Annotated in this window: 51 protein-coding genes and 7 pseudogenes (1 of these 58 cut by a window edge); 30 read left to right on the top strand and 28 right to left on the bottom strand. The window is 69.6% G+C overall.

The window, feature by feature from the left end; all coding sequences use genetic code 11:
• The 8 genes from kynU to paaA form a co-directional block, all read right to left on the bottom strand.
• On the bottom strand, positions 1-762 hold the 5' portion of the coding sequence (kynU, locus tag G3I56_RS15985) for a kynureninase (protein ID WP_343239956.1). 510 nt of this gene lie to the left of the window's left edge; only the first 762 of its 1272 coding nucleotides appear in the window; it begins with the start codon at positions 760-762; the stop codon falls past the left edge of the window.
• 3 nt (positions 763-765) lie between these two features.
• Complete coding sequence (locus tag G3I56_RS15980; protein ID WP_164409631.1) at positions 766-1572, bottom strand: alpha/beta hydrolase; 807 nt, start codon at positions 1570-1572, stop codon at positions 766-768.
• Positions 1565-2410 (bottom strand): tryptophan 2,3-dioxygenase family protein, encoded by an 846-nt coding sequence (locus G3I56_RS15975; protein WP_164409630.1) that lies wholly within the window; start codon positions 2408-2410, stop codon positions 1565-1567. The genes G3I56_RS15980 and G3I56_RS15975 overlap by 8 nt, the downstream gene beginning before the upstream one ends.
• Positions 2411-2487: 77 nt before the next feature.
• Positions 2488-3579 (bottom strand): 2Fe-2S iron-sulfur cluster-binding protein, encoded by a 1092-nt coding sequence (locus G3I56_RS15970; protein ID WP_164409629.1) that lies wholly within the window; start codon positions 3577-3579, stop codon positions 2488-2490.
• A gap of 8 nt (positions 3580-3587) precedes the next feature.
• Positions 3588-4085, bottom strand: a complete 498-nt coding sequence (paaD, locus tag G3I56_RS15965; RefSeq protein ID WP_343239955.1) for a 1,2-phenylacetyl-CoA epoxidase subunit PaaD — start codon at positions 4083-4085, stop codon at positions 3588-3590.
• The gene (gene paaC / locus G3I56_RS15960) at positions 4082-4870 is read right to left on the bottom strand and encodes a 1,2-phenylacetyl-CoA epoxidase subunit PaaC (protein WP_164409628.1); all 789 of its coding nucleotides are present in this window, start codon (positions 4868-4870) and stop codon (positions 4082-4084) included. The genes paaD and paaC overlap by 4 nt, the downstream gene beginning before the upstream one ends.
• On the bottom strand, positions 4860-5168 hold the full coding sequence (gene paaB / locus G3I56_RS15955) for a 1,2-phenylacetyl-CoA epoxidase subunit PaaB (protein WP_343239954.1): 309 nt from the start codon (positions 5166-5168) through the stop codon (positions 4860-4862). The genes paaC and paaB overlap by 11 nt, the downstream gene beginning before the upstream one ends.
• Complete coding sequence (gene paaA, locus G3I56_RS15950; protein ID WP_343239964.1) at positions 5165-6091, bottom strand: 1,2-phenylacetyl-CoA epoxidase subunit PaaA; 927 nt, start codon at positions 6089-6091, stop codon at positions 5165-5167. Before paaA ends, paaB begins: the two co-directional genes overlap by 4 nt.
• Before the next feature lie 312 nt (positions 6092-6403).
• Here paaA and G3I56_RS15945 point away from each other — a divergent pair, with 312 nt between their 5' ends.
• Both G3I56_RS15945 and G3I56_RS15940 read left to right on the top strand, forming a co-directional pair.
• A complete protein-coding gene (locus tag G3I56_RS15945) occupies positions 6404-6655 on the top strand; it encodes an acyl carrier protein (RefSeq protein WP_164409626.1) in 252 nt (83 codons plus the stop codon).
• Entirely contained in the window at positions 6655-8163 is a 1509-nt protein-coding gene (locus G3I56_RS15940; RefSeq protein WP_164409688.1) for an AMP-binding protein, read from the top strand. The genes G3I56_RS15945 and G3I56_RS15940 overlap by 1 nt, the downstream gene beginning before the upstream one ends.
• Positions 8164-8317: 154 nt before the next feature.
• Here the strand turns inward: G3I56_RS15940 and G3I56_RS15935 are convergent, their stop codons facing one another.
• The 6 genes and pseudogenes from G3I56_RS15935 to G3I56_RS43850 form a co-directional block, all read right to left on the bottom strand.
• On the bottom strand, positions 8318-9115 hold the full coding sequence (locus G3I56_RS15935) for an SDR family oxidoreductase (RefSeq protein ID WP_164409625.1): 798 nt from the start codon (positions 9113-9115) through the stop codon (positions 8318-8320).
• Positions 9116-9172: 57 nt separating this feature from the next.
• Complete coding sequence (locus G3I56_RS43855; protein ID WP_164409624.1) at positions 9173-10171, bottom strand: ketoacyl-ACP synthase III; 999 nt, start codon at positions 10169-10171, stop codon at positions 9173-9175.
• Between the two features lie 83 nt (positions 10172-10254).
• Positions 10255-11253: a ketoacyl-ACP synthase III gene (locus tag G3I56_RS15925; RefSeq protein ID WP_164409623.1), complete on the bottom strand. Its 999-nt coding sequence runs from the start codon at positions 11251-11253 to the stop codon at positions 10255-10257.
• A 299-nt stretch (positions 11254-11552) separates the two neighbouring features.
• Positions 11553-11858 (bottom strand): annotated as a pseudogene (locus G3I56_RS15920) (transposase); the annotation flags it as partial.
• Positions 11859-12119: 261 nt separating this feature from the next.
• Positions 12120-12365, bottom strand: a pseudogene (locus G3I56_RS15915) (DNA-binding response regulator); the annotation flags it as partial.
• Positions 12366-12641: 276 nt separating this feature from the next.
• A pseudogene (locus G3I56_RS43850) lies at positions 12642-13108 on the bottom strand (4-hydroxy-3-methylbut-2-enyl diphosphate reductase); the annotation flags it as partial.
• A gap of 226 nt (positions 13109-13334) precedes the next feature.
• Here G3I56_RS43850 and G3I56_RS15910 point away from each other — a divergent pair.
• Both G3I56_RS15910 and G3I56_RS15905 read left to right on the top strand, forming a co-directional pair.
• The gene (locus tag G3I56_RS15910; protein WP_239134914.1) at positions 13335-13778 is read left to right on the top strand and encodes a beta-ketoacyl synthase N-terminal-like domain-containing protein; all 444 of its coding nucleotides are present in this window, start codon (positions 13335-13337) and stop codon (positions 13776-13778) included.
• Positions 13779-13894: 116 nt separating this feature from the next.
• Positions 13895-14248, top strand: coding sequence for an arylamine N-acetyltransferase (locus tag G3I56_RS15905; protein WP_343239953.1), 354 nt, complete (start codon positions 13895-13897; stop codon positions 14246-14248).
• Positions 14249-14638: 390 nt separating this feature from the next.
• On the opposite strand, the gene G3I56_RS15895 is transcribed toward G3I56_RS15905, so the two are convergent.
• A complete protein-coding gene (locus G3I56_RS15895; RefSeq protein ID WP_203689951.1) occupies positions 14639-15577 on the bottom strand; it encodes an alpha/beta hydrolase in 939 nt (312 codons plus the stop codon).
• 84 nt (positions 15578-15661) lie between these two features.
• Between G3I56_RS15895 and G3I56_RS15890 the strand changes: the two genes are divergently transcribed.
• From G3I56_RS15890 to G3I56_RS15880, 4 genes and pseudogenes are all read left to right on the top strand, one after another.
• The gene (locus tag G3I56_RS15890) at positions 15662-16249 is read left to right on the top strand and encodes a TetR/AcrR family transcriptional regulator (RefSeq protein ID WP_203689950.1); all 588 of its coding nucleotides are present in this window, start codon (positions 15662-15664) and stop codon (positions 16247-16249) included.
• Between the two features lie 292 nt (positions 16250-16541).
• A pseudogene (locus tag G3I56_RS44725) lies at positions 16542-17000 on the top strand (aminotransferase class III-fold pyridoxal phosphate-dependent enzyme); the annotation flags it as partial.
• Positions 16900-17523, top strand: coding sequence for an aminotransferase class III-fold pyridoxal phosphate-dependent enzyme (locus G3I56_RS44720; RefSeq protein ID WP_343239952.1), 624 nt, complete (start codon positions 16900-16902; stop codon positions 17521-17523). The pseudogene G3I56_RS44725 and the gene G3I56_RS44720, both read left to right, overlap by 101 nt.
• 291 nt (positions 17524-17814) lie before the next feature.
• Positions 17815-19425: an alpha/beta hydrolase gene (locus G3I56_RS15880; protein ID WP_164409621.1), complete on the top strand. Its 1611-nt coding sequence runs from the start codon at positions 17815-17817 to the stop codon at positions 19423-19425.
• 137 nt (positions 19426-19562) lie between these two features.
• Here the strand turns inward: G3I56_RS15880 and G3I56_RS15875 are convergent, their stop codons facing one another.
• Positions 19563-20234: a hypothetical protein gene (locus G3I56_RS15875; RefSeq protein ID WP_164409620.1), complete on the bottom strand. Its 672-nt coding sequence runs from the start codon at positions 20232-20234 to the stop codon at positions 19563-19565.
• 582 nt (positions 20235-20816) lie between these two features.
• Between G3I56_RS15875 and G3I56_RS15870 the strand changes: the two genes are divergently transcribed.
• The 5 genes from G3I56_RS15870 (at position 20817) to G3I56_RS15850 (ending at position 27549) form a co-directional block, all read left to right on the top strand.
• Positions 20817-22118 (top strand): MFS transporter, encoded by a 1302-nt coding sequence (locus tag G3I56_RS15870; RefSeq protein ID WP_164409619.1) that lies wholly within the window; start codon positions 20817-20819, stop codon positions 22116-22118.
• A complete protein-coding gene (locus tag G3I56_RS15865) occupies positions 22115-23890 on the top strand; it encodes an alpha/beta fold hydrolase (RefSeq protein ID WP_343239951.1) in 1776 nt (591 codons plus the stop codon). Before G3I56_RS15870 ends, G3I56_RS15865 begins: the two co-directional genes overlap by 4 nt.
• Before the next feature lie 268 nt (positions 23891-24158).
• The gene (locus G3I56_RS15860; protein WP_164409618.1) at positions 24159-26060 is read left to right on the top strand and encodes a RiPP maturation radical SAM C-methyltransferase; all 1902 of its coding nucleotides are present in this window, start codon (positions 24159-24161) and stop codon (positions 26058-26060) included.
• Positions 26061-26162: 102 nt separating this feature from the next.
• A complete protein-coding gene (locus G3I56_RS15855; RefSeq protein WP_164409617.1) occupies positions 26163-26828 on the top strand; it encodes a DUF5825 family protein in 666 nt (221 codons plus the stop codon).
• Positions 26829-26976: 148 nt separating this feature from the next.
• The gene (locus tag G3I56_RS15850; RefSeq protein ID WP_164409684.1) at positions 26977-27549 is read left to right on the top strand and encodes a hypothetical protein; all 573 of its coding nucleotides are present in this window, start codon (positions 26977-26979) and stop codon (positions 27547-27549) included.
• Positions 27550-27690: 141 nt separating this feature from the next.
• Here G3I56_RS15850 and G3I56_RS15845 read toward each other — a convergent pair whose 3' ends face one another.
• Genes G3I56_RS15845 through G3I56_RS15835 form a run of 3 tightly spaced genes read right to left on the bottom strand, consistent with a single transcriptional unit; the run spans position 27691 to position 31218 of the window.
• Complete coding sequence (locus tag G3I56_RS15845; protein ID WP_164409616.1) at positions 27691-28503, bottom strand: phosphatase PAP2 family protein; 813 nt, start codon at positions 28501-28503, stop codon at positions 27691-27693.
• Positions 28504-29457 carry a YihY/virulence factor BrkB family protein gene (locus G3I56_RS15840; RefSeq protein ID WP_164409615.1) on the bottom strand — a complete coding sequence of 318 codons (954 nt, stop codon included), beginning with the start codon at positions 29455-29457 and terminating at the stop codon, positions 28504-28506.
• A complete protein-coding gene (locus G3I56_RS15835) occupies positions 29458-31218 on the bottom strand; it encodes a diacylglycerol kinase family protein (protein ID WP_164409614.1) in 1761 nt (586 codons plus the stop codon). It abuts the gene before it with no gap.
• A gap of 498 nt (positions 31219-31716) precedes the next feature.
• Between G3I56_RS15835 and denD the strand changes: the two genes are divergently transcribed.
• The 6 genes and pseudogenes from denD (at position 31717) to G3I56_RS15805 (ending at position 36037) form a co-directional block, all read left to right on the top strand.
• Positions 31717-32748, top strand: coding sequence for a D-erythronate dehydrogenase (denD, locus tag G3I56_RS15830; protein ID WP_164409613.1), 1032 nt, complete (start codon positions 31717-31719; stop codon positions 32746-32748).
• A gap of 226 nt (positions 32749-32974) precedes the next feature.
• Positions 32975-33463: pseudogene (locus tag G3I56_RS15825) on the top strand (zinc-binding dehydrogenase); the annotation flags it as partial.
• 266 nt (positions 33464-33729) lie between these two features.
• On the top strand, positions 33730-34113 hold the full coding sequence (locus G3I56_RS15820) for a DUF2255 family protein (RefSeq protein WP_164409612.1): 384 nt from the start codon (positions 33730-33732) through the stop codon (positions 34111-34113).
• Positions 34114-34132: 19 nt separating this feature from the next.
• On the top strand, positions 34133-34273 hold the full coding sequence (locus G3I56_RS15815) for a hypothetical protein (RefSeq protein WP_164409611.1): 141 nt from the start codon (positions 34133-34135) through the stop codon (positions 34271-34273).
• Positions 34270-35862, top strand: a complete 1593-nt coding sequence (locus G3I56_RS15810; RefSeq protein ID WP_164409610.1) for a Na+/H+ antiporter — start codon at positions 34270-34272, stop codon at positions 35860-35862. The genes G3I56_RS15815 and G3I56_RS15810 overlap by 4 nt, the downstream gene beginning before the upstream one ends.
• A 25-nt stretch (positions 35863-35887) precedes the next feature.
• Positions 35888-36037 (top strand): DUF4440 domain-containing protein, encoded by a 150-nt coding sequence (locus G3I56_RS15805; RefSeq protein WP_164409609.1) that lies wholly within the window; start codon positions 35888-35890, stop codon positions 36035-36037.
• A gap of 188 nt (positions 36038-36225) precedes the next feature.
• On the opposite strand, the pseudogene G3I56_RS43845 reads toward G3I56_RS15805, so the two are convergent.
• Positions 36226-36333: pseudogene (locus G3I56_RS43845) on the bottom strand (aldo/keto reductase); the annotation flags it as partial.
• A 254-nt stretch (positions 36334-36587) separates the two neighbouring features.
• Between G3I56_RS43845 and G3I56_RS15795 the strand changes: the two are divergent.
• Positions 36588-37481 carry an alpha/beta hydrolase gene (locus G3I56_RS15795; RefSeq protein WP_343239950.1) on the top strand — a complete coding sequence of 298 codons (894 nt, stop codon included), beginning with the start codon at positions 36588-36590 and terminating at the stop codon, positions 37479-37481.
• Between the two features lie 190 nt (positions 37482-37671).
• On the opposite strand, the pseudogene G3I56_RS15790 reads toward G3I56_RS15795, so the two are convergent.
• A pseudogene (locus G3I56_RS15790) lies at positions 37672-38652 on the bottom strand (aldo/keto reductase).
• On the opposite strand from G3I56_RS15790, the gene G3I56_RS15785 reads away from it, so the two are divergent.
• The 9 genes from G3I56_RS15785 (at position 38651) to G3I56_RS15745 (ending at position 47369) form a co-directional block, all read left to right on the top strand.
• The gene (locus G3I56_RS15785) at positions 38651-38812 is read left to right on the top strand and encodes a hypothetical protein (protein ID WP_164409606.1); all 162 of its coding nucleotides are present in this window, start codon (positions 38651-38653) and stop codon (positions 38810-38812) included. The pseudogene G3I56_RS15790 and the gene G3I56_RS15785 overlap by 2 nt on opposite strands.
• Positions 38813-39201: 389 nt before the next feature.
• The gene (locus G3I56_RS15780) at positions 39202-40503 is read left to right on the top strand and encodes an extracellular solute-binding protein (RefSeq protein WP_164409605.1); all 1302 of its coding nucleotides are present in this window, start codon (positions 39202-39204) and stop codon (positions 40501-40503) included.
• 7 nt (positions 40504-40510) lie between these two features.
• Positions 40511-41464 carry a sugar ABC transporter permease gene (locus tag G3I56_RS15775; protein WP_164409604.1) on the top strand — a complete coding sequence of 318 codons (954 nt, stop codon included), beginning with the start codon at positions 40511-40513 and terminating at the stop codon, positions 41462-41464.
• Complete coding sequence (locus G3I56_RS15770) at positions 41461-42354, top strand: carbohydrate ABC transporter permease (protein ID WP_164409603.1); 894 nt, start codon at positions 41461-41463, stop codon at positions 42352-42354. Before G3I56_RS15775 ends, G3I56_RS15770 begins: the two co-directional genes overlap by 4 nt.
• 82 nt (positions 42355-42436) lie before the next feature.
• Complete coding sequence (locus G3I56_RS15765) at positions 42437-43591, top strand: ROK family transcriptional regulator (protein ID WP_164409602.1); 1155 nt, start codon at positions 42437-42439, stop codon at positions 43589-43591.
• A 55-nt stretch (positions 43592-43646) separates the two neighbouring features.
• Positions 43647-45173, top strand: a complete 1527-nt coding sequence (locus G3I56_RS15760) for a GMC oxidoreductase (RefSeq protein ID WP_164409601.1) — start codon at positions 43647-43649, stop codon at positions 45171-45173.
• Positions 45174-45187: 14 nt separating this feature from the next.
• Entirely contained in the window at positions 45188-45799 is a 612-nt protein-coding gene (locus G3I56_RS15755; protein ID WP_164409600.1) for a nucleoside deaminase, read from the top strand.
• A 5-nt stretch (positions 45800-45804) separates the two neighbouring features.
• Entirely contained in the window at positions 45805-46731 is a 927-nt protein-coding gene (locus G3I56_RS15750) for a sugar phosphate isomerase/epimerase (protein WP_164409683.1), read from the top strand.
• A complete protein-coding gene (locus G3I56_RS15745; RefSeq protein ID WP_164409599.1) occupies positions 46728-47369 on the top strand; it encodes a TIM barrel protein in 642 nt (213 codons plus the stop codon). The genes G3I56_RS15750 and G3I56_RS15745 overlap by 4 nt, the downstream gene beginning before the upstream one ends.
• Before the next feature lie 39 nt (positions 47370-47408).
• Here the strand turns inward: G3I56_RS15745 and G3I56_RS15740 are convergent, their stop codons facing one another.
• From G3I56_RS15740 to G3I56_RS15720, 4 genes are all read right to left on the bottom strand, one after another.
• A complete protein-coding gene (locus G3I56_RS15740) occupies positions 47409-47717 on the bottom strand; it encodes a hypothetical protein (protein ID WP_164409598.1) in 309 nt (102 codons plus the stop codon).
• Positions 47714-48532, bottom strand: coding sequence for a phytanoyl-CoA dioxygenase family protein (locus G3I56_RS15735; RefSeq protein ID WP_164409597.1), 819 nt, complete (start codon positions 48530-48532; stop codon positions 47714-47716). Before G3I56_RS15735 ends, G3I56_RS15740 begins: the two co-directional genes overlap by 4 nt.
• Before the next feature lie 301 nt (positions 48533-48833).
• Entirely contained in the window at positions 48834-50150 is a 1317-nt protein-coding gene (locus G3I56_RS15725) for a ferredoxin reductase family protein (RefSeq protein ID WP_164409596.1), read from the bottom strand.
• Between the two features lie 308 nt (positions 50151-50458).
• A complete protein-coding gene (locus tag G3I56_RS15720; RefSeq protein ID WP_164409595.1) occupies positions 50459-50611 on the bottom strand; it encodes a hypothetical protein in 153 nt (50 codons plus the stop codon).
• 113 nt (positions 50612-50724) lie between these two features.
• Between G3I56_RS15720 and G3I56_RS15715 the strand changes: the two genes are divergently transcribed.
• A complete protein-coding gene (locus tag G3I56_RS15715; RefSeq protein ID WP_164409594.1) occupies positions 50725-51777 on the top strand; it encodes a LacI family DNA-binding transcriptional regulator in 1053 nt (350 codons plus the stop codon).
• Positions 51778-52061: 284 nt separating this feature from the next.
• Here G3I56_RS15715 and G3I56_RS15710 read toward each other — a convergent pair whose 3' ends face one another.
• The 3 genes from G3I56_RS15710 to G3I56_RS15700 form a co-directional block, all read right to left on the bottom strand.
• Positions 52062-53333, bottom strand: a complete 1272-nt coding sequence (locus G3I56_RS15710; protein ID WP_164409593.1) for a discoidin domain-containing protein — start codon at positions 53331-53333, stop codon at positions 52062-52064.
• A gap of 197 nt (positions 53334-53530) precedes the next feature.
• Entirely contained in the window at positions 53531-54730 is a 1200-nt protein-coding gene (locus G3I56_RS15705; protein ID WP_343239949.1) for a PHB depolymerase family esterase, read from the bottom strand.
• Between the two features lie 370 nt (positions 54731-55100).
• The gene (locus tag G3I56_RS15700; protein ID WP_164409591.1) at positions 55101-56540 is read right to left on the bottom strand and encodes a citrate:proton symporter; all 1440 of its coding nucleotides are present in this window, start codon (positions 56538-56540) and stop codon (positions 55101-55103) included.
• Positions 56541-56672: the final 132 nt, after the last annotated feature.

Raw genomic sequence — 56672 nt, 5'->3', positions numbered from 1 at the left:
GGCCTGGTGTCGCCGGGCGATGTAGGTGAAGGCCGGGGCGCCCGGTCCGCCGGACAGGAACTTGTAACCGCATCCCACGGCCAGGTCGACCCCCAGCTCGTCCAGCCGGACGGGCAGCGCGCCGGCCGCGTGGCACAGATCCCACAGCATCAGTCCCCCGGCCTCCTGTACGGCACAGGTGATGGCGGCCATGTCGTGGAGCTCACCGGTGCGGTAGTCGACCGGGGAGTAGCCGGCCACCGCCACGTCGTCTCCGCGTTCGGCGAGGAACCGCGGCAGGCCGTCCGCGGCGATCCGGTGGACCTCCAGGCCGACCAGCCGGGCCACCGAGTCGGCGATGTACTGGTCGGTGGGGAAGTGTCCCGGATCGGTGAGCAGCAGTCGCCGTCCCGGACGCGACCGGGCCGCCCCGGTCAGCGCGTTGAACAGCTGCACGCTCGTGGAGTCGCCCGCCACGGTCTGCCCGGGTGCCGCGCCGAGCAGCCCTCCGATCGCGTCCCCCACCCGTAGCGGCGCCTGCCACCACTGGTGTTCGTTCCAGGACCGGATCAGGCCGGTACCCCACTGCCGGTGGACGGCGTCGGCGAGCGCCGCCGGCACCGCGGCCGGCAGGGCACCGAGGGAGTTGCCGTCCAGATAGACGGTTCCGTCCGGCAGGACGAAGCGTTCCCGCCGGGCCGCCAGCGGGTCGGCGGCGTCGAGTGCGGACGCCCGTGCGCGCAGTTCGTCGAGGGCGGGTGCGGTTTCGGCGGAGACGGTCACCGGTCATCCCTTCTCGTGGCGCGACAGCCGGGCGAAGACGTCGGTCACCGCGCGGGCGGCCGGTGAGCCGGGCTCGATGAGGGTGTAGTGGCCGGTCTCCGGCAGGACGACCAGTTCGGCCTCCGGGTGCACCGCCAGGTAGTCGCCGAACTGCTCCAACGGCACCTCTTCGTCGGCGGCGCCGTGCAGGACCACGGTCGGTACTCCGGTCGAGCCCTTCTCCCGCAGCAGGGTGAGCGGATCGGTGACCGGGATCCGGGACTCGGCGTGGTCGGCGCCGCCCAGCAGTTCCAGCGCCGCGCCGTTGCTGAGGTTCTCCCGGATCGTCCCGGTGAGATCGGTGACGGGAGCCAGGGCGAGCACCGCGGTCGGCAGGTCGGCGGTGTGCCACGGCGAGTCCGCGGGCAGCAGTCCGCGCGCGGCCGCCCACAGGGCGAGGTGGCCGCCGGAGCAGTGGCCGGCCAGTACGTAGGGGCGGCCGGCCGGAATGGTGGCCAGCGCCAGGGCGATGTCGTCGAACGTGCCCGGATAGCCGCCGTCGCCGCCGGACCGCCGGAACTCGGGCAGCACGGTGGTGAATCCGTTCACCGCCAGGTACGCGGCGAAGGGCGTCAGATGCATCCGGTTGTACCGCCAGTAGCCGCCGTGCAGCAAGATGACCAGCGGGGCGTCGGGGTCCTCGGCCGGCCACAGGTCGTAGACCTGGCTGGGGTGGTCGCCGTAGGAGTGGTGGAACGGCGCGAGCACCGGCTTCAGGCTCAGCACCCGCTGCTCTTCCTCCGCAGCGGCCTCGGAGATCGTCCTAGACATGGCCGCGGGCCGTCCAGAGCTCGGGGAACACTGGACGGGCGGCACGCTTCTCGAGCCACTCGACGCCCGAGGATCCGCCGCTGCCGGCCTTGGATCCCATCGCCCGGCGCGTGGCCAGCAGATGGTCGCCGCGCCAGCGCAGGACCAGCTCGGCGATGTCGGTCAGCGCCTCACCGAGGTCCAGCAGCGGGTCGTTCTGCGGGCCGGCGTAGATCTGCCGCCAGACCTCCTCGACTCCCGGATCGGCCTCGTACGGGCCGGTCACGTCGCGCTGCAGCACGTGCTCCGGGACGGGCAGGCCCCGGCGGTGCAGATAGCCGAGGACCGCGTCGTAGAGGGACGGCCGGTTCAGCAGCTCCTCCAGCTCGGCGTAGGCGCCGGGATCCGCCCGCTGCGGGTTCATCAGCGAACGGGACTTGTCGCCGAGAAGGAACTCCAGCTGCCGGTACTTCGCCGACTGGAAGCCGGAGGCCGCGCCGAACGCCTCCCGGAACCCGTTGAACTGGGCCGGGGTCATCCGCGCGATCGGCCCCAGGGAGTCGTTGAGGGCGTGATGAGCGCTGATGCTGCGGCGCAGGGCATCCATCACGCGCTCGTGGTCGTCCTTGACCAGCGCGTCCTGGGCGGCCCGCCACTCGTGGACGACCAGGGTGAACCACAGCTCCATCACCTGGGTCGTGACCAGGAACGGCATCTCGTTCGGGTCGTTGGTCAGGGGCCGTTGCAGGGAGGACAGCACCGAGGCGTGGACGTAGTCGTCGTAGGGGGTCTTTCCCTGGAAACTCACCAGCGGTTCGTCCGTCCCCGGGGCGCAGGGCAGTGACGTGGTATCGGTCATCTTGTCTCCTCAACAGAGTGCACTGATCGGCGTGTTGATACAGCGGGCGGCCGTCGTGCCGGGCCCTTCTGGTCCGATCAGAGGTCGAAGTCCAGCCCGGTGTCGTCGGACTCCGGGCTGGCACGGCAGGCGAGGGTGTATCCCGCCGCGAGTTCTGCGGGCCCCAGCACGTACTGGCGGCCGGTCATGACGGTTCCGCGGGTCACCCTGGCGCGACAGCTGCCGCACAGACCCTCGCGGCAGGAGTACGGGGTGTCCGGCCGGACCCGCAGCAGCGCGTCCAGTACCGTCCGGTCCTGCTCCTCCATGACGGCCACGGCCGTCCCTCCACCGAGGGAGGCGGTGATCCGCATGGTGCGGCCGTGGAATTCGGGCGCCGGCGGTGGCGGGTCCTGGGGGGCGAGGGAGAAGAGTTCGAAGCGTGTCCGTGCCGGGTCGGCACCCCACCCGGTCAGGGCCTCGCGCGTCGATGTGACCATCCCCCAGGGACCGCAGAGATAGAAACACGTGTCACCGTCCGGCTCGGCGCCGACCGCGCGGAGCAGTCCCGGCAGCCTCGTGGTGTCGATGCGGCCGGAGAGCAGCTCGGCCTCGCGGGTCTCCCGGGTCAGCAGGTACAGCGCGAGGAACCGGTCGACGTAGGCGTCCTTGAGGTCGGTCAGTTCGTCGGCGAGCAGCACCGACCGAGCCGTACGGTTGGCATAGATCAGCGACACCCTGCACTGTGGGTCGTCCCGCAGTGCCGCCGTGGCCATGCTCAGCAGCGGAGTGATGCCACTGCCGGCGGCCACCATCACATGGTGCGCCCCGGGCCGCGCCACGAGCCCGAAGCCGCCGGTCGGAGGCGCGACGTCCAGAGTGTCACCGGCGGTCAGCGCGGTCGTGGCGTGCCCCGCGAAGCCGCCCGGGCCGAGCCGCTTGACCACCAGGCGCAGTGCGCGCGGCTCGGAGGGTGGCGGGCAGATTGAGTAACTGCGGCGGATCTCGGTCCCGTTGAGGATGTGGCGGACGGTCACGTGCTGGCCCGGCCGGTGGGCGAAGGTGCCGGCCAGGCGGTCCGGGAGGTCCATGGTGAGGGCCACCGCGTCGTCGGTGAGCGGCCGTACCCGTGCCACCCGCAGCCGGTGCCATCCGGTGGGTGCCGCCGCGCCCTGCTCGGTTGTCGTCATGGGCGCCGTCACACCGCCTTCATGTGAGCGAAGGACTCCTGGCAGGCGGTGCACACCAGGACCGTCTGGCATCCGGTCGCCCCGAACGGGCCGAGCGGCCGGGTCGCCACGGAACCGCAGTGCGGGCAGGGCCGGCCGAGCCCGAGCCGGACCGGCAGCGGTGCTCCGGCGTCGCCGGGGGGCACGATGCCGTGTTCGGCGAGCTTGCGGCGGCCCGTCTCGCTGATCCACTCGGTGGTCCACGCGGGCGAGAGCGCCCACGTCACCCGCCCGTCGGGATGCCCGCACTCCGCCAGTACGGTCCGCAGGTCGGCCTCTATCACCGGGAGCGCCGGACAGCCGAGGTAGGTCGGCGTGACGACGACCTCCACGACACCGTCCGCGCCCTCCCCCACCGAACGGATCACTCCCAGGTCGGCCAGGGTGATCATCGGCAGTTCGGGGTCCGGTACGGCCCCCACCCGGGTCCCGGTCTGCTCAAGGTCCGACTGGAGGACCGCGCTCACCAGACACCTCCGGGATACTGCCGGAAGACCGACTGGAACTCGGCCAGCAGCGGGGCGAACGCCTCGGTGTGGATTCCCGACCGCCCGCCGGTCGCCTCCCAGGACGGCGCCGGGACGGTGAGCCCGGCCTCCGTCAGGACCTCGGCCGTCTCCCGTTCCCAGGCGGTCCGGAGGCGGGCCGGGGCGACCGCCGTGCCGTCGGTGTCGAGCCTGGCCGTCAGGTCGTCGGCCTCGAACAGCTCGGCCGCGTAGGGCCACACGTGCTCCAGACCCGTCTGCATCCGCCGACGGCTCTCCTCGGTGCCCAGACCCAGCCGTACGGTCCACTGCGAGGCGTGCATGCGGTGGTACTCCGCCTCCTTGACCGCGCGGCAGGCGAAGGACGCCAGCCCCTCATCGGCCGATGCCGCCAGTTCCGCGTACAGCAGGCTCATGTAGTGCGTGTACGCCAGCTGCCGGGCGATGGTGACGGCGAAGTCGCCGTTCGGCAGCTCCAGCAGCAGCGCGTTGCGGAACTCGCGCTCGGTCCTGCGGTAGGCGAGGTCGTCGTCGCCGCGGTCCGTCCCGTCCGAACGGCCGCTGAGGCTCAGCAGGGTCCGGGCGTGGCCGAGCAGGTCCAGGGCGATGTTCGAGAGCGCCAGATCCTCTTCGATGGTGGGGGCGTTGGTCACCCATGCGCACAGTCGCTGACAGAGGATCAGCGCGTCGTCACCGAGCCTGAGGGCGTACTCGGCGATGTCGCGGTTCCGTGTCCCGGCGACGGCAGCGGAGAGTTCAATCGTCATGGTCGCCTGCCTCGTTGAGCGGCACGTACACCTGCGGATACCGGTAGGGCTTGTCGGCGCCGTTGCTGAAGAAGGGATCCTTCTCGCCGGGCGACGAGGCACGCACCGCGTCGGAGCGCACCACCCAGATCGACACCGGGTCCCCCCGGCGGGTGTAGAGGTCTCTGGCGTTGGCGATGGCCATGTCGGCGTCCGCGCCGTGGACCGACCCGACATGCTGGTGGGAGAGGCCACGACGCGGCCTGAGGAACACTTCCCAGGGCTGCTGCGCCCCAGCGGGCTCGCGTTCTCGGCTCACTGCTCCCGCCCTTCCGTCGCCCTGCGTGCCGCGTAGGCGTCGGCCGCCGCGCGCACCCAGGCCCCGTTCTCGTGGGCCGCCACCCGGTGCGCCAGCCGCTGCCGGCCGCTCTGCGCGCCGGCGGCCAGGGCCGTGCGGTACACCTGCCAGTCCACCGGAGTGAAGTCGTGGTGCCCGCGCTCCTCGTTCCAGCGGATCGCCGGGTCGGGCAGGTTGACCCCGAGCCGTTCCGCCTGCGGGACGACGGTGTCCACGAAGCGCTGCCGCAACTCGTCGTTGGTGTGGCGTTTGATCCCCCAGGCCATCGAACGACGGCTGACCGCGGCGCCCACGGCCGCGGCCCGCGCGTCCCCGCCGCTACCCTCGACCGTGTCCGGCGGGCCGAACATCAGGGCCACCGCGGGCAGCCACCACCGGTCGACGGCGTCCTGCGCCATCTCCTGCTGTCCCTGCGTGCCCCGGCACAGCGCCCAGAGCAGGTCGTATCCCTGACGGACGTGGAAGGTCTCCTCCTGGCACACCCGCTGCATGGCCCGCGCGTACGGGCCGTAGGAGGTGCGGCACAGCGGGGCCTGGTTGATCACCGCCGCGCCGTCCGTCAGCCAGGCGATCGCCCCGGTGTCGGCCCAGGTCAGGGCGGGACGGTTAAACGTGTCCGAGGACCGCTGGTGTCCGCTGTGCAGCGCGTCGAGGAGTTCGGCCCGGGTGACGCCGAGGGTCCCCGCCGCCGCGTACAGGTACAGGCCGTGCCCGGCCTCGTCCTGCACCTTGGCGAGCAGGGCCGCCTTGCGTCGCAGGGAGGGGGCCCGGGGCAGCCAGGAGCCCTCCGGCTGCATCCCGATGATCTCCGAGTGCGCGTGCTGGGCGATCTGCCGGATCACCATCCGCCGGTAGCCGTCGGGCAGCCAGTCCCGGGGTTCTATCCGCTCGTCGGCCGCGACAAGTGCCTCGAAGTACTCGTCGAGGTGCTTGCCGTCGTCCGCGGCGACGGCCGTGAAACCTGCCTCGGTGGTCACCTGGAACCTCCGCTCCCCTCTGCCCCGCTGTCCGGACCGTGTGAAGAACTCCCGTATGGGGGCTTCACACAGGGAGGAGTGGCGGCGCGGCTCGTTCAATCCCTCACCACCTGTCGGAACGGCGTGAGCAACACCACAGCGCTGGCGGGGATTGTCGGCGCCCTCCCCTTCCTCCTTCCGATCCGAGACACCGCTTGGCTCTTCGAAAGGTGGACCTGTATGAGCACCATCCGTGAGCTACTCACCGAACTGACCGGGACGGCGGAGTACGCCGAGAAACTCAGCGACGACACCGATCTGGCCGCCAGCGGTATCGACTCGGGGGACCTGGTGCGTCTGGTCCTGCTCGTCGAACAGCGCATGGGGGTGGAGATCACCGCCCCGGACATGGAGAAGCTGTCCACGATCGCGGACTACGAGCGGTTCCTCGCCGACCGTGCGCCCGCCGCCCCGCAGCCGGACGGTGCGTGATGTGGCTGACCCAACTGCTGCAGCGCAACCGCCAGTGTTTCCCGGACCGGACGGCACTGGTGGACGCGCACCGCTCGGTCACCTGGGCCGAGTTCCACGACCGGGTGGCCCGGCTCGCCCACGGGCTCTCCGAGCGCGGCATCCGCGGTGGCGACCGGGTGGCCGTCCTCTCCTTGGACCGCGTCGAGGTGCTGGAGACGTACTTCGCGCTGGCCCGGCTGGGAGCGCTGTTCGTCCCTCTCAACCACAGCCTCACCCCCGCCGAGGTGACCGGGATCGCGGAGCGCTGCACCCCGGTGGCGGTGATCGGTGAGTCGGCCCTGCTAGACCGGCATCCGGACCTGCCGGTGCGGATCCGTGTGCCGTTGGACGACGCGGAGTTCGCCGCGATGTGCGAGACGGACGGGCCGAACCTCCCCGACGCGGGCGTGACAGACCCTGCCGGGAGCGCGGGCCTGCCCGACGTGCCGGACGACGCGCTCGCAGCGATCCTGCACACCTCGGCGACCACCGGCCGGGCCAAGGGCGTCGCCGTCGACCACACCTCCTTCCGGGCCATCGCGCTCGGCTGGCTCGCCCAGGTCGGGCCCACGGACGACATCGTGATGGTCAACTGCTGCCCGCTGTACCACGGCAGCATGGTCATCTCCCTGACCTATATGGCCGCGGGCGCCACCGTGGTGCTCATGCCGGGCTTCCAGCCGCAGCGGGCGCTGGCCGCGATCGAGGACAACCGGGCCACACACGTCTGGCTGGTGCCTCAGATGCTCCGGTTCCTGATGCAGCCGAAGTCGCTCGAGAGCACGGACCTGTCCAGCCTGCGCGAGGTGCTCTACGGTGCCGCGCCGATGCCGCCGGAGATCTACGCCGAGGCCTTCGAGCGGCTCGGCTGCGGCTTCCGGCAGGTCTACGGGATGACCGAGGTGGGCGGTCCGTTCGTCACGCTCGGTCCGGACGAGCACCCTGTGCCGGGCACCAGCGACGTGATCCCGGCCGGCCGGGTGATCCCCGGTATGTCGGTGAAGGCCCTGGACCCGAAGGACCAGGAGGTGGCCCCCGGCGTCATCGGGGAGATCTGTGTGCGCGGCCCCGGTGTGATGCGCGGCTACTGGAACGACGAGAAAGCCACCGCCGACATCACGACGGACGGCTGGATCCGCACCGGCGACCTCGGCTTCATCGACGGCGACGGCCGGGTGCATTTGATCGACCGGAGCAAGGACCTGATCCTCCGGGCGGGGCAGAACGTCTACCCCAGGGAGATCGAACAGGCACTGCGTTCCCACCCCGCGGTGCACGACGCCGCCGTGGTCGGGGTGGCGGACGCCGACTACGGAGAGGCGCCGCTGGCCTTCGTGGTGGCCGAGGACGGGACCACCCCCGAGGAGGTGCAGGCCCATCTGGCCGGCCTCCTCGCCGCGTACAAGCGGCCCCGGCACATCCGGTTCATCGAGGAGGTGCCCAGGAACCCCGCGGGCAAGATCCTCAAGAAGTCACTGCCCGTCTGACCCGGAGGCACGAGCGGCGGAGGCACAAGGGGCGAAGCCCCCACCCGCATCCCTCGGTGCGTTGCCCGGAGTTCCGGTTCCGGCCGGGGCCCCGGGCAACGCGCCTCTGTCGTACCGGATGACGGCAGTCGGACCGGGCTCACTCGGACCGGGCTCACGCCGCGGCGATCCCGCCCGTCACGCTGATCGCCTGGCCGGTCAGCCTGGCCGCGCCGGGTCCGCCGAGAAAGACGACAAGTGAGGCGAGGTCGTCCGGCTCGGCCACGCCGAGATGAGCGAGCCGCGCGGCCTTCTCGAAGATCTTCTTGCTGAATCCGTCGGCGAGAACACGGTCCGTGGTCGGCGTACCCGCCACCAGAGAGGGCGTCACGGCGTTCACCCGGATCCCGTTGTGCTTCCCCTCGATCGCCGCCGTCCGCGAGAACATCACGATCGCGGCCAGGGCCGCGCCGAAGACGCTTTCTCCCGGAGTCGCGATCTTGGCGGCGTCGGACGCGATGTTGATGATGCTCCCACCGCCCTGCTCCTGCATGACCGGGAACACCGCCCGGGTCATGTGCATCGGTGGCACAGCCAGTGTGGTGAGCATGGACGCCACGTCAGCCAGCGGCGTGCGGTGGAGGAGCTCGGGCTTGTAGGGCGAGGGCGGGGGCGTGGAGTTGACCAGTACGTCGATCGAGCCCAGGGCACGATGGACCTCCTCCACGGCTCGCTCCACCTGAGGGACCTCGTTGGCGTCCACACGGGCGAAGACGACCTCGGCATCCGGGCAGCGGTTCTCGACCGCCATCCTCGCCGCCTTCCCGCGCTCGGGATTCCGGCCGAGCAGCGCGACCCGCCGCACCCCCGCGTCGACGAACCGAAGCGCGCTCGCGAGACCGATTCCGGAACTGCCACCGGTGATCACGACGACGGCGTCCGCGTAGTCACGGACCAGTGGGGTTGCAGGCATGCGTATCTCCTTGACGTTTCAGGGGTGTTGACGGCTGGTCAGCCGTCACGGGGTTCGTCAGCTCGGCACCGACCAGCGCATCAGCGAGGCGCCGATCGATGCGCCGCTGCCGAGGCCGGCCATCAGGACCAGATCGCCGTCGTGCAGCAGTCCCGCCCGGTTGACGAGGTCGAGGGTGAGCGGCACGGAAGCGCTGCCGACGTCGCCGTACTTCTCGACGGTGCAGTGGGCCACGGCGTTCCGAAGGCCCGAGGCGCGGGCCAGCTCGTCCGGCGGGAGCCCGGCGGGCTGATGCGCCATGAGGTGGTCGATCTGCTCCGTCCCGTATCCCGCGTCCCGAACCAGCCCGGCCAGTGCGGGGGGTCCGTACGCCCGCACGAAGTCCCGTGTCCCGCGGCCGTCCATCGTGACGTAGTGAGCGCCGGTGTCGACCGACTCGTGGGACGGCGGTACCCGGCTGCCTCCGGCCCGGATCCGCAGCGACTCGTGTGCGTCACCGGGACTGGACAGGTCCGTACGGAGGAAGCCGTGGCCGGAGGGCACCGGCCCGACCAGGGCCGCTGCGGCGCCGTCTCCGAGGAGCGCCGCCGTACGGTGGTCGGAGAGGTCGACGAACCGCGAGTACACCTCGGTGGAGATCATCAGTGCGAGTCCGCCCCCGCGCAGCCGCAACAGGCTGCGGACCAGCTCCAGTCCGTAGATGAAACCGCTGCTGGAGACACTGATGTCGAAGCAGGTCGCGCGGTGGGCGTCGATGGCGTTCTGCACCAGGTGCGCGGTGGGCGGCTGGGGGAAGTCACCCGTGGCGGTGGACACGACGAGATAGTCGATCCGGTCGGCGGTGATGCCCGCCTGGGCGAGGGTTCGTTCGGCGGCACGGGTGGCCAGGTCGGAGGCGGCCTCGTCGGGGGCCGCGTAGCGCCGGGTCCTGATCCGGGTCTCGCGTTCGATCTCTGCGGCGGCGCCACCGGACCGCCGCGCGACCTCCTCGCTGTCGATCTCGTCCTTGGGCACGTAGGAGCCGGTCGCAAGGATTCCGGCAGAGTATTCGGCCACCGTGAGCGACACCTTTCGAGGGAAGGGAGACGTACGTCACACGCGCTCGCCGCCCGGTCACCCGGCGGGAGCCGACGCGTTCATCACCGCGGCGCCGCCCAGCGCAGCAGGCAGGAACCCAGGGAGAGACCGCCGCCGAAGCCGCTGACCATCATCAGATCGCCGTCCTTGAGGAGACCCGCCCGGCTGGCCTCGTCGAGTGTCACCGGGATGGAGGCGCTGCCGACGTTGCCGTACTTCTCCACGGTGCGGTGGGTCATGACATGCGTCAGGCCCGCCTCCTCCACCAGTGCGTGCAGCAGCGCGCCGTTGCCCTGGTGCGGCAGGAAGTGGTCGATCCGGTCGAAGGGTATGCCCGCGCGTCTCGCCAGCCGCTCCAACGTGGGCGGGACCTCCTTCATCACGAAGTCGCGCACCAGCCGGCCGTCCATACGGAAGTAGTGCTCCCCCGCGTCCACCGTCCGGTGCGAAGCCGGCTTGCGGCTCCCGCCCCCTTCGACCCTGACCATGTTGCGTCCCTCGCCGTGGCTGGACAGGTCGAATTCGACGAATCCGTACGGCGACGGCACCGGGCCCACGATCGCCGCACCGGCGCCGTCGCCGAACAGCACGGCTGTGCGGCGGTCGCCGAAGTCGAGGATCCGCGAGTAGACCTCCGCCGCCACCACCAGCACATGGCTGCCCGGATAGGAGGAGATGAGACCGCGCGCCAGCGCGAGACCGTAGACGAATCCACTGCACACCACATTCAGGTCCAGGCACGCGGCGTTGTACGCCTTCAGCCCGCGCTGGACGAGGTTCGAGGTGGGCGGCAACGGCGAATCACCGGTGGAGGTGGAGACGATGATGCAGTCGATCCGGTCGGCGGTGAGACCGGCCTGGGCGAGCGCCCGTTCGGCGGCCCGGACGGCCAGGTCGGAGGCGGCCTCGTCGGGGGCCGCGTAGCGCCGGGTCCTGATCTGGGTCTTGCGTTCGATCCATTCGGCGGTGGCGCCGACCCGCCGCGCCAACTCCTCGTTGCTGATGACGTCCCTGGGGAGATAAGAGCCGGTCGCCAGGATTCCGGCACAGACCTTCGCCACTGTCGAGTGCACCTTTCACGGGAACTGGAGCCGGGCGGCGAGCTGCCGGGACAGCTCGGTCGTGGCCTGGTCGTCGTGTTCCGTGCGCGGGTCGGCGCGTCGGCTTTCTCCGTGGGGGCAGCTGACGGCACCGTGGGCTTTCTCCTTCGGGGCGCACGGTCACACCTTGCGACGCCGGCCTCGACAATCGCTCGAGCGCGATGGAAACGCTGCTCCCGGAGGACGGGACCACGCCGAGTTCCCGGCAGGCCCGACAGTCGAACGCGTCAGTCGCGGCGGGCCAGGACACGGTACGCGCTGACCCGGTCGGAGCGGATGCGGCCGACCAACTCGACGGGCAGGTCCCGCAGGACCCAGGCCAGGCGGGTGATGTCGTAGTCGGCGTCGGCGTCGGCGACGATGGTGATGTCCGGGTCGCCGGGCTTCCACTGGCCCGCGGTGATGAGCCGCTCCACGACTGCGCGGAGCTGATCGGCGGTGAACGCGGTCGCATCGTCCACCGGCCCGAGCCGGACGACGTCCAGAATCGCGGTCCAGGAGGGGGCGCCGGGCTCCAGTACGGGCATCGAAGGGGGCCGGCACCGCAGCCACCGTTCCTCTGCTCGAACTCCCGTTGCCGGAGCGCAGGCCGGCCAGCGCACACCAGTGCATCACCTGCCCGTATCTGCCGCTATGTGATGTCTTCTTCAACATCACATAGTGGCAAGGGTCATGCGGACCACGGCAGCGCTCATATCCACGGCAGCCCTGCTGCTGACACTTGCCGCCTGTTCGGACGGATCAGGGGACTCCGGCAGCCCGGCGGACAGTGCCACAGCTTCCTCCTGATCTTCGTGAGCGATCCCCGGTTCGTCACCCGGTACGGATCACCGACCGTTCGGCCGCACCAACCGCGCCTCGTACGCGAACACCGCCGCCTGCGTCCGACCCCGCAACCCCGGCTTCACCAACACCCTGCTGGCCTGCGCCCTGATCATCGGCTCCGCCCCCACCAGCCGCTCCATGATCTCCGCGCCGGACAGCCCCCGCGCGATCAGCACCAGCACCTCCGCCTCCCACTCGGTCAGGCCGTCGTACGCAGTCTGTAAAGAGGGCATGACACGCGGGGCCTCGCCATCGGTGCTCCCCGCCTCGCCGAGAGCACCAACATCGCCGCCAGCGTTCGGCGCAACGCCCGTGACACCAGCAGGTCGCTCGCCCTCCTCGGACTCACATGATCACGAAACAGACGTCCCGCGACCACGCCGAAGCCCTGGGGTGTATCTGATCGCCGTCTCGGCAACAGCTGTCGCGGCATGTCTGTGAGGCAGTGAGGGGCCTCGCGGTTTCCGGACAGGCTTCTGACTGTCTATTTCACGCGGCGATTCGCAACTTCTCGTACTCGGCGTGGACTTCGCGCGGAGGTCGGTAACCCACCGCCGATTGCGGCGGAGCTCGTGCGGGAGGGCAAAGGTGATGGACTTGCCGACGGTCGTCACCGTATGGAAATCGTCATAGCCGCGCTCGGCGAGCCATTGCAGTACGGACAGAGTTGGATGAGTTCCTGGAGCCGACGACGATGATGGGTTCGGCGATGGGTTCGGCGTCCTCGGCGACTTTCTTCACCGCGGTCTGGCGGTTTTACGCGGCGTGGCAAATGTCGCCGCTGGGCGGGTAGGTCAGGTTCGGGAAGCATGCCTTGAGTGCGTAGACGGTTTCCATGGTTTCGTCGACGGGGAGGTTTGTCTGGAAGGGCCAGACAACTTTGCATTCGTCGCGTACCGAGGAGGAATGCGACGTCGTGAGGGCCGTCGACCAGGGTGATGCGTTCGGGGGCATAGCCGCTGATACCGATGAACTCTTCGTCTCCTTCGTGGCGATCAGGAGGATGTCTGCGCGACCACCGTACCCATGACTCGGCTATCCGGAAAGAGCCACTTCTCTCCACCCCGTGCGGCAGCTGCCCGGTGTCACAGCCGGCGCTATCGAAACGATATGCCGGGCTGGGAGAGCCTTCCGTGGCCCGGATGTTTTCCATTGGGTGGAAAGCCGGGAAGCTGGAAGTGGAGAAAATGTCTTATCAGGACGGCGTCGATCCGTGCATGGCGATTGCGGTCATCGGTTACTCCTGCCGACTGCCCGGCGCGCCCGACCCGGAGACCTTCTGGCGGCTGCTCGCCGCGGGCCGGCACGCCATCACCGAGACGCTGCCCGAACGCTGGGACGCGGACGCCATCTCCGCCGCCGCAGCCGCGCCGGACGCCGAACGCGTGCGATGGGGCGGCTTCCTCGACCGCGCCGACCTCTTCGACGCCTCCTTCTTCGGCATCTCCCCGCGCGAGGCCACGGCCATGGACCCGCAGCAGCGCCTCGTACTGGAACTCGGCTGGGAGGCGCTTGAGCACGCCGGCACCGTCCCCGCCACCCTGGCAGGCAGCTCGACCAGCCTGCCCATGGCCATCAAGGCCGCCTTCGGCGGCGACGCTGCCTCAAGATCTCCTCCACCGTGCCATCCGGATGGGGGGCGCCCTACGCGGACCGGCTGAGCCGCCACTTCTTGTGGCCGATCGAGCATCTCACTTGTGGCCCACCCGATCGTTGTCACCCGTCCGCCACAGGTAGCTGCGCCTCGCGGCTGGACAGCGACTGATCGTTCGACCTCGTGCGAGAGCCGACCGGTGAACACGTGCTGCGGTTCCTGCGGCCGGAGGGACCTGCGGAGCTCTACGGCTTCACCACGGACGTGCGCTACCCGTCGGACTTCGAGCTCCTCAACGACTTCTGCCTCACGCATCCGCGCTCGCCGTTCAACCACCAGATGGTCCTCCAGCGCACGCAGCCCGAAGTGAGGCACCTCCTCGTCGGCAGCCCTGTCACGGAGATACGCCCTGCAGAGTCGGCGACCTTCCGGGAACTCGACGTGAACGAGCTGCTTTCCGCTCCCGAGGAGATCTTCGGAATCACCTTGGAACCGGGCGACGTCCAGACGCTCTGGAAAATCTTGGACGGTCCATGATGCGTACCTTGCTGCTGGACAACTATGACTCGTACACCTTCAACCTGTACCAGTTGACCGCCTGGATCCGCGGGCACCGGGCCGTCGAGAACAAGATTCACCGGGTCCGCGATGTCACCTGCGACGAAGACCGCAGCCAGGTTCCGCACGGGCACCGGACGTGCTCGCGCCGGCAGCGCAGCCCGTCCGCGGTGATCACGGTGTGTCGCGCAGGTCGCCGATCTGGTCCAGCAGCGGCCGGAACCCGGTGATCCCGTTGGTCCTGCCGTCGACGTCAGTGTCGGCAGGACCACTGCGATGACCTGATCGCGGGCCGCCATCACGTGCCGGGCGGCAGTGTCGACGGTGCGGGATCCGCGTAACGCCTTGCCGTCACCCGCCACGAATGTGTCAGCCGTGCGGCACGCCTGCTACCGGTTCGCCGCCGAGGAAGTCCTCCAGGATCTCGGTGAACCGCGCCGGCTGTTCCTCGGCCACGTAATGGCCGCAGTCGTCGAGGACCACCCCGGTGACATCGTCGGCTGCCAGCCGCATCGTCTCGGCGACCATCGCCCCGCTGTACCGCGCGCCGCCGATGGCGAGCACCGGCAGCGTCAGCCTTGTCTTCTTGCGCTGCTCGTTCTGCGCGATCGTCTCGTCCAGCGCCCGGTAGTACGCGAAGCTCGCCCGCAGCCCGCGAGGATCCGCGACGATCGCATCGACGTAGACGTCGACGGCGTACGCGGGGATCGCGTCCGGGGTGGCTGCCTTCTTGGCGAACTGGTAGCCGAAGAAGAGCCGCTCCCGCCCCCGGACCAGCTCCTCGTTGAGGTCGGTGAGCCGGTTGAAGCCGAAGTGCCAGAGCCGCTGGTTGACCGCGGCCGGGCTGAAGACCGACGGGGTCGGCGTGAGTCCGGGGATTATGGCGTCGACGACGGCGAGCCGGCCCACCCGCTCGGGGTGATCGGCGGCGAGGGCGTATCCGGTCCACATGCCGATGTCGTGGCCGACCACGTCGAACCGGTCGTGCCCGAGCGCGGCCATCAGGGCGACCAGATCGGCGGCCAGCGTGCCGGCGTCGTAACCGTCGTCGGGCTTGTCGGAGAGCCCGGCTCCGCGCGAGTCGACGGCGACGACGGTGTGCTCGCGGGCGAGCGCGGGCATCACTTCCCGCCAGGCGTACCAGGTCTGGGGCCACCCGCCGACCAGCAGCAGCGGTGGGCCGTCCCCGCCGGTGACGGCGTGCAGCCGCAGCCCGTTCAGCTCCACGAGCCGGCTGGTGAAGACGTCGGTGAACCCGTCGGGCAGCCGCAGCGAACTCAAGCTTGTCGCGCCGTCGGCCGTACTCATCTTGGAACGATCAGTGCAACTTGTCATGCCGACGACCCTACACATCTTGAAACGATCGGTGCAAGATGTGTAGGCTGACGAACCATGGTGGGCCGCAAGCAATTCGACGTGGACGAGGCGCTACGCCGCGCGATGCACGTCTTCTGGCGCTGGGGCTACTCGGAGGCCTCGATCGACCGCCTGACCGAGGGCACGGGCCTGGGCCGGAGCTCGCTCTACAGCACCTTCGGCGACAAGAGCACCCTCTTCCGGAAAAGCCTCCAACGGTACACGCAGACCTACCACCCGCTGTACGACCAGGCACTGTCCGGCCCCCACCCGAGCCCCAGCGCCGTTGTGGCCGCCTACCTGCAGGTCACCCTGAACCGCATCGCCGACCCGACGGTCCCGGATGGCTGCCTGCTCACGGTGTCGGCAACTCAGTTCCCGGCCCTCGACGCGGAGGGCCAGGCGATGGTCCGTGCCATGATCGACGGTTTGCGGGCGATGCTGGAGCAGGCGTTGCTGGCGGCGGGGGCCGTTGAGCAGGAAGCGGCAGAGCTGGCGTTGTGCACGCTGGCAACCAACAAATCCCTGGCGGTGCTGAGCCGCGCCGGCTTCTCGAGCGAAGACCTGGCAACCGTCGCCGCAGCCGCCGCCCGTATCCCCGGGAGACCACATCCACTATCTTGAGCAGCGCGATGGACACCCAGGGCCCCGGCAAAGTCGTTAGCTGATGCCGAGTAGTGCCAGTGGTCGGGAATCCCTTGCCTCGTGGCCGGCTCCTCTGTGGTCATGGCCCGCCCGGTGAGCCCGTCACCGATCGCCGCGCAGGAGCGTCAGCCGGCCACAACAGCGCAGACCGCCGCGCTGACCACGACCGGCAGCCGGTGCCGCACACCACGACGAGTTCGTGGATCCGGTAGATGAGCCGGCTCCGTGTACAGCCCGCCAGCGCCGGGCGCGGTGACACCCGTCGGCGGACATGACAGTGCAGAGATCGGCGATGATGGTGACGCGGGCATGGCTGAAACTGGCCCGCAAGGTCACCGGGCACACCGAGGTCCTGGCCTTCACCGGCGGCTTCCACGGCGCGTCGCTCGGAGCACTGTCCGCCACAACCTCACCGCTGCTGCGCGGGGCGGCGGGGGTACGCCTGACCGACGTGACGATCCTCCCCTACGGCGACGCCGCCCACCCGGACGGCACCGACCCGGTCACCGTCCTGGAACACGCCCTCGGCCCGCAAGCCAAGGCCGCCCCACCCGCCGCGATCCTGCTGGAGACGGTCCAGGGCGAGGGCGGACTGCACACGGCACCCCGTGCCTGGCTCGCTCGCCTGCGTGAACTCGCCGACGCGGCGGGCGCGCTGGTCGTCGTGGACGACATCCAGGCGGGTTGCGGACGCACCGGGAGCTTCTTCAGTTTCGAGGACGCCCCGGAACTCCGCCCCGACCTCGTGTGCCTGTCGAAGTCGCTCAGCGGAATGGGGCTGCCGATGGCGGGCCCTGCTGATCCGCCGCGAACTCGACCAGTGGGCGCCCGGCGAGCACAACGGCACCTTCCGCGGCCACAACCTCGCCTTCGTGGCGGGTTCAGCGGCCCTGGACCACTGGAGGGACCCGCACTTCACCGAGCACGCAGAGGAACTGGCCGCCGCGATCCACACCAGCCTCGCCGGCGTCACCGCCGCGCTGTCCACAGGGGTCGCCGAAGTCGTCGGCAAGGGAGCGATGAGCGGCCTGAGGTTCGCCGACTCCACGGTCGCGGACGGGGTCCGGCAGACCCTGTTCCGCGCCGGGATCGTGGCCGAGACGTCCGGACAGGGACACGTGCTGAAGCTGTTGCCGCCGCTCACGATGTCCCTGACCGAATGGAAGGAGGTGGCGGACGTTCTCGGCGACGCCGTCCTCCGCACGGTGCCCCGAGCCTCCCTATCCGCCTCCCAGGTCTCGGCAGTGGTCTGAGCCTGCGACCAGTTGACGGCACACACGGCAAGGAGCGGTCTGGTTGGCCTGCTTGGTCAACCAGAGCGCCCAACGGAAGCGTCGGCCGGTGCGGTCGCCCGAAGCGGGGCGTGCCCCCGGCGTCCGGTCAGCGGGTGGCGACGACCTCTGTCAAGGTTCGACGAGGCACTGGACCAAAGGACTCCCAAATCTTCGCGTGGAACGGTTCTCATATTCAGGTTTTAGGTAAGGATTGAGCCAGGACCGTGCTCGTTCGGTCTCCTGTGACCCCCCACTCCCTGAAAGAAGTTCATGAGAAGAAGCACAGCCGTGTTCTGTGGTGCGACCGTCATGCTGGCCGGGACCCTCACGGCCGTCCCGGCCGAGGCGGCCATGACACAGTCCGCGACCATGGCCCAGGTGGCCAAGGTCAGTTGGAAGAAGTGCGGCACGGAGGACACTCCGACCCTCCAGTGCGGGACGGTGAAGGTACCGCTCGACTACGCCAGGCCGCAGGGGCGGAAGATAACCCTGGCCCTGTCCCGGGTCCCGCACACCGCGAGGAAGTACCAGGGCCCTCTGCTGGTCAACCCCGGTGGCCCCGGCGGCAGCGGACTGGGTCTCGCCGGTTTCGTCGCGTCCTCGCTGCCCAAGGCGGTCGCGGCCCAGTACGACGTCATCGGCTTCGACCCGCGCGGCGTGGGCGCCAGCAAGCCCGCCCTCGACTGCAAGCCGGGCAACTTCAACCCGGTACGTCCCGCCAGCGTTCCCAGCACCCCGGCGATCGAGAAGGCGAACCTGGAGCGCGCCAAGTCCTTCGCCGCGGCCTGCGGCCGGAAGTACGCGGACGTTCTGCCGTACATCGACACGATCAGCGCCGTGAAGGACATGGACTCGATCCGCAAGTCCCTCGGCGCCAAGAAGATCAACTACTTCGGCTACTCCTACGGCACCTACCTGGGCCAGGTCTACGCCAAGCTCTTCCCCGGCCAGGTGCGCCGTCTGGTGCTGGACTCGATCGTCGACCCCGACGGGGTCTGGTACGACGCCAACATCTCGCAGGACTACGCCTTCGACGCCCGTCACAAGGCGCTCATGGCGTGGATCGCCAAGTACAACTCGACGTACAAGCTCGGTACCGATCCGGCCAAGATCGAGGCCAAGTGGTACGCGATGCAGCACGAACTCGCCAAGAAGCCCGCAGGCGGCAAGGTGGGAGCCGCGGAGCTGGAGGACACCTTCATCCCCGGCGGCTACTACAACGGCTACTGGCCCGACCTGGCCGACGCGTTCGCCGCCTACGTCAACGACAAGAACGCCGACCCGCTGGTCAAGGCGTACGAGAACTTCGCGGCGATCGACGCCTCCGGAGACAACGGCTACAGCGTCTACGCCGCCGTGCAGTGCCGTGACGTCTCCTGGCCGCGCGACTGGAAGCAGTGGCAGAAGGACAACTGGGCGGTGTACAAGAAGGCCCCCTTCATGGCCTGGAGCAACGCCTGGTACAACGCGCCGTGCGCCTTCTGGCCGACGAAGTCGCTGAAGCCGGTGAACGTCGCCAACGCCAAGCTGCCGCCGGTGCTGCTCTTCCAGGCGACGAACGACGCGGCCACTCCGTACCAGGGCGGCGTCACCGTCCACCGCCTGCTCAAGCACTCCAGCCTGGTGGTCGAGCAGGGCGGCGGCAACCACGGCATCTCGCTGAGCGGGAACGCCTGCCTGGACAAGTACCTCGTGAAGTACCTGACCGACGGCACGGTGCCGCGCGGCAGCGGTGTGGCCGACGCGGTCTGCCAGAAGTTGCCCGACCCGAAGCCGCTTGAGGCCCAGCCGGCGAAGTCGGCGCTGAGCAGTACGTCCGAGTCACCCGCCGCGGTGTCCGACGGCGCCACCCTGCACGGGATGCTCGGCTTCCGCGGCTGAGTGTGAACCGCACGGCACATGAGGAGGGCGCCCGGTGTTCGCCGGGCGCCCTTCCGCACGGCCGCCGACCTGCTGGTGAATCCCGCTTGCCCGCGAGTAACGCCCTGTGCCGCCGAGCCCGGCGGTCGACAGCCGGCTCAGCGCCCCGGCAGCCTGAAGTGCGCGTAGGGCGGATACGGTTGGAAGCAGACCAGCACTTCGAAGGGGTGGCCGCCGCCGAGTCCCTGGTCCAGGGACGGGAGCGCTGTCATCAGTGCCGAGTGCCCCTTGGCCACGCCTTTCTGGTGCGGGCCCCAGCCCGCCGCGTAGGCGAAGGACGTGGCGGTCTCTGCGAAAACGTCCCGGCTGCCGAACAGGAAGAACGTTCGGGCGTGGGTGGCGTGCCGCAACTCGTCCCGGTTGTCGGCCCGTTCACAGCGTTCACGCCAGGAAGTGGCGTCCCGGTCGGTGCGTGCCTCGTCGGTGCGGACGGTCAGCGCGGTGCCGTCCACCAGCTTGCGCCGCAGCTCGGGCCACTTGCTGGGGCGCAAGCCGAGCGTGTGGTGGGCCAGGACGAGGTCGACCGGCTCGCCGACGCCCTCGTCCGGCGGGAGGCTGGTGCGCAGCGGTACGTGGACGATGGTGTGCCGGGAATAGGCGGCGAACGAGAACAGGCCCGCGAGCCGGTTCAGCCCGTCGTGGTCGCCAAGCAGAAACCCGATGGGTTCCGGGGCACGCAGCGAGGTGTGCAGAAGGGGCTGCCGGGGCTGGACAACACGGTGCTCGTAGGGCCCGGTCCGGGGCCTGAACTGGCGCAGCCTCAGCCGCATTCGGGAAACCTCATTGCCACAGGATCGCGGGCTGCGCGCCACCTGGGCAACAGAGATTCACTCACCGCCACGGGCCGGCGCTCTTCTCTGCATGCCACCCTTCGGTTCGTAGGGCACGTCCACAGTCAAGGAGGGATCGACAGAGGGCGTCGGCCCGTTGCCCGGTCGTTGACCGTGTAGGTGTGGGAGAACCAACACCGCAGTGATGACGGCGTCGTGGCCCTCCGGCCGGCCCTCGGCGCACGACGAGGCGGGCCATTTGTGAAGGGCTCGGCTCCGGTAACCACGTCCATAGCCGCGAATTTCTCTCAAGATTCTTTATTACCGATCAAGAGTCGGCCGGGCCGCTCGGATATCTCATTCGACAGGAAACTCGCCGCTCACACCCCGTCCCGGCGGGTCACATGGAGATCGCGAACTGTCGTGCGGCGCGGTATTGCGGCAAGCCGGGAGGCTCGCTACGCTGGGCGCGCTCCATGGCGAGCAGCGCTGAATTCACCCCCGCGCGAGGCCGGGGATCGACGCGGGAGGGTCCGCTGTGAGGGTATTTTCGCGCACTTCAAAAGTTAACTCTTCCTGCTGATGGGCAGGTCGGTCCCGGGAGAATTATCCCCGCCTTCCTCCTTTCTTCAGAAGCGGGATTTTCGATTATTCTGGACGGCCGGCGCGATAGACGGACTCGGTACTTGCGCGTCCGTCCTCGTTCTGCCCCTGGTATTGCTGGGAGCTGGATATCCGCCGGGCCTCGTGGGAATGCTTGCGTCCATAGCGATGGTGAGCGGACTGGTGGCCTCCCCGTTCGCGGGCGTGCTCGCGGACAGATGGCCTCGCAAACCCATGATGATCTGCTCCGCCCTCGCGGCGGCTGCCGCCATGGGAACGGTGTTCGCCGCGGTGGCGTGGGGCAGGACTCTCTTCGCCCACCTGCTCGCCGCCGCCGTCGTGGAACAGGTGGCGAGTGCGTGCTATATGGCCGCCGCCCACGGCACGATCCGCAGGCTCGTGCCGCCGGCCGACTACCCCCGCGCGATCGGCAGCCTGCAGGCGCGTGACCAGGCCACCCAGATCGTCGGGCCCACCCTCGGCGGCGTCCTGTACCAGGCGGCCAGATGGGTGCCGTTCCTCGCCGACGCACTCTCCTTCCTCCTCGCCGCGGTCCTCGTCCGGGCCGTGCGCACCGAACTGACGCCCGAACGGGAAGGCCCGGCCACCTCGTTCGTCTCCGATCTGGCCCACGGCGTGCGGTTCGTCTGGACCGACGGATTCCTTCGCTTCGTGATGCTGTGGACCGCAGGCCTCAACGCCGTGCTCGGCGCCCTCTACTACCACGCCGTCTTCAGCGCGCAGGGCCGGGGCGCCAGCGCGTCGTCAATCGGCCTGATCCTCACCTTCTCCGGCCTCGGCGGGCTCATCGGCGCGCTCGCCGCACCCTGGTTGGTACGGCGCGTGCCAAGTGCGCTGGTCGTCGCCGCCGCCTCGTGGGCCATGGTGCCGGCCGCCGCCGGGCTCGCGTTCACCACCAGGACCTGGGCCTACGGGCTGCTGCTCGGCACCGTCTCGTTCACCGCGCCGTCCGTCGTCATCGTCCTGCACGCGCGGGCCGTCCTCGTGGTGCCCGACACCCTGCAGGCCCGCGTGGGCACCGTACTGGGCACGGCCGGGGAAGGCCTGGCGGCCTTCGCGCCCGTCGCGGCCGGGGTCCTGGTCTCCGCGTACGGAGGCAGGACGGTGGGGCTCGGCTGCGCCGGAGCCCTGGGACTGCTCGCGCTGTACGCGACTCTCCGCGTGAAGTACCTGCGCGCCGACGGCCCTGGGCCCGACGCTGACACGGAACCGCGTCACACCCGCGATTCCGTGTCCGCATCCGACGGGGGCCCGCTGTGACCGGGCGGGGCTACGGCGTGTACCGGCCGGTACTGCCCGCGGTCTGCCCGACCGACCCGGACCTGATGGTCTACGCGGGCGATGCCGAGGGCCGTTGCGAGATCTTCACCTGGGACCGGGCCACCGCGGTCCCCCGCCAGGTGACCGACCGCCCCCACGGCACCCTGCTGTCCGCCATCGACGGGGACGCGGCCGTCTGGTGGTTCGACGAGGACCGCCGTGGCCAAGGGCACTGGCGGGTCCAGGACTTCGGGGGCGGGCCGCACACCCCGGCATTCCCGGGAGCGGCCCCCGGCCGGCCGCGCGGCCTGGCCATGACCGACAGGGGCGTGGTGGCCGCCGGGCTGGGAGACCCTGAGGGACTCCGTGTCCACCTGGGCCGGCGCGGCGGCCCTGACACGGTGGTGCTGCGTGCCGGCCGGCACGCACGGCTGTGCGACCTGGCCCCCCGGGGCGACCTCCTGGCGGTCTCCGGACCCGCCCACTCCGCCCGCGCGGTCACCCTTGCCGCCCCCGACGGCACCACTGTCGCGACCCTGTCGGGCGCCACCGGCCGCATCTGGGCCCTCGGCTTCTCCCCCGGCTCCGCCGACCCCCTTCTGCTGGTCATGTGCGAGCGGGACGGCCGCTACCGCCTCGGCACCTGGCGGTTGCCGGACGGGGTCGAGCTGTACCCCTGGTGCTCGTTCGGCACGGAGACCACCGCCCGGTGGTACCCGGACGGCGAACGGATCCTGCTCCGCCAGGACCGGCACGGCCGCAGCCGTCTGTTCACCGCCGATCCGGCACGGCGCACCGTCACAGCACTGCCCGTCCCCGTCGGGAGCGTCCTCGACGCCGCCCCTCGTACCGGCGGGGACGTCCACTACATCTGGACCGACGCGGTCACTCCGCCGCGCACCATGTCGCTGTCAGGTGCACGGCTGCCGGGTCAGGACGGCTGGCGGCTCCCCACCTTCGGCCGCCACCAGGACCTGTGGACCCCGGGACCCGACGGCCCCGTGCACACCCTGGTCACCACCCCCGCCGACCGGCCGCAGCCCTGCCCGCTGGTGTTCCTCGTCCACGGCGGCCCCGCCGGCCACGACCGCGACGCCTACGACCCCATGGTCCAGTCCCTCGTCGGCTCCGGCTTCGCCGTCGCCAGGGTCAACTACCGCGGCTCGACGGGCTACGGCCCCTCCTGGCGCGCCGCCTACACCGAGGGCGTCGGCCATACCCAGGTCGCCGACCTGGTACGGGTCCGCGCAGAGCTGCTGCGCCGCGGAATCGGCCGCGAGGGCGCGGTCGGCCTGTGCGGGACCTCGTGGGGCGGCTACCTCGTCCTCCTCGCCCTCGGGACCCACCCGGAGCTGTGGAACTCCGGGGTCGCCGTCAAACCGGTGGCCGACTGCGCGACGTCCTTCCGGCACTCCACCCCGGCCCTCCAGGCCCTGGACACCGCCCTGTTCGGCGGCACCCCCGACCAAGTGCCCGAGCGCTATGCACGCGCATCGCCCGCCACCTGCGCGGGCTCGGTCCGCTCCCCGCTGCTCATCGTCGCCGCGCGCAACGACGCCAAGTGCCCGCCCGAGCAGATCGAGGTGTACCTCGCCGCCCTGCGCGCGGGCTCGGTCCGGCACGAGCTGCTCTGGCTGGACTCGGGACACGACGGCTACGACGGCGCCGAGCACGTGGCCGTCATGGAACGATCCCTGCGATTCCTCGGCCGGAGCCTGGCCGGCAGCCCGGCCCGGGACACACCGGCCCCAGACGTCCCGGCTCCGCAGTGAGCCGGGGTGCACAGCACCACCACGGCCCAGCCCAGATCCGATCGACAGAGAGGGGGTGTGTGTCATGCAGAAGGACATATTTCACGACGACCCGCTTGAGGACACCGACGAGAACCGTGCTGTCGGAGTCGGCATAGTCATCCGATTCCGCAATGCCGACGAACAGGATCACGAAGAGCAATAGCAGTACCGGGGGTCGGCCCGCGCTTCGGCGGCGAGCCGGCCCCCGTCCGGCCGCACGATCCCGACCCATGAAAAGAGGCAAGCCGTGCGCGTACTCCTGGTGAACATGCCCTGGGCGCCGATCGATCTCCCGTCGCTGGCCCTCGGCATTCTCAAGCGCAGCGTCGACGAACACGTTCCCGGCGGCCGGGCCGAGATCATGCACGCCAACATCGATTTCGTGGACTGGGTGACGGAGCGTACGGACTTTGCTCTCGGGGACTACGGTTACTACTCCCTCGCCTCCTATTTCCTCGGCTGCGGCGACTGGGTCTTCTCATCGGCCCTCTACGACGACACGCAGTGGAGGGCAGCGGAATTCGCCGATGCCATGAACGACCGGCTGTCCGGCAAACGTATGGCGATGACGATGGAACTCCACGCGGCCGCCCCCGAATTCGTCCGGCACATCGCCGAACGCATCGTCGCGCTCGAACCCGATGTCGTCGGATTCACCTCCACCTTCCAGCAGAACACCGCCGCGCTTGCCGCCGCCAAGCAGGTCAAGCGGCTCGCTCCCGGGATCGTGACCGTCATGGGGGGAGCCAACTGCGACGGCAAACAGGGCGAGGCCGTGCACCGGAACTTCCCGTTCGTCGACCATGTCGTACGCGGCGAGGGCGAGGAGTCATTCCCCTCCCTGCTCAGGGCACTCGATGGGGACGGTGATCTCGCCGACGTCCCCGGGCTGTGCCGACGCGATACGGACGGCGGGGCCACGGCCAACGCCATGAGCACCAAGCCGCTGCCGCCCGCCGCGATCCTGTCACCCGACTACACCGGGTACTTCGAGCGGCTCTCGGCCTCCTCCGCCGGGTCGTGGGTCGAACCGAAACTCGTCGTCGAGGGCGCCCGCGGCTGCTGGTGGGGAGAGAAGCACCATTGCACGTTCTGCGGCCTGAACGGCTCGTTCATGCAGTTCAGGAGCAAGAACCCCAGCGCGTTCTTCGACGAGATCGTCGAACTCGCCCGCAGGCACCGGATTCTGGACATGTACGTCGTCGACAACATCCTCGACATGGGATACGTCACCTCGCTCCTGCCGAGAATCATCGAGAGCGGTCTCGACCTCCGGATGCACTACGAGATCAAGTCGAACATGCGCAGCGGCCAGCTGCAGACCCTGGCCGACGCGGGTCTGATCTACGTCCAGCCGGGCATCGAGAGCCTCAGCAGCAGGGTGCTCGGTCTGATGGACAAGGGCGTCACCGGCTGCCAGAACGTGCGGATGATGCGGGACGGCGCCGCCGCCGGACTGTCAGTGGTCTGGAACTACCTCCACGGCTTCCCGGGAGAGGCCGCCGAGGACTACGACGAGGTGGCGGTCCAGCTCCCGGCTCTGGAACACCTCAACCCTCCGGTGGAGGAATCGGCCAGGATCGCCATCGAGCGCTTCAGCCCCTACTTCAACGATCCCGGACTCGGCTTCTCGGATCTGCGGCCCGCCGAGCCGTACCGGCTCACCTACGACCTGCCGGAATCCGAGATGTTCGATCTTGCCTATGTGTTCGACGTACCGCCGCGCGGCGTCGGCGAGGCCGTCGTGGGACGGCTCAACGCGGCGATCAGGCAGTGGAAACTGTCCTACTCCGGCAGCCGTCTCACCTACTGCGACCTCGGCGACCGGTTCGTCCTGGTCAGTGCCCGGCGTGCCTTCGACTGGCATGTGCTGGAACTGACCGAGCCCGTCGAAGTGGCCTTGTTCCGCCTGCTCGACCAGCCCCACTCGGTCACCGCGGCCGTACGAAAGCTCCGGGCGGAGCACACCGACGCGGCCGGCGACGGCGAACTGAGGGAGATCCTCCGGCGCTGGCGGGAGCTGGGGCTGATCTTCGAGAACGGGGGCCACGTCGTGCAGGTGGCCGTGCCCGCGGTCAACGAGGAGCTGCTGAGGATGCACTCCCTGCGGCAGTCCCCCGCCCAGGAACTGGCGGCGGCGCCCGCCTGAGCCGCGCGCGTCCCGCGTGGGCGCGGAGCCGGTCCGCGCCGCAATTCAGGGTCCACCTCCAGCGCAGCTGGTCGTTCGAGCCGTAGAAGGAGAGAGACGACGATGACCGCGGTACCCGCTCCCACCCTGTCCTGCGCGTTCACAGTGACAGCCTGGCGTGACCACGACGAAGCCGCGAACGAGCTCGCGGGCATGCGCCTGGGCTCCCAGGATGTCGACGGCAGTGGCGGTGACGCGGCTCGACGGCTCTTCGATGCCGGGGCCCGCAGGGTCGTCCTGCCCCGTCCCGTGGACCTGACCGACGAGACGGACGCCGCCTGGGCGGTACGCGCGCTGAGCTTCGTCGGAGACCTCACGAGCCTGGCGATCGCGGTCGACTGGCAGGTGCGTCCCGCAGCCGGTCCAGACGCCTGGATCCCGCTGAGTCATCTGCACCCCCCGACCGCGGTCCTGGGGGTGCCGGATCCGGACGGGACGCTACGGCGTTGGCGCGACGGTTACTACATCTGCAAGTGCATCTACCGGCAGGGGCCCGGATTCATCCAGGTCCGCGACCGGCGCCGCGGCGAACTGCGCCGGTTCACCATCGACGAGCCCGAATACCGGGCGGCGATCGAGCTGCTCGCCGACGGCGCCCCGGTCGACGCCGTACCCACCGCGATCGTGGACGACTTCCTCCAGGAGGAACTGGCCGCCAGGCTGGGAGAGTTCCTGTGGTGGATGCCCTACCACGTACGAAGGTGGCCACAGGCCGCGAGGGTGATCTAGTCAGTGCGCCGAGACCCGCGTCCTTGAAGGAATCTCACGGACGGCAAGATTCACCTTTTGCCCCGTCTGGCGTACAACCTTCCGGTGCCGCGGGCCGTCTTACCTGGCAATCGGAGTTACACGACCAATCGTGACCTAGGGGGACATGATGCGAGGTATCAGAGCGGCAGTGGCGGTGCTCGTGGTCGCGGGCGCCACGCTGGGGACGGCGGCGAGCACCGCGGGCGCGGCCCCGGCGGAGGGCTCACGTGCGGCGGTGGTCTGCCCGACGGGCTGGGGCAGCGGCGCCAAGGGTGGTGCCGCCGTGGGGGCCGAGCATCTGGAGGACATCAGGACCGGACAGCACGAGTGCTACGACCGCGTCGTGTTCGACGTGCCCGGCGGGGGCCAGCTCGACTACCACGTCCAGTACGTGGACCGGTTCTACGCGGACCCCTCGGGCAAGTACATTCCGGTCGCCGGCGGGGCGATCCTCGAGATCCGTGTCGGCGCGTGGAGCTTCGACCTGGAGGCCGGCGTACCGACCTACCCGGGCGTGGTGGGCAAGCCCCTGCCCGGCGTGAACATCAGCGGGTACAGCACCTTCCGGGACACCCGGTTCGGCGGCACCTTCGAGGGCCAGACGCAGGTCGCTGTCGGCGTGCGCGCCCGACTGCCGTTCCGCGTACTCCAGTTGGACGACCGGGTGGTGGTCGACGTGGCCCACAGCTGGACAAGCTAGACCTCGCCTGTGAGCGTCGCACGGCTCGGCTCCGGCGAGGATCTCGTGGAGTCCGCCCATCGGGCATGCTGAGCGACGGACTGCCTGAGGATCAGGGGCAGATCTGATCAGCCTGGTTCCAGGCTCTCTCGGACTCGGCCGTCAGTCGCGTACGGATCCGGCGCGATGTTCCCGGCCGGAGGGGCCGGGTTCGGGGTGGGCGCCGGTGAGTTCGGGCTCCAGTCCCTCCCGCAACTCGGCGTGTCCGCGGCCCGCGTCGCTGCGCCAGGCCTCGAAGGCCCAGGCGGTGAGGGCGACGACGGCGAGGCCCAGGAGCCAGCCGCCCACGACATCGCTGAACCAGTGCACGCCGAGCGCGATCCGGGTGAAGCCGACGCCGAGCACGGACACGACCGCGACGCACCAGCACAGCGTCCGCAGAGCGCGCGGCACCATCGGCAGCAGGACCAGCAGCAGGATGGCGAACGAGGTGGTCGCGGTCATCGCGTGGCCGGAGGGGAAGGAGAAGCCCGGTGCGTGCGCTACCGGGTCCACCAGGGACGGTCTGGCCCGCTCGACCACTGTTTTGACCAGCAGTCCGACGACTCCGCCGGTCACAGCCGTCACGGCGGACCAGGCCGCGAGTCGCCAGGCCCGTCGATACAGCAGCCACACAGTCAGCAGCGCGACGACCGTCCGCAGGGTGAACGGGTCCCACACCCAGTTGGACAGGAAGCGCAGGGTGTCCGTCCACGCCGGGTGTTCGAGGGCGGTCTCGTTCAACTTCCGTGCCGCGCCCGCGTCGAGACGGCGCAGCGGCTGCCAGTGGCCCTCGACCAGGACGAGCAGCAGGCCGAAGGGGACGGCGGCAACGGCGGCGACAGCGGCCGCACCGAGCAGGTGGATACCGAATTTCCGGTCGGCCGCCCGGCGGCGACGGTCACGAAGGCGCTGGGCCGTGGCGCGGACCACCATTCAGACTCCCGGGTCGGCTGTGATCGGACCGGGCCGCAGCGCCCGCGCAGCCTCCAACTGCGCGGCGAAGGACAGCCCCAGAAAGAGGGCGATGGAGGTCAGGTAGGCCCAGATCAGCAGCGACATGAAGGCGCTGAGCGGGCCGTAGATCGTGTCGAAGGACCCGCTGATGCCCAGGTACAGGCTCAGCAGCCAGGTCAGGGCCGTCCACAGCACGAGATACACGGCGGCCCCGAAGGCCAGCCAGGTGTAGCCGGGCTGCCGACGCCGGGGGGAACGGCGGAAGATCGCACTGGCCGAGAGGAGAGCGAGCAGCAGGCCGAAGGGCCAGCGCAGGATGTCGCAGACGGTTTTGGCGTCCCCGTCCAGGTGGTACACCGTCACCGCCGCGGCGGCCAGGTCGCCACCGGCCACCATCATGATGAAGCCGAGGCCGAGCGGGATTCCTGCGCTGAGGGCCATCACCAGCCCGCGCAGGTACTTCTTGTGGAAGGGGCGGTCCCGTTCGTTGCCGTAGATCCGGTTGGCACCGCGTTCGATCTGGCACATCGCGGTGGTGACGTTGACCAGTGAGAAGAGCAGGCCGAACCAGAGGGCGATCTGGGCGCCGTCTCCCGCACTGTCGCGGCTGCGGTCCAGTGCGTCGTCGACGACGTCGGCGCTGGGCCCCTGCGCGAGCCGGTGGATGGTCAGTTCGGCGAGTCTGCCGATGTTCTCCGTGTGCAGCGCGGTGGAGAGCCCGACGAAGGCGATGGCCAGCGGGATCACCGACAGCACCGTCTGCAGGGCCAGCGCGCGGGAGTGGCTGAAGCCGTCGGCGTAGCGGAACCGGACGAAGGAGTCGCGCAGCAGCGGCCAGCGGCCGTAGCGGCGCAGCGACGTCAGCGCCTCGTCGGCCGAGAGTTCGTCGCCGGTCATGTCGCGGGTCTGGGGGACCTTGGTGGCGGTGCCCATTCACTTCTCCCGGGTCGGCAGCAGGACGGTCAGCGCGCCGGGCCTGACCTCGGCGGTGAGACGTCGGCCGTGGGACACCGGGTCACCGTCGAGTTCACGCGACTGCGGTGCGGCGAAGGTGAGTTCGGCCCGCCGGAAGGTGAGGAACTCGACCGGTACGCCCTTCGTGCCGGTGCCGGTGCCGGTGTCCTCGGGTACGAGCGTGTCCACGGTCGTGGGCCGCGATTGCCGCCTGCGGCCGCGCATCAGGATGCCCAGGGCGCGCATCCAGCCGCCGGGGCCGCGCGGGTCGAGGATCAGCAGGTCGAGCAGTCCGTCGTCGGGCCGGGCCGCCGGGAGGAGCGTAAGACCGCCTTGTACGGTGCCGACGTTGGCGAGGAGCACCATGCGGGCCGTGCGGTGCAGGACGGGCGCGTCGTCGAGCCGGACCGTCAGCCGCATCCGGGGCGTGCGCAGGGTGGCGACGCCGGCGAGTACATAGGCGGGCCAGCCGACGGCGGACTTGGCGCGGTCGTCGGTGTGTTCCAGCATCGCGGCGTCGAGCCCGGCCCCGGACATCGCGGTGAAGTGGGTGGGAGCGAGGCCGTCGCCCTCGATGTGGCCGAGGTCGAGGCGCTGAGGGGTCCCGGACAGTGCGGCGTCAAGGGCGTCGGAGGGGTTGAGCGGGAGGCCGAGGTTACGGGCCAGCAGGTTGCCGGTGCCGCAGGGCACCACGACGAGCGGTACTCCACTGCCCGCCAGGGCGTCCGCGGCGGCCCTGACGGTTCCGTCGCCGCCGCAGACCACGACCAGTGTCGCTCCGTCACGGACCGCGCCCGCCGCCTGGCCGGTGCCCGGGTCGTCGGCGGTGGTCTCGATGAACGCCGGTGCGCGGTGGCCGTGTTGTTCGAGGATCCGCCGCAGTTTCTCGCGAGCCGCTTCGCCGGTCACCGTGGGGTTGAAGATCACGGCGGTACTGCCGGGCTTGCGCTGCTCGGCCCCGGCGGTGGCGTCGTCGGGCCCGGTCCTCGGCGAGGGGACGGCGGCCACGGACCCGTCGGTGAAGAGGGCACGGCCGACGATCAGCAGGGACAGGGTGCCGTTGGCCATTCCGCCGATCACGTCCGTGGGGTGGTGCATGCCCCGGTAGAGGCGGGCGACGCCGACGGCCAGCGGCACGAGGAACAGCAGCCCGGCCAGCGGCCACCGCCACGGCCTGCGGACCCGGGACAGCACGAGCACCGCGAGCCCGGCATAGAGCGCGGTGGCCGCGCCGGTGTGGCCGGAGGTGTAACTGGACGTGGGCGGGGACGCGTCGAGGCGGTACACGTCCGGGCGGGTACGGTCCACCGACTCGGTGACTGTCAGGAACACCAGCGCCTGGAGCGAGACCGCGACGGCGAGGAAGACCGCCTGCCGCCACATCGGCAGCCGGGGCACGAGCAGCAGAGCCACGCAGCTCAGCAGGGTGATGGCGATCACCGTGAGGGTGTTGCCCGCCTCGGAGCCGAGGTACGACACGGTGGTGAGCGAGCCCGTACGGATCCGCTCGAATCCCTCGTTGACGTTGTCCTCGACCGTCAGCGGCCACACGTTCCGGGCGGGCCCCGTGATCAGGAGCCCGAAGCCCACCATCAGGGCGGCCTGGCAGACGGTCAGCGCACCGATGCGCGCGGCGGTCCTGCCGGTCCCGCGCGGCAGGACGAACGAGTGGCCCGGCCGGACCGCGTCGGGTCCTTCTCCAGCCGCTCCTGCGGCTCTTTCCGGTACGGCGGTCGGCATCAGGGCTCCCACGGGGGCGGCGGCTCGCGGCGGACATCGGCCGGGTGGCATTCGCACCCGATCCACCGCCGTATGCCCCCGAAGCCGAGGCGCAGACACTCCGCCACGTGGGAATCCACGAATCCTCGCCCCGGACACGCACGAAAGGTGCCGGTGGGGCATTGCCCGCAGCAACCGCGTGTGTTCGAGTCGAAGCCGCACACTCCTGCCACATGAGCCGATCGTGCGGCTGCGCGGCCGGGTCCATGGTGTCGTCGGCGAGGTCCGCAAGGACTTGGCGCACCACATCGACGGCTTCTGGAAAATCCGTCGTGGCGAGCTCGCCGCCGTCCGGCCGGTTCGAAGGCAGCATTCCGAACGCTCACCGCAAAGGCGTCGAGCACCTCTGACACAGTGTGTCCAACACGACCACAGCCATCCGCAGCCTACTCACCCAGCACCTTCTCCTACTCCAACTCACCTTCCCCTGAAGGAACTTGACCACCGAGGAGAACGCGTATGAGGATCGTCATCACCGGCGGCTTCGGCTTCCTGGGACAGCAGGTCGCCGATGTCCTGCTACGGCGGCGGACCCTGGGCGGTGCGCCCATCGACCGTCTGGTGCTCGCGGACCGAGTCGTTCCCACTGGGTCGCCGTTGGTCGCCGACCCGCTGGTGGAAGTCGTCCGAGGTGACCTGATCAGGCGCCTCGACAAGATCTTCGAGCAGCCGGTGGATGTCCTGATCCACCTGGCTTCGGCGGTCTCCGCCGAGTGCGAAGCCGACTTCGACCTCGGCATGAGCGCCAACCTGGACACCACCCGCGCGCTGCTCGATGCCGCTCGCACGCAGACGACCACCGGCGGGCCGATGCCCCGGGTGGTGTTCTCCAGCGGCATCGCGGTCTACGGCTCGGACCCCGCGCTGCCGTTGCCGCCCGTGGTCAGCGAGTCGACGCTGCCCACACCGCAGTCCAGCTACGGAACGCAGAAGCGCGTCTGCGAGCAGTTGATCGCCGAGTACACCCGCCGGGGCTTCATCGACGGACGCGTGGCACGCCTGGTGACCGTCTCGGTGCGGGCGGGCGCGCCGAACGCCGCCGCCTCCGGCTTCCTGTCCGGCATCATCCGCGAGCCGCTCGCGGGCCTCCCGGCCACCTGCCCGGTCAGCCCCGACCTGCGGGTCGCCCTCGCCTCGCCGCAGCGTACCGTCGAGGGCATCCTCCGCATCACCGAGGCCGAACGCGGCCCGGGCGGGCTCGAAGGCGGCCTTCCGGTCATTCTTCCGGCGCTCACGGTCACGGTCGCCGAAATGCTGGACACGCTGCGCCGGGTGGCGGGCGATGCCGTCGCCGACCTGGTGACGGTCACGCCCGACCCCACCATCGAGGCCATCGTCGGCTCGTGGCCGGCCGCCTTCGACAACGCGCGCGCCACGGCACTCGGCCTCCAGCCCGACGCCAACTTCGAGTCGATCGTCCGGGCGTACATCGAGGGCCACCCCGAAGCCATCGCAGCCGGAGCGATCGGAGCGATCGGACTTGACGAATAGATCGGTGAGCGTGCTCACCGAGGTCAGCGGTCCCATACGGATCGCGGCCATGGCAACCCGCACCACCCGCGACTACGCCGAACCCCCGACCCTGCCCTCCACCTCTCGGTCGGCTGGGCCGTCCTCAACTGCGGGTGGCGATCAAGCAGTTCGGCTGGGAGCCCGTGATCCGAAGCACTCGGCCCGCAGGACTTTTGGGAGACGTCCGGAAACGACCGGCACCCTCACCCAGGGCGGCTACTCCACCCACGTCGTCGTGACCGAGGACTTCGTCGTCCGCATCCCCGAGGGCATCGACCTCGACGAGGCGGCACCGCTGCTGTGCGCGGGCATCACCACCTACTCCCCGCTGCGCCGCTGGGGCGCGGGACCCGGCAAGAAGGTCGCCGTCATCGGTCTCGGCGGCCTGGGGCACATGGCCGTCAAGCTCGCCCACGCGATGGGCGCTGAGGTCACCGTCCTGTCGCAGTCGCTGAAGAAGATGGACGACGGCCTGCGCCTGGGCGCCGACCACTACTCCGCCACCAGCGACCCGACCACCTTCGAGGAGCTGGCCGGAACCTTCGACCTGATCGTCAACACGGTCAGCGCCAAGCACGGCATCGGCTCCGAGATCGAGGTCATCCCGGCCGACAGGATCAGCGAGGCGTACGAGCGTGTCCTCGCCTCCGACGTGCGCTACCGCTTCGTGATCGACACCTCGACGCTGGCCTGACCCACGGTCACGGCCATGGCCACGTCCACCTGAGACCACCCCGTACGAGGAGCCTCCGCGCAGAGATAGGGCCGAGGGCGGCGAGGGCGCGGCGGCAGCGGCTGGGGGGCCGTGTCACACCCTGGAACGCCGCCTTCCGGCATGGCATGTCTGCCCGTGATGCGGGAACAGTGACCGGGCCCGATGCTCGTCGAAGACCTGCTCACACCCACAGGACTCCGCACGCCCCGCGGAAACAGCCGCACGAGAACCGAGGAGATGAGCGGATGGCCACCACTGTTCCCTGGACCGACGACGAACTCGACCGGGTCGGATCGGCCGAGGAACTGGACGTCGCCTCCCGGCGCCAGGACGGCGAGCTGGGCGGCCCGCGCACCGTCTGGGTCGTGCGCGTGGACGACGACATCTACGTCCGCTCCGTGAACGGCCCCACCTCCGCCTGGTTCCGTGGCACCCGAGCCCGCCACGAGGGCCGTGTCGAGGCGGGCGGGGTAGAGAAGGACGTGGCGTTCGAGGACGTCGACGGCGAGATCAACGACGCGGTCGACGCCGCCTACCGGACCAAGTACGGCCGTTACTCCGCCAACACCATCCAGCGCATCACGAGCTCCACCGCGGGCTCGACGACCATGCGGCTGCTGCCGCGCTGAACACCGCAGGAGAAGAGCGATGTTCACCCTCGACGCCCACGCCGCCACGTCACCCGGCGAGCACTTCGTCCCGACCACCGTAAAGCGCCGTGGCACCGGTTCCCACAAGGCCGCGCAACCGATCATCCGCCACCTGACCCGGCCGGGAGCCATGCCGTGATCGGTCTCGAACTCGTCGTTGTCCTCGGTGTGGCGGTGCTGTTGGGCAACGCCGCCGGTGACCGGTACCGGATCGCCCCGCCCGTCGTACTCCTCGTTCTCGGCGCGCTGCTCGGTTTCGTGCCCGCGCTGCGCGAGGTGGAGCTGCCGCCGGAGGCGGTCCTGCTCATCTTCCTGCCGGTGCTGCTGTACTGGGAGAGCCTGACCACCTCCCTGCGGGAGATCCGGCGGCATCTGCGCGGCATCATCCTGATGAGCACCGTGCTGGTCATCGGCACCGCCGGAGCCGTGGCTGCCGTCGCACACCAACTGGGGCTGGGCTGGGGTCCGGCATGGGTGCTGGGCGCGGCCGTGGCCCCCACCGACGCGACCGCCGTCGGCGTCCTCGCCAAGTCACTGCCCCGCCGCAACGTCACCCTGCTGCGCGCCGAGAGCCTCATCAACGACGGCACCGCGCTGGTGCTCTTCGGGCTGGCCGTCGGCATCACCGTCGGCGAGGACCACTTCACCCTCCCGCACGTCAGCGCGCTGTTCGCCGTCTCCTACGTCGGCGGGACCGCGGCCGGAGCGTTGACCGCATGGCTGGTGATCAGGGCTCGGCGGGTCTTCGACGACCCGCTGCTGGGCAACGTGACCATGATCCTCACCCCCTTCACCGCCTATCTCCTCGCCGAGCTGATCCACGCCTCCGGCGTCCTCGCGGCCGTCTCCGCAGGGCTGATCATGAGCCAGGCCGGACCGCGCATGGCCGCGGCCGCGATGCGCCGCCAGGCGGAGGAGTTCTGGTCGCTGGCGACCTTCCTGCTCAACGGTTCGCTGTTCGTCCTCGTCGGCCTGCAGGCCCAGGCCGCCGTACGCGAACTGCACGGCGGTGACCTGACCCACGCTCTCATCGCCGTCGCGGCCGTCTCCGCCGTGGTCGTCGCCGCGCGCTTCGCCTTCAACTTCACCGTGCCGTACCTGATCCGCCTGCTGGACCGGCGTCCGGAGCAGCGCCGGCGCCGGATGAACTACCGCGCCCGCGTGATCACGTCGATCGGCGGCTTCAGGGGCGCGGTCTCGCTGGCCGTGGCCCTGTCCGTGCCGACGACGCTCGACTCCGGCACGCCCTTCCCCCACCGCGACACCATCGTCTTCGTCACCACCGGCGTCATCATCACCAGTCTCGTCCTACAGGGGCTGCTGCTGCCGGCCGTGGTGCGCTGGGCCCGGCTGCCCCACGACACGTCGGTGGAGGAGGAACGCCTCCACGCCGAGACGACCGCCACCGAGGAGGCCCTCAAGGCCCTCCCCTCGCTGGTCGACGACCTGGCCACGGACCCGGCCGTAGCCGAACGCATGCGCGAGGAGTACGAGTCCCGCCTGCTCGTCGTCCGCGCCGACGATGGCGAGAGGGACGGCGACGACGAGGACATCCTGCGCCACCACCGGCACTACACCGCCCTGCGGCTGGCCCTCCTCGCCCACAAACGCGCCACGCTGGTCCGCCTGCGCGACGACCACGAGATCGACGACACCGTGCTGCGCCACGTCCAGCGCCGGCTCGACCTCGAAGAGGTACGGCTGTCCCGACGCCAGGCCGCCGAATGACCCCCACCAGGACAGGAGCCCTCCCATGCCCGCGTCCCCGGACGAGAACCCCCGCAACGAGGTCCTCGCGGCCTACCGCGCCCACCTGCGGGCGATGACCGACGGCGACACCGACACCCTGGACGACCTGCTCGACGACGGCTTCACCCTCACCCACATCACCGGGTACCAGTAGCCCAAGTCGGAGTGGCTGTCCCAGATGCAGGCCGGCCAGTTCATCTATCACGGAGTGATAGAGAAAAGCATCGCCGTCGACGTGGACGGCGACACCGCCCGCCTCGTCGGCCGCATCGTCACCGAGACGACGGTCTACGGCACCCAGGCCGACTGGCCACTGCAGTCGAGACCCTCACGGCCGACGATCGACATGAACCCGAACTTCGTCGCCACCACGACCTGGTCACAGCGCCCCTTGACGGCCCGGCCCACGAGGTCCTCGTCGGTGTGGGGCCCGTAGACCTCGTCGGACGTGCTTCGTGAAGGGCTCCCTGTTCGCCGGGTGCCTGTCCCTCATGTCTCACCTTCAAGCTGATTGCGGTCTGTTGCCTTCGCTCACCACGAGGGGGACCGTGCCGCGCTGGGTAGCGGGGTGCCGGAGTGCGACAGGGTCCCTGACGCTGTCCGTCGCGTGCGGCAGTCGGCTCGCGTTTCCTCTTGCGCGATCAGGGACGAGCCTTCATTATCAGGAATCCTGTTAATTTAACTTTGTAGTGATTGGGTGAGCCGTGGCATTCAGTCCCAGAATCCAGGCCAGAGGGGTCCAGCTGCTGCTCGGCCGAGTGATGAGCCGCGTACACAAGGATCTGCGCTTCACCGACATCCCGAAGCGCACGGAGACCGTCCGGGTGGAGACCGATGCCGGGCCGGTGACCTGCACCGTCTACCGCCCGTCGGCCGCCGCCTCGGCTCCTGCCCCCGTGTACGTCAATTTCCACGGCGGCGGTTTCGTGATCGCCCGCCCCGAGCAGGACGACCACATCTGCCGCTACATAGCCGCCACGGCCGGATGCGTGGTGATCAACGTGGACTACGCCGTCGCCCCGCAGAGGCCGTACCCCGCACCCGTCACCCAGGCGTACGACGTCACCGCCTGGGTGGCCGAGAACGGCCCCGCCAACAACTGGGACGGCTCGCGACTCGCCGTGGGCGGACACAGCGCCGGGGCCAGCCTGACCGCCGCGGTCTGCCGCACGGCCCGGGACCGCGGCGCCTTCGCACCCCGCCTCCAGATCATCGACTCCGCGCCGCTCGACCAGGTCGCCGACCCGGCCACCAAACAGTCACCCATCGCCAAGCCTCTGCTCACGCCTCAGCTCATGCGGGTCTTCACCGCCGCCTACGTCCCGGACCCCGCCGACCTCGCCCATCCGCTGGTGTCACCCGGACTGGCCGACGACCTCGGCGGACTGCCGCCCGCCCTGGTCATCACCGCCGAGCACGACCGCCTGCGCGACGAGGGCGACGCGTATGCCAAGGCCCTGGAGGCTGCCGGCGTTCCGGTCACCCATCGTTGCTTCGAGGGTGTCGACCACTACTTCACCCACACCGGCCCGGCACCGGCCGGGAAGGAAGCCATCGACCTGATGGCCACCACGCTACGCACGGCACTCAGCGCCTGACGCTGACGGGCTCATTGTCGAGATTCGACAGGCAGATCTTCACCCTGAGGAGCGCTGACAAGCCCTGCAGAGCCCTGCAGAGCCCTGAGGGTATGGTGCTTCAGATTCCACGATGAACAACAAGGAACAGGATGCAGCCGCCCCGTCCCCGTATCGGCGGGGCCGAGGCTGTACGCGTCCGGGGTTCCGATCAGCGGTCGGACAGCCCCATGGCCGCCACGTCGAGACGCTCGCCCGAGGTCGGGGTGAGGTTGCCCAGCTTCTCGATCTGAGCTGCGGTCAGTTCCCCACCATCGGCGGCGGTGTTGTCCTCCAGGTGGGCCACGTGCTTGGTGCCGGGTATCGGGTATCGGGGCGATGTCGTCGCCCTGGGCCAGCAGCCAGGCGAGAGCGACCTGGGCGGCGGTGGCGCCTGCCTCGTCGGCTACGGCCTTGACCTCGTCGGCGACCCGGAGGTTCTGCTCGAAGTCACCGGGGAGGGACCGCGGGTTGTTCTTGCGGAAGTCGTCCTCGTCGAACCAGTCGGTCGAGCGGATCGTGCCGGTCAGGAAGCCGTGGCCGAGCGGCGACCAGGGCACGAAGCCGATGCCCAGCTCCCGCGTGGTCGGCAGGATCTCCGCCTCCGGGTCACGCGACCACAGGGAGTACTCGGTCTGCAGGGGCGGTGATCGGGTGTACGGCGTGGGCGCGACGGATGGTGTCGGGCGCGCGCCTCGGACAGGCCGATGTGGCGGATCTTGCCCTGGTGGACCAGCTCGGCGAGGGCCCCGACGGTGTCCTCGATGGGCGTGTCCGGGTCGACGCGGTGCTGGTAGTACAGGTCGATGCAGTCGGTCCCGAGACGCTTCAGCGAGCCCTCGACCGCGATCCGGATGCTGGCCGGGCTGCTGTCGAGGCCCTCGCCGCCCGTGTGTGAGATGAACCCGAACTTCGACGCCAGCACCACCTGGTCGCGGCGGCCCTTCAAAGCCTTGGCCACGAACTCCTCGTTGATGAAGGGGCCGTAGACCTCGGCGGTGTCGATGTGGTTGATGCCCAGCTCGAGCGCCCGGTGGACGGTACGGATCCCCTCGGCCTCATCGGTGTCCTTCCCGGTGTAGAAGGCGTTCATCGGCATCGCGCCGAGACCGATGCGGGAGACCTCCAGGTCGCCCAGCTTGATGTGCTTCATGCTTGCCGCTCCGGCACGCCGCATCGCTGCCGCACGCCGGGGTGAGGACGCGGAATGGTTCCCGCGCGAGAGGTCTGAACTTCAGGCCGACTCCAGCCTGCTCGCCGGGCTCGTCCGGTGGCAGGGCGAGCTGGCCCGGGGAGCGGTGTTCAAGGTGTGACAGGGCCCCCACTCCCCTACCGGGCAGGTCACGGGGCCCTGCACACCCCTACGGCGGCTCAGCACACCCCGATCGGGTGGGTCACGAACCTCCACCGGCCTGACGCAGCGCCAGGCTCCGTCACGCCGACTCGCCCGTTCGCCCATGCCCGCGCCTCGGCGACGACCGGCAGCACTCGATTTCGCTACAAGTTCCGAAATTATTCGTGATGGGTCCGCCATGCCACCGAAATCTGCACTTCATAGCGTCACCATCAGCCGCATAGGCACCATCGCACGCATCGAACTCATCACAGTCATCAAAGCCATTGAGCCCGTCAGGCTCAAAGACGTGCTTTGCCATGAAAAAAACCACTGTCCTCAGCATTGCCATGAGACAGGAGTCCCCAAGTGTCGAATCCCTCCCGACGCGGCGTCCTCAGACTGACCGCCGGCACCGCTCTTCTCGGCGCCCTCGCCCTGACCGGCTGTGGCCGCGGCGACGAGACCAGCACCGCGAAGGCCGCGGCCAAGCCCATCGGCACCGACCCGGCCACCGGCACCGTCAAGGTCTGGGCGCCACAGGGCGACGCCGGCGTGCTCGACAAGGTCATCAAGCCGTTCAAGGCCGCGAACCCGGACGTCACCGTGAAAATCACGCTGATCCCGAACGGCGAGTACTACACCAAGCTCCAGTCGGCGATCGCAGCGGGCAAGGGACCCGACCTCGCCCAGTTCTTCCCCGAGGCACAGTCGCAGTTCCTCGATCCGTCGATCCTTCAGCCCGTCCCGGACGGCCTTGTCGACAAGGCGGACTTCTTCGGAAGTCTCTGGGACGCCGGTGTGGTCAAGGACGTCGCCTACACGGTGCCCTGGTACGCCTACACTTACGCGCTCGTCTACCGCGCCGACCTCGCCAAGAAGGCGGGCGTGAAAGCGCCGGCCACGTGGGACGAGACGGTGCCGTTCCTCAAGGCCCTCCAGGGCGCGGGGGCCAAGCGCGGCCTCGGGGCCGACATCGGCTGGGACAGCTTCAACGGCCAGGACGTCGCGATGTACGCCTGGCAGGCCGGCGGTTCGCTGCTCTCCTCCGACGGGAAGTGGACCCTCGACACTCCGGCGATGGCCGACGCCCTCCGGTACAACGCGTCGTTCTTCACCTCCGGCACGGCCGACACCAGCGGGCCCACGTTCCTCGACGCGCAGCCGTACTTCGTGTCCGGGAAGACCGCGTCGATGATCACCGGCCCGTGGGTGATCGGGCAGCTCGACGGCGCCGCGAAGAAGGATGGCTGGACGGCGGCCAACGTCGCCACCGCGCCCCTGCCCGCCGGGGCATCGAGCGATGTCTCCTTCTCCGGCGGAGGAACCTGGGGCGTTCTCGCGACCAGCGGCAACGCGGACGCGTCGTGGAAGCTCGTGCGGTACGTGTCGAAGCCGAGCACCCAGGTGGCGCAGTACAAGGCGTACAGCTCGCTGCCGGCGGTCGTGTCGGCCTGGGACGACTCGGCGATCAAGGGCCAGCCGCTACTGGACGCGTTCTTCACGCAGCTGAAGAAGACGCGGGCGTTCCCGCAGGTGAGCACATGGCAGCAGGTCGCGACGCGGCTGGGCAAGGAGATGGAGGCCGTGGCCAAGGGCACACAGACCGCGGAGAAGGCCGCCGCGAACATCCAGGCGTACGCCGACAGCGTCGGCACGGGTACGAAGTGAGCCGCGCATGACCACCAACGTCGCCCCCCGGGCGCCGCGCGCAGGACTGCGCGGCCGTCCGGGGAGGGTCCCTGCGCGCCGTCGCTCCCGTGGCGTGCACCGAACAGCCGTCGCCTGGCTGTTCCTCACCCCGTTCCTCGTCATGTTCCTGCTCTACACCGCGATCCCCACCGTCGCCGCGCTCGGGTTCAGCCTCACCGACCTGCACGGTGCGGACCTGCGGCATCCGTTCGCGGTCGACTTCACCGGCCTGGACAACTATCTCCGGCTGTTCCAGGACCAGAGCTTCCTGCGGGACATCCTGAACACCGTCCTCTTCGTGGCCGTCGGGGTACCGCTGACCATGGGGGTCGGCTTCGCACTGGCCCTCGCGCTGAACTCCGGCATCCGGCGGCTGCGCGGGGTGTTCCGTACGTTCTTCTTCGCGCCCGTCGTCACCAACGTCGTGGCGGTAGCCCTGATCTGGCAGTACGCCTTCAACGCCGACGGCACCGTCAACAAGGTGCTCGGCGCCATCGGCCTCGCCGGACCGAACTGGCTGGACGACCCGAACCTGGCGATGCCCGTCGTCATCCTGCTCGGCGTCTGGCGCAACTTCGGCATCGCGATGGTCCTGTTCCTGGCCGGCCTGCAGGCGATACCGCAGGACGTCTACGAGGCCGCCGCCCTCGACGGGGCAGGCCGTTGGCGGCAGTTGAGGCACATCACCCTGCCCCTGCTGCTGCCCACCACCCTGATGGTCTCGGTGCTGCTGACCGTCTTCTACCTCCAGGTGTTCGACGAGCCATATCTCCTCACGAACGGCGGCCCGTTGGGGTCGACCGAGTCGGTGGCGCTGTACACCTACCGCCAGTTCGGGGCGGGCGAGTACGGGGTCTCCTCGGCGGCGTCCTTCGTGACGCTGGTGCTCGTGGCCCTGGTGAGCATCGTCCAGTTCCGATTGTTGAGGCCCCGCGCATGACCGCTGTCACCGCGTCGGAGAACACCGACCTGGCCACCCGAACCACCGGCGTCCGCAGTTCCGTACGCCCCCGGTCCGTGGCCCGCCCCCTGCTGTACGGCGCGCTGGTGCTGTGCGCGCTGCTCACGCTGCTCCCCTTCCTGTGGGTGACCAGCGGCTCGCTGCGCAGCCTCGACGAGATCCGCTCCGACCCCGGCGCCTGGCTGCCGCACGACATCACCCTTGACAACTTCACCCGGCTGTTCAGGACCGAAGGCTTCGGCCGGTTCATGGCCAACAGCCTCGTGGTCGCCGCCATGGTTGTGATCGGCAACATCGTGGCGGCATCGGCTGCCGGATACGCCCTCGCGAAGCTGGAATTCGCGGGCAAACGGCTCGCGTTCGGCGCGGTCATGGCGGCGATGATGATGCCGTTCACAGCGGTGTTCGTCCCGCAGTTCGTGATCACCGTCGACATGGGCCTGGCGGACACCCTGGCCGGGATCGCCCTGCCCAGCGTCGCACTGCCTCTGTCGGTCTTCATCATGCGGCAGTACGCGTCGTCGATCCCCGACGAGCTGTTGGAGGCTGCCCGGATCGACGGCGCCGGCGAGTTCCGGATCTTCTTCCGGATCTTCCTCCCGCTGGCCGGTCCCGCGGTCGCGACGATCACGATCATGTCGTTCCTGACCTCGTGGAACTCCTTCATCTGGCCGCTCATCGTCGCCCAGAGCACGTCCACCTACACGCTGCCGGTGGGCCTCGCCGCCACCAGCCAGGCGGCGGCACACATCACCGACTACGGCCTGCTGCTCGCCGGTGCGATCGTCGTGATGCTGCCGGTACTCGTCCTCTTCCTGTTCCTGCAGCGGTACTTCGTGCAGGGCATCTCCGGAACGGGAATGCGGTGATCCCGATGGACGACCGGATGGACGAACGGACGGACTCACTCCACCCGCTCGGCGGACGGGCAGAGTCCGGGGTGGCGAAGGCATGGTGACGTCCACGACGAACGGGATGAACCAGAGCGCCGTCCGCCGCGTCAACACGTCGGTCATCCTGCGCATGCTGGCGGTGTCGGCGGGACCGATGACACTGACCGCGCTCGCCGAACAGGCCGGCCTCTCCCGTCGTACCAACGAGCTGATCCTGGATTCGCTCATCGAGGCGGGCTGGGTCACCGAGCTCGACCGCGTGCCGACCAGCGGCTGTGCCGGGCGCCCCGCACGACGGTACGAACTGCGCGCGGAGCATGCCCTGTTGGCGGCCGTCTATCTCAACACCTCTGACGCGTCGGCGGTCATCTCGGACGTACGCGGCCGGATCCTCAGCCGGGCGCGGCGTCCGCTGCGCGCCTACCAGGATCCGCAGGCCACGCTCGATGACGCGGCAGCCCTGGTGCGGGAGGCCCTCGACGACGCGGGCGGCTCCGTGGACCGACTGAGAGCCGGCGCGGTCGCGGCTGGTGGCGCGATCGACGACGAGGGCGTCGTACGACGGCTGGTGCACACCACGCGCTGGGAAGGTGTGCATCTGCCGGACGAGCTCGGGCGACGCCTGCGGGTGCCCTGGTTCGCCGACAACGACACCAACCTCGGTGCGCTGGCGGAGCGTTGGCGGGGCGTGGCGGGTGACCACGACAACGTCGTCTGGGCGATCCTCGGCAACCGGACCGGTCTCGGCATCCTGATACGAGGGGCCGTGCACCGGGGCCTGGACGGCGCAGCGGGGGAGATCATCGAGGTGCGCTCGATACCGGTCGGCTCGGTCGAGAACCTCTCGGTCGCCCAGCTCACCTCGCCCGAAGCGGATCGACGCAGGGTCGCGCTGGGCCGTTTCGACGCGGCCCGGGCGGGAGACGCGGAAGCGCTCGCCGAGGTCGACGAGTTCGTCGAGAACATCACCTCGATCCTCGTCACCCTGTCGTGGACGGTCGCGCCCTCGCTCATCGTGCTCGGCGGCGGTCTGGAGGAGGCGGCCGATGTGCTGCTGCCCCGGGTGCGCGAGGCGATGCGCGCCGCCCGCACCCCGGCGATCGAGCTGCGCGCCACCGGGCTGGGCCGCGACGCCCCGCTGATCGGCGCCGTGAAACTGGCACTCGACCGCATGGACACCGAACTGTTCGGACCACTCGCTCCGCGGGCATGAGCATGGCTTTTCCCCCGCCCATCAACACCCGCGGCACCAGACATGGAGTCTCCTTGTGACCGACACCCCCCGCACCGGCGTCCTCATCGTGGGCAGCGGCATCATGGGATCCCTGGTGGCCCGGCTGCTGCGGGACAGCGATCCGGCGCTGGACATCACCATGGTCGATGGCGGCCAGGCCATCGGCAGGGCCCCGGGCCTGCATCTGCACGACGTGGACGATCCCGTTCTCTGGTCGCGCTACAACGAAAAGGTCGGCACTGGTATCCAGGGCATGTACACGGGCGCCGGAGTGGTGCGTGAGGTCGCGGACAGCCTCACCGGCCTGACGCCCGGCATGTTCCACGCGCTGGCCTTCGGCGAGGACGCCGAGGCGATGCCGGCGACGGCGCTCGCGTGGAACGCGGGGGGCATGGGCGTGCACTGGACCGCCGCGACCCCGTGGCCCGCCGGACCCGAGGTGTTCGACTTCGGCGACCCGGCCCGTTGGGCGGCGGATCTCGACACAGCGCACCGGCTGCTGGCGGTCACGCCCTCCCCCATCGGCCCGACCGAGGCCGGCCGCATGGTGCTCGACGTACTGCGCCGTCGCTTCGAGGGCGTCGGACCGGACGACCGACGGCCGCAACCGATGCCCATGGCGGTCACCTCGACGGGATCGGGACCCATGCCGCGCACTGCCCCGGGGACGATCTTCGGGGCGATCTCGGCGGGCGGCGACCCTGCCTTCACTCTGATGACGGGGACACTCGCGACGGCCCTTCTCGTCTCGGACGGCCGAGTCGCGGGCGCCCGGCTGCGGCGCATCGCCGACGGCACGGAATCCGAACTCCACGCGGACGCGGTGGTGGTGTGCGCCGACGCGTTGCGCACCCCGCAACTGCTCTTCGCCTCGGGCATCCGCCCGGAGGCGCTGGGCCGCTACCTCAACGAGCACGCCTTCGTCACCGCCCGGGTGTTGCTCGACCTCGACCGGTTCGGCATCGATCTCGACAGGTTGCCGCTCCCCCGCGTCGGCGAGTTCTGCACGGACTCGCTGTGGCTGCCCCAGAACGGAGCGGTCCAGCCCTTCCACGGACAGATCATGAACCGGACGTACCTGGACGAGGACGGGCACCCCCTCGCGCACTCCGTCGGCCTCACGCTGTACGCCCCCGTCGAGTGCCGCCCCGAGAACCGGCTGGTGTTCTCGGAATCGGAGACCGACCTCGCCGGGCTGCCGCGCATCGGCGTCGAGTTCGAGTACTCCGACACCGATCGCGCCCTCATCGACCGGGCTCTCGCCGAAGTCCGTTCACTGGCCGAGGAGTTCGGCCCGTTCGACCCGGCGACCGAACTCGCGCTGCTCCCGCCCGGCTCGTCCCTGCATCTGACGGGCACCGTGCGGTCGGGCACGGCCGACGACGGGACCAGCGTGTGCGACCCGGACGGCCGGGTGTGGGGCATCGACAACCTGTACCTGGCCGGCAACGGCGTGATCCCCACCGCGATGGCCGCCAACGTCACCCTCACGGGAGCCGTGACCGCCGTACGGACGGCCCGTGCCGTCACCGCCCGCACCGTGGCGCTCGCCACCCACTGACAGGAAGCTGAACCATGATCGACATCGCGAAGGAATACCGCGTGGCACTGCCCGCGTGGATCGATGACGAGCTGGCCGACGTGCCCGCCGTCGTCCCGGACCGCGACGACCGGATGCGCCTCGTGCACCGGCTCGCGGACCGCAACTGGCGTGAGGGCAACGGTGGTCCGTTCGCGGCACTCGTCGCCGAGCAGGACACCGGCCGGATCGTCTCGGTCGGCGTGAACGTCGTCCTCGCCTCCGGTGTCTCCAGCGCACACGCCGAGGTCGTCGCCCTCGGCCTCGCCCAGACAGCCGTCGGCGGCTGGGACCTGGGCGGCGAAGGGATGCCGACGCACGAGCTGGTCGTCAACTGGCGTCCGTGCATTCAGTGTTACGGCGCAACCATGTGGTCCGGCGTGCGCGGCCTCGTGGTCGCCGGCGAAGGCCCCGAACTGGAGGAGATCACCACGTTCGACGAGGGCCCGCTCGGCGCGGACTGGGCCGAACAGTTCGAGACACGCGGCATCAAGGTCGTCCAGGACGTGCTCCGGGACGAGGCGCTGGCAGTGTTCCGGAACTATCGCGAGGCAGTCGACGAGGCCGACGGAATCGTCGTCTACAACGCCCGTGGCGGTGCCGAATGACAGCCGTGACACCGCGTTTCGCCACCGACGTGGTCACCTTCTACCACCCGGGCTTCTGGGACCTCACCTCCGCCGACGCCGTACGCGACTGGGCGTTGGCCAACCCCGAGAGCTTCTGGGACCGGGTAATGGACGCCCTGGCCGAGGCCGGTGTCACGGGCATCGAACTGACCTTCGCCCCCGGCGACATCGAGTCCGCCCTGCGGGCCTTCGGCAGCGCGCCCGCCTTCCGGCGCGAGCTGGCAGCCCGGGGTCTGTCCGTCGTGAGCGCGTTCATCGCGGACAGCGACGCCCCCGACTGGCGGGACGGCGACAACCTGCCCGCGATCGTCGCCGACGCCGAGCGACGCGCGGCCTTCCTCGCCGACGTGGGGGCGCAACTCCTCGTCGCCGGACTGCCCATGCGCACGACGTACGGGACACGGCCGCCCTTCTTCGTCGACGCCGCGTACATGACCCGGATGGCCGACATCGCCCACACCGTCGGTGAGGCCGTCGCACAGCACGGCGTGAAACTCGCCTTCCACACCGAGTCCAACAGCACGCTCTGGTACGAGCGGGACATCGACCTGTTCATGGCCCTGACCGACCCGCGCTACGTCTGGCTGTGCCCCGACTCCTGCCACATCGCACTCGGCGGCGGCGACCCCGTCGCCGTGGCACGCCGCCACTCGCAACGCATCGCCCTGGCGCACTGGAAGGACGCGGTCGGGCCGATCGACGTCGAACTCACCATCGACGACACGGTGTTCACCCAGCAGCAGCCCTACATGACCGAACTGGGCACGGGCATCGTGGACTGGCGGGGCTGGGCCGAGGCGATGTCCCGCACACCCGGCGCCGGCACGGTACTCATCGAACTGGACGAGGCGGCCGATCCGGTCGCCGCGCTCAGGGCGGGTACAGCTGTGGCAAAGAAGGCCTTCTCTTGATCGACTTCTCCGCCTGCGTCGAGACGCTGTTCCTCGAAGGCGACCGGCCGCTCGACGACCGAGTACGCGCCGCGGCCGACTCCGGGTTCCGTGCGGTGGAAATCTGGGGCTGGTGGGACAAGGATCTGGCCCGGCTCGCACGAGCACTGGACACGACAGACACGCAACTGATCACGCTGTGCGTCGAGTCGTGGAAGAACAAGTGCGACCTGGGTGACCCGTCCTCGCACGACGAGTTCCTCACCCGGGTGCGGGCAGCCGCCGAGGCCGCTCGGCAGGTGAACACTCCTCGACTCGTCGTGCTCGCCGGCGACGTCGCGCCGGGAATCGAGCCGACCGCTCAGGTCCACAACGCGGTCGCCGTACTCGCCCGGGCAGGGGAAGAAGTCAGCGGGGACGGCCCCGAACTGCTCGTCGAAGTGGTCGATCGAGAACACGAAGGACCGAACGCCTTGATCTCCGGTTCACGATCGGCACTTTCCCTCCTGGGCCGCCACGAGTTCGGCACCGGGACCATCGACTGGGCCACGGAACTCGCCTGGCTCCAAAACGCCGGCTACGAGGGCTACGTAGGCATCGAGGCGACACCACTGGGCGACAGCAGCCACGTCTACGCAACGGCCCGAGCCCTCCTTTGATTCTCCGGCGGCGTTTCGCTGTTCCTGCTGCTCAGGCAGCTACAAGGGCGTCGTCGTGTCTGGCTCGCGCTGCACGAGCTTCTCGAAGAAGAACTCGTGCTTGAGGAACGACGTCTCGTGTTCCGCCCCCGGGTAGGGCGGGATCAGTTGGGCGGCCTGGATGAGACGCCAGCCGTCCTCCAGTGCGGCGACGCCCGTCTCGTACGGCGGCCCATCGCTGTCCCCGGTCGTGGGCCGGGTTGCGCCGGTACCGTCGTAGCGGGCCCATCCGATGACCGGGGAGTCAAGGGCGGATGTGCCGAGGTACAGGACAAGAACCTGCTGCCGCACTGTGGTCGAACTGGTCACGCACTTCTCCTCTGCGCAGGTCGGTTGGTGATGCGGGTCGCCCAGTAGTCGATGTCGAAGTCGGGGTCGGCGGCCAGGAAGCGCCAGAGCCTGATCCGGTTGTGGATCTCCAGCCTGCCGGTGGCCTGTTCGTACCAGGGGAAAAAGTGTCCCAACTCCTCACGCACGGCCGGGTCGTACAGGTCCCCCGTGTCCCAGAGCCGCACCTGCGGCACGGTCGGATTGAGACGGATCTTGTACATGTGGCGAACGATGTCGCTGTCGTTGCGCCTGCCTCCGTGCCAGATGCCATGGTGCAGCAGGATGACCGTGCCGGCCGGGCAGGTCAGCCGGGCCTGGCCGCGCAGGTTCTGGTAGCGGCCGGTATCGGACTCGTTGGTCCGGCGCAGATGACTGCCCGGGACGATGAGCGTGCCGCCCATGTCCGCGGTGACCGCCTGCGGGTAGTACATGAGCTGCACATCGAAGGCATCGGTCCGCAGATCGATGAGAGCGTCGGCGTGCAGCGGCTGCGCGCTGCCCTCGCGCGGTTCACGCGTGTGCACGAAGTGATGGTCAACGGTCGGATTCACGCCCACCAGGCTCTCCAACGCGCCTGCTACGGCGGGCAGTTCGACGAGTCGTCTCGCGAAGGAACCCTCGGGGAACGCCTTCGGCACGGGTGTGCCGTACGGCACTGAGGGCAGCCCCGCCGCGAAGACGCCGAGCGCCTCCTCGTTGAGCTCCCGGGGCACGATGCCGTCGAGGCGCAGGAAACCGTGGGCCACGAACCGCGCCACCTGAACAGTGCTCAGTAGTTGTCGTGTGGTTGACATACGCCAACCGTAGAAAGAGACAGTGCGGAAGTCGTGGGCTGTAATCAGCAAGCACTGGTGATTTTCCACCATGGCCCGCGCCTGGAATTGGCTCTCGACCTGCCTCGGGTCAGCTGTTGTGCTGTTTCACATCGAGTACACGGTGGAGAGGACATGGCGGCTGCTGAAGGGGCACGGCTGGACGTGGCAGGAGCCGGCGCGGCGCGCGATCACCCGTGCCGAAGATGGCGTGGGCCCGCGGAACTGCGCCGAGGCTCCGATGGACACGCCCATCGGAGCGCCCATCGGAGCCTCAAGTCCGTCAGCCCAGACCGAACCGCTCGGCGTGCACCTGCAGGTGGGGAACCTTCAGCCCGCGCAGGGAGCTGAGCACGGCCGTGGTCATCGCGGGCGGCCCGCAGACGTACACGTCGCGTTCGGTTATGTCGGGAACCAGGGCACGGAGACTCTCCGGCTCGAACGGCGAGCTGCCTTCCCCCCTTCGGCCGGTGAGCAGGTGCAGCTGCCCGCCGCGGTCCGCGACCAGAGTTCGTACCTCGTCGACCAGCACGGCATCGTCCTCGCTGCGTACCCGGTAGAGCACGACGACGTCGCCGGCCGGTTCCTCCTCCAGCAGGGCTCGAACCGGAGTGATCCCCACTCCTCCGGCGATCAGCAGTGCGCCGGGCCGTGTCCGGTGCAATGAGGTGAACGCCCCGTACGGCCCCTCGACGAACGCGCGGCTCCCGACCGGAACGTGCCGCAGGCCGGCGCTGGTGCTGCCGACCGCCTTGGCGGTGAGACGCAGTGTGCGGCCGTCGGGTGCTGCCGACAGCGAGAAGGGATTCGCCAGCCACCAGTGGTTGTGCCCGGGGAACCGCCAGATGCAGAACTGGCCCGCCCTGGCCGGCAACTTGTCGAGGTGTCGGCCCGTGACGTGCACCGACACCACGTCGTCCGACTCCGGCACCACCGCCACGACCTCGAAACGGTGATAGGCGTTGCGCCACAGAGGCATCACGATCCGCCCCGTGACCAGGGCACCGAACGCGAACAGCCACAGGGCCCACCAGTAGATCATCGCGGGCGCGGAGGAGCTGAAGGTCGTGGTCTCCTGCAACTGGTGGACGAATGCCAGCCCCAACGCCACGTACAGCAGCAGGTGCACGCCGTGCCACGTCTCGTACCGCAGCCGCCGCCTCACCTGTCGGGCGGAGACCGCGGCGACCACGACGACGATCGCCGCGGCCAGCATCCCGAGCAGGGAGGCCGGCACTCCGGCCAGCGAGGAGAACGCCTTCGTCATCGACGTGTCAGCGAGCCTCGCGTAGCCCAGCACCACCAGCACGGCGTGGGTCAGGAGGGTCCACAACAGCGAGAAACCGACCCACCGGTGCCACCCCGTCAACCGGTCCATGCCGATACGGCGGTCGAGCCACGGCAGCCGGGCCACCAGCAGCAGCTGGAACAGCATCAGCACGGCGGCATGCAGGCCGAAGAACTTGGCAACCGTGAGCACCCCGTTCTTGCCGGTCCCGGCGGTGAGGAACAGGACCTCGACGATCACCAGGTTGACGACGACAAACGTCCACAGCGCCCAACGCGCCACGACGACCGGAGGTATGGTCCCCTGTCGCAACCGTGTACTTGTAGCCTCCACCGCTTCCCCTCTTGTCCATGTGACGCGCCGGCCCGGTACCCGGGCGGTCGCGGGGACCCGCGCGTCCTGATCTGATACGGCGCCCCTGGGCGGGGCAAGAGTACGGAACATGGCGAGGAGTTGGCCCTGTTTGGCCTCGACTGTTCTTGTTCCGCGATCGGCACGCCGGTCGAGCGGACCACACGTGCCTCATGAGGGTGCCCTGCGATCACTTCGCGGGGCGCCCTCTCGTTCCTCGACATCACCCTGGTGAACCCGCAGTCGGCCGCCCCAGCGAGTCGGCAGCCCTACGCGCCGAGGCCGCCGACGCGATGCGCGGGTCGGTGACCACTGCCGACGGTCACCGCGAGGGCGCCCACCCCGGCGGCGGCCAGTAACGTCCGTCGGCGCAGCGGGCCGTCCGAGGGTGCCGCGTAGGTGCCGTCGAGAACATCTGGCATCTGATTACTCCTCACACGACGGCAGTCGTCCGGACCGCCGTCGCCGCGTACGTTGAGTGATTAAGGTGTTAACCACAAGCCGTCATAGGGCTGTTGGGATGCATGGGGTACACATGACGAGTTCGCGTGTCTGGCGGCGTCCCACGCTCGGCGCCGTGGCGGCACGGGCGGGAGTGTCGACGGCCACGGTGTCGAACGCGCTCAACGGCACCGGCCGGTTGTCCGAGGCGACCAGGCAACGCGTGCTCGCCGCGGCGCGCGAGGTCGGTCACGCCCCGGCCAGCGCGGCCCGGGCCCTGGCCCGCGGGAGCACCGGCGTGCTCGGCATGACCATGACGACGTACGGTGACCTTCCCGTCTCGTACATGGAGATCCCCTATTACGCGCAGCTGGCGTTGGGCTCGATGGCGGCGGCGCACGAGCGCGGCTACATGCTCATGGTGATGCCGAGTTCCCTGTCACCGTGGATGTGGCTCAACACGCCGATGGACGGCGTCGTCCACGTCGAGCCGCTCGCCGACGACCCGGTGCATTCCATCCTGCGGGAGCGGGGTATCCCGATGGTCACCGCCGGCCGGCCGCCCCAGCCGCACTGGCGCGACGCATGGGTGGACACCGACTACGAGGCGGGCCTGCACCTCCTGCTCGACCACCTCACGGAGGCCGGCGCCCGGCGGATCGCACTCTCCCAACCGCTGCACGACGACGAGTACCCGCAGCGGATCGGCCGCGCCTATGCCTCCTGGTGCGCCGAGCACGACATGCCCACCCTCGTCGAGGAGTACGCCTCGCTGCCCGACTACTTCACGGCCGAACGGGACGCTGTCCGCCGACTGCTCAACCACGATCCACGACCGGACGCCGTCATCGGCGTCTACTCCGACTCCGGTCACAACATCCTCGCCGCCGCCCGGCACCACGGGCTTCGAGTGCCGCAGGATCTGCTGGTGGCGTGCATCAGTGAGGATCCGGACTACGCGACGACGACACCGCCCCTCACCACGCTGGGCCTCCGCCCGGACCGGGTGAGCGACGAAGCGGTCGACCTGCTGATCGCTCTCGTCAACGCCCGCAGCGGTGTGGACCGGCATCGGCTCGTTCAGCCGGTCCTGACCCCTCGCCGGTCCACACGACGACCGGTACGTCGAGAGAACGGCACCCCCTGACCGCACGGACCGGACCACAGTGGCGGGGGCATTGCCTCGCCGTCCCGTGTCGTTCGGATCCGGTCGGCCTTGTTTCTCGTATGGGCGGCGTGCGAGAACGGGGAAACGGAGCGCGAGGAAGTGGGTTGCGGACGAGGGGTGCCGTACCCGGTGTGCGGCAGGACGGTCCGCAGAGGCTTCGATGTCGTGGCATGGACCTGGTCCGCCGGGCCGGGCGGCGACGGCTTCGGCGGCAGGCTCGGAGCGCTGCGTCGGCGGGCGGCGGAGCGCTCCGAGCGAGCCGGTCAGAACGAGCAGGTGTCCGTCCAGCGCGTGATCAGGGATGTGTTGTTCCTGTCGGCGTCACGTACGGGACCACACAGGAACGGGCTGAAGCGGGTGTCGGCACGCAGCCAGAGGCTGAGGAACGACACGATCCACTTGCCCTGCTTGGCCTTGTTGCCGGAGCCCGTCATCGGGCACAGATGGTCGCCCGGAACCTCGATGTAGAGCTTCTCGGCCTGGGACATGGAGTTGTACCAGGGCAGCGCGTAGGTGTTGCCGTGGGCGACGGGGTCGCTTGCGCAGGTCAGGAAGAACGTGGGGTCGGTGACTGCGGAGAAGTTCATGTTCGGGTAGTAGGGGGCCGTGGGCACGCCCGCACGGAAGCGTGCGTCGTCCCGGAGGGCCGCCATGACGCCACCGCCCCCCATCGAGTGACCGACCGCACCGAGCGTGCCGTTGAGCTTGCCGGACATCGGGTTGCCGGTGGCGTCGCCGAGGGCGAGCAGTTGGGTGCCGGCGGCGCTGATCTGGCGGCCACGCGATGCGGGATCGTCGGTGAGTGTGTTGGTGCCGACGTTGATGACGACGAAGCCCCAGGAGGCGAGGCGGGGCGCGAGCCATTGCAGGTTCTGCTGTGTGCCCTGATAACCAGGCATCAGTACGACGCCCGGGTACGAGCCACTGTTCGTGGGGTACGTGACCGTGCCGGAGCCGTACCCGGTTGGGCCGGGAACGGTGTAGGTGGCGGTGGTCAGCGGCCCGTCGGTGGCCTCGAGGGAAGCGGTCGTCGGGTCCGGGATGTCGTTGGCCGGAGGGGTGTCCTCACCGGTGCCGTATACCTGGAACTCCCACAGCGAGTAGCCGTAGGCGGTGCCGCGCCGGGTGCCCTGGAAGCGGACGTACCGGCCGTTGCCGTTCACGTCGAGGGTCTGCGCGCCGCCGGTGCTCGTCGTGGTCGAGTAGATGGTGGCCCAGGTGGTGCCGTTGTCGGAGGTCTGGATCTGGAACGCACGTGCGTACGCGGCCTCCCAGTGCAGCACGACTTGGGTGATGGTGGCGGTGGCGCCCAGATCAATGCTCAGCCACTGCGGGTCACTGAACGTGCTCGACCAGCGCGTCCCGGTGTTGCCGTCCACGGCCGCCGACGTGGGGGTGGACGCGTTCTCGGCGGACGAGGAGGTCGCGGGTTTGCCCTGGGACAGCAGGTCGGCTGCGGCCGCCGGCGGGGCTGCGGCTGTCAGCAGGGTCAGCGCCAAGCCGATGGTGGTCGCCAGGGCGATCAGTGCCGTCATGGCGCGGGATCGGGTCCGTAACGGCGTGACCGTGTGAGTGGAACTACTGGATGGAAGCATTGCTTTTACCTCCGGATAGCGGTGGGAGCGCGGTAACCGGACAGCGGGGTGCGCCCGCGCTGTGAGAGCTGCCGGATTCGCCAGTAGGCGGTCTCTCACAGTGCGGAAGGAAACGGAAGGGGCGTCGCGTGCGGCGGCTACCGGGACTGTGCGAAGAGCCAGTCGGTGACCACGTCGTTCTCATACGTCTGGGCCCATGCGAGGTGTGGGTTCACCGGTGTCGTTCCGGGCGGGTAGCTCGTGAACAGTACGTGGCTGCGCGTGGCCCGGGCCTGCCGTAGGAGCGCCCGGGACCGGGCCTCGAACTCTGCCTTCGGCAGATCGTTCGCCCACTCCCCACGGCTGACCCGGGTACCGGCGGTCTCCAGCGCGTTCATCAGGGTCCAGGTGCCGGGGGTGCCGAACCGGCCCTCCCGGTAGAGGACGACCGGGTCGTCGACGGAGTGGTCCGCCCAGATCGGGATGTGCGTGATCCTTTCCATGGTGGCCGCGTCGCCCCAGCCGGCCGTGGGCAGGGCTGCCGCGAACACGTCGGGGCGCTTCGCCAGCAGACTGTAGATACCGCGCGCACCCGAGGACAGGCCCACGAGATAGAGCCGGGCCGTGTCCACGTTTCGGGAGTGCTCGCTCACGAAGGTGTCGATGAGTTCGATCAGAGCGGCCTGGACCTTGGCGTCGGTCCAGTCCGTGCCGTCGGGTCCGTCCATGGGACGGGGCAGGGGGATCTGCGGCGACAGGACGAACGCGGGGTCGCGGCGCTGTCGTTCCGGTTCGGCGAACGTGACCGCGATCCGGTTGGAGGTGAGCTGGGTCATGTTGTTGTCCGCGACTTCGCCACCGCCGTGCAGGGTGACGACAAGTGGATACCGCTTGCGCGTCTGCGGGTTCCGTACCAGTCCCTCGGGCCGGTACAGCCGGAAGTCCAGTTCGAAGCCTGCGGAGTCGGTGTAGGAACCGGCGGCGAAGTCGTCGACCACGGGAGTGATGACATCGTCGTTCCGGCTCGCGAACGGACCAGCCCTGAGCACTGGTTCGCCTTCCGGGGTGTGCACGTCCGCCACCTGCCTGACGGAGTAGGCGCGGTCCAGCGGAAGGGGGTCGGTGCCCGCGGCCCACGCGTTGGAGTCGTTCGGGTCGAGTTCGATGATCAGGCGGTCCCCCGGCCGTCCGGGCTGAGATCGGTCGTCCACGTCGGCGGTGGTGCTGGAGTAGACCCGGATCACCGTGCGAGCCGCCGTTTGTCCGCCGACGGTGGCCTTGACCTGGAAGGCCGAGGGTGGGATCACCCCACCGCGTAAGTCGATGCGATACGAGTACTGGAGGGCGACGGCTGTCACCAGCCAGTTGTTCCTCGGCGTCACCCGCGTGACAAGGTCCGTTCGCAGGACCGGATTACGCCCGGAGGCAGCTTGTCGAGCTTGGGATGTGGCTGCCGTGGTGTCGGCGGCCTGGGCGGTTGCCACGCTCACGGCCGGCGCCGCGACCGCACCCGCTGTGACTGCGAGCGCCGTACGTCTGGTGATCCGTCTCATGCGTCCTCGTCTCGGTCCTGTGGGGCACCCGTACCGGGTGCCTGGCGTGTGTGGAGGTGTTCGCCCTGTCCCCGATTACCCGAAGCGGGCGGCACGTTGGAGGCCTGCAAGGCATGTACGGTGGCTGCCCGGACCCTGCGGTCGGCGGGGAGTGCGCTCAGGTCCGGGACACCGGTCACAGCGGGAACGCACCGGTCAGCAGGGCGCCTGCAGTCATGACCAGGGTGGTGCCGAAGGCCCAGCGGAAGATGAAGCGCTGGTGTTCACCGAGCGCCACACCGCTCATGCCGACCAGGATGAACGTGGACGCGGTGAGCGGACTGAGCGGGAACCCCGTGGTCATCTGGCCGAGAACGGCAGCTCTGGCGACCTCGGCCGGGTCCGTGCCGAAGCCCTGCGCGGTCTCAGCGAGTACGGGCAGTACGCCGAAGTAGTAGGCGTCCGGGGTGAAGACCAGGCTGAGCGGCATGCCGGTGACGGCCACCGCGACGGGCAGGTGCGGGCCCAAGGAGTCGGGGACGACGGAGACGAGCGTCTCGGCCATCTCGTCGAGCATCCTGGTGCCGGTGAGGATCCCGGTGAGGACTCCGGCCGCGAAGATCATCGTGGTGACCAGGACAACACTCTTGGCGTGCTTGTCGAGCAGCGCCTGTTGCTGTTCCCAGGTGGGGTGGTTGACCAGCACCGCGATCGCGAACCCGAGGACGAACAGCACCGGAAGCGGCAGTACTTCCTGGATCAGGCAGACCACGAGGGCGATGGTGAGCAGGAGATTGAAGATGTTCAGCCAGGTCCGCGGCAGGGGCGGGACCCGGACGGTGCCGGGCCCGTCCCCGGGAGCCCGGAGTGCCTGACGTCCCCCGTCTGCCGTCGCGGGGGTGATGTGTCGGCTCGACTCGGGTTCCGTGGTCGCCGAGGCCGTCGTCGCAGCGGCGGGTTCACGGTCGTCCCGCTCGTCGTCGCCCTCGCGCCCGTCCGTGGCCGGACCCGGCGGGGACAACGCGGCAAGGCGGTCGCGTTCCCGGCGGCCGAGCAGGTACGAGGCCACCAGCACCCAGGCGACGCCGAGGCCCATCGCGGGCAGCACGGGGTTGAAGACCTCGGAACTGTCCAGTTTCAGCGCCGCCATGGCGCGTGCGGTCGGGCCACCCCAGGGGACCATGTTCATCACGCCCGCGCCCAGGCACACCACTCCGGACAGGACCAAGGGGTTCATACCGAGCCGCTTGTAGACCGGCAGCAGTGCGGAGACGGTGATGAGGAAGGTGGAGGCGCCGTCGCCGTCCAGGGCCACGCACAGCGTGAGGACGGCCGTGGCGACGGTGATCCGCAACGGGTCGCCCCGCGCCACACGCAACAGACCGCGGATCAGGGGGTCGAAGAGCCCGGCGTCCACCATCAGGCTGAAGTACAGGACCGCGAAGGCGATCATGATGCCGGTGGGGGCCACCTTGGACAATCCACCGAGAATCAACTCGCCCAGATCGCCGGCGAAACCGCCGATGAGCGCCGCCAGTACCGGAAGCAGGATCAGAGCCACCAGTACGGAGGCGCGTTTGGTCATGGTGAGCAGCAGTAGGACGGCGATCGTGGCGAAGCCCAGGGCTGCCGGCATGGCGGCGCTCACTTTCTCGGGGATGGCCCTCGGCGGCGGTGGGCGGGGGGGAAGGCGAGCCGAGGTGTTACGCGAGAGTTTCGGAGCACTGGCGGATCGGTGTCCAGCATCAAACCGAGATCTGTCCATGCG

Origin of the sequence: Streptomyces sp. SID12488 (assembly GCF_010548275.1) — a bacterium.
GTDB lineage: Bacteria > Actinomycetota > Actinomycetes > Streptomycetales > Streptomycetaceae > Streptomyces.
Note: the sequence above shows the minus strand (reverse complement) of the source record. Positions and strands in the feature narration are given on the sequence as shown.

Coding starts and splice junctions, on each gene's coding strand:
- G3I56_RS15980 (WP_164409631.1), bottom strand. CDS start 1,572: ATGTCTAGGACGATCTCCGAGGCCGCTGCGGAGGAAGAGCAGCGGGTG.
- G3I56_RS15975 (WP_164409630.1), bottom strand. CDS start 2,410: ATGACCGATACCACGTCACTGCCCTGCGCCCCGGGGACGGACGAACCG.
- G3I56_RS15970 (WP_164409629.1), bottom strand. CDS start 3,579: ATGACGACAACCGAGCAGGGCGCGGCGGCACCCACCGGATGGCACCGG.
- paaC (WP_164409628.1), bottom strand. CDS start 4,870: ATGACGATTGAACTCTCCGCTGCCGTCGCCGGGACACGGAACCGCGAC.
- G3I56_RS15945 (WP_164409626.1), top strand. CDS start 6,404: ATGAGCACCATCCGTGAGCTACTCACCGAACTGACCGGGACGGCGGAG.
- G3I56_RS15940 (WP_164409688.1), top strand. CDS start 6,655: ATGTGGCTGACCCAACTGCTGCAGCGCAACCGCCAGTGTTTCCCGGAC.
- G3I56_RS15935 (WP_164409625.1), bottom strand. CDS start 9,115: ATGCCTGCAACCCCACTGGTCCGTGACTACGCGGACGCCGTCGTCGTG.
- G3I56_RS15910 (WP_239134914.1), top strand. CDS start 13,335: ATGGCGATTGCGGTCATCGGTTACTCCTGCCGACTGCCCGGCGCGCCC.
- G3I56_RS15895 (WP_203689951.1), bottom strand. CDS start 15,577: ATGAGTACGGCCGACGGCGCGACAAGCTTGAGTTCGCTGCGGCTGCCC.
- G3I56_RS15890 (WP_203689950.1), top strand. CDS start 15,662: ATGGTGGGCCGCAAGCAATTCGACGTGGACGAGGCGCTACGCCGCGCG.
- G3I56_RS15880 (WP_164409621.1), top strand. CDS start 17,815: ATGAGAAGAAGCACAGCCGTGTTCTGTGGTGCGACCGTCATGCTGGCC.
- G3I56_RS15875 (WP_164409620.1), bottom strand. CDS start 20,234: ATGCGGCTGAGGCTGCGCCAGTTCAGGCCCCGGACCGGGCCCTACGAG.
- G3I56_RS15870 (WP_164409619.1), top strand. CDS start 20,817: ATGGGCAGGTCGGTCCCGGGAGAATTATCCCCGCCTTCCTCCTTTCTT.
- G3I56_RS15855 (WP_164409617.1), top strand. CDS start 26,163: ATGACCGCGGTACCCGCTCCCACCCTGTCCTGCGCGTTCACAGTGACA.
- G3I56_RS15850 (WP_164409684.1), top strand. CDS start 26,977: ATGCGAGGTATCAGAGCGGCAGTGGCGGTGCTCGTGGTCGCGGGCGCC.
- G3I56_RS15845 (WP_164409616.1), bottom strand. CDS start 28,503: ATGGTGGTCCGCGCCACGGCCCAGCGCCTTCGTGACCGTCGCCGCCGG.
- G3I56_RS15840 (WP_164409615.1), bottom strand. CDS start 29,457: ATGGGCACCGCCACCAAGGTCCCCCAGACCCGCGACATGACCGGCGAC.
- G3I56_RS15835 (WP_164409614.1), bottom strand. CDS start 31,218: ATGCCGACCGCCGTACCGGAAAGAGCCGCAGGAGCGGCTGGAGAAGGA.
- denD (WP_164409613.1), top strand. CDS start 31,717: ATGAGGATCGTCATCACCGGCGGCTTCGGCTTCCTGGGACAGCAGGTC.
- G3I56_RS15820 (WP_164409612.1), top strand. CDS start 33,730: ATGGCCACCACTGTTCCCTGGACCGACGACGAACTCGACCGGGTCGGA.
- G3I56_RS15815 (WP_164409611.1), top strand. CDS start 34,133: ATGTTCACCCTCGACGCCCACGCCGCCACGTCACCCGGCGAGCACTTC.
- G3I56_RS15805 (WP_164409609.1), top strand. CDS start 35,888: ATGCCCGCGTCCCCGGACGAGAACCCCCGCAACGAGGTCCTCGCGGCC.
- G3I56_RS15785 (WP_164409606.1), top strand. CDS start 38,651: ATGCTTGCCGCTCCGGCACGCCGCATCGCTGCCGCACGCCGGGGTGAG.
- G3I56_RS15775 (WP_164409604.1), top strand. CDS start 40,511: ATGACCACCAACGTCGCCCCCCGGGCGCCGCGCGCAGGACTGCGCGGC.
- G3I56_RS15770 (WP_164409603.1), top strand. CDS start 41,461: ATGACCGCTGTCACCGCGTCGGAGAACACCGACCTGGCCACCCGAACC.
- G3I56_RS15765 (WP_164409602.1), top strand. CDS start 42,437: ATGGTGACGTCCACGACGAACGGGATGAACCAGAGCGCCGTCCGCCGC.
- G3I56_RS15755 (WP_164409600.1), top strand. CDS start 45,188: ATGATCGACATCGCGAAGGAATACCGCGTGGCACTGCCCGCGTGGATC.
- G3I56_RS15735 (WP_164409597.1), bottom strand. CDS start 48,532: ATGTCAACCACACGACAACTACTGAGCACTGTTCAGGTGGCGCGGTTC.
- G3I56_RS15720 (WP_164409595.1), bottom strand. CDS start 50,611: ATGCCAGATGTTCTCGACGGCACCTACGCGGCACCCTCGGACGGCCCG.
- G3I56_RS15715 (WP_164409594.1), top strand. CDS start 50,725: ATGACGAGTTCGCGTGTCTGGCGGCGTCCCACGCTCGGCGCCGTGGCG.
- G3I56_RS15710 (WP_164409593.1), bottom strand. CDS start 53,333: ATGACGGCACTGATCGCCCTGGCGACCACCATCGGCTTGGCGCTGACC.
- G3I56_RS15700 (WP_164409591.1), bottom strand. CDS start 56,540: ATGCCGGCAGCCCTGGGCTTCGCCACGATCGCCGTCCTACTGCTGCTC.